The organism is Novosphingobium sp. (assembly GCF_031424035.1).
Classification (GTDB): Bacteria; Pseudomonadota; Alphaproteobacteria; order Sphingomonadales; family Sphingomonadaceae; genus Novosphingobium.
The window spans coordinates 1-55,159 of record NZ_JANPGP010000058.1; the positions used below are offsets into that span (position 1 = coordinate 1).

53 protein-coding genes, 1 tRNA gene and 1 other RNA gene are annotated in these 55,159 nt (G+C 62.6%); 32 read left to right on the forward strand and 23 right to left on the reverse strand.

Annotation, left to right across the window (positions count from 1 at the left end; translation table 11 throughout):
• Positions 1-45: 45 nt before the first annotated feature.
• The 8 genes from RMO89_RS09010 (at position 46) to mmsB (ending at position 7,597) form a co-directional block, all read left to right on the forward strand.
• Positions 46-122, forward strand: a tRNA-Arg gene (locus RMO89_RS09010).
• A gap of 77 nt (positions 123-199) precedes the next feature.
• Positions 200-1,156: a bile acid:sodium symporter family protein gene (locus RMO89_RS09015; protein WP_310532614.1), complete on the forward strand. Its 957-nt coding sequence runs from the start codon at positions 200-202 to the stop codon at positions 1,154-1,156.
• Positions 1,157-1,234: 78 nt separating this feature from the next.
• Positions 1,235-2,215, forward strand: coding sequence for a nitronate monooxygenase family protein (locus RMO89_RS09020; protein ID WP_310532615.1), 981 nt, complete (start codon positions 1,235-1,237; stop codon positions 2,213-2,215).
• 119 nt (positions 2,216-2,334) lie between these two features.
• Positions 2,335-3,756, forward strand: a complete 1,422-nt coding sequence (locus RMO89_RS09025; RefSeq protein ID WP_310532617.1) for an aldehyde dehydrogenase family protein — start codon at positions 2,335-2,337, stop codon at positions 3,754-3,756.
• A gap of 2 nt (positions 3,757-3,758) precedes the next feature.
• Positions 3,759-4,901 (forward strand): acyl-CoA dehydrogenase family protein, encoded by a 1,143-nt coding sequence (locus tag RMO89_RS09030; RefSeq protein WP_310532619.1) that lies wholly within the window; start codon positions 3,759-3,761, stop codon positions 4,899-4,901.
• Entirely contained in the window at positions 4,898-5,944 is a 1,047-nt protein-coding gene (locus RMO89_RS09035; protein WP_310532620.1) for an enoyl-CoA hydratase/isomerase family protein, read from the forward strand. The genes RMO89_RS09030 and RMO89_RS09035 overlap by 4 nt, the downstream gene beginning before the upstream one ends.
• Positions 5,941-6,723, forward strand: coding sequence for an enoyl-CoA hydratase-related protein (locus tag RMO89_RS09040; protein WP_310532622.1), 783 nt, complete (start codon positions 5,941-5,943; stop codon positions 6,721-6,723). The genes RMO89_RS09035 and RMO89_RS09040 overlap by 4 nt, the downstream gene beginning before the upstream one ends.
• A 4-nt stretch (positions 6,724-6,727) precedes the next feature.
• Positions 6,728-7,597: a 3-hydroxyisobutyrate dehydrogenase gene (gene mmsB / locus RMO89_RS09045; protein WP_310532624.1), complete on the forward strand. Its 870-nt coding sequence runs from the start codon at positions 6,728-6,730 to the stop codon at positions 7,595-7,597.
• On the opposite strand, the gene RMO89_RS09050 is transcribed toward mmsB, so the two are convergent.
• The 4 genes from RMO89_RS09050 to RMO89_RS09065 are packed head-to-tail and all read right to left on the reverse strand — an operon-like array spanning position 7,594 to position 10,271.
• Entirely contained in the window at positions 7,594-8,109 is a 516-nt protein-coding gene (locus RMO89_RS09050) for an NUDIX hydrolase (protein WP_310532625.1), read from the reverse strand. The genes mmsB and RMO89_RS09050 overlap by 4 nt on opposite strands.
• Entirely contained in the window at positions 8,109-8,792 is a 684-nt protein-coding gene (locus RMO89_RS09055; RefSeq protein ID WP_310532627.1) for a hypothetical protein, read from the reverse strand. Before RMO89_RS09055 ends, RMO89_RS09050 begins: the two co-directional genes overlap by 1 nt.
• A 9-nt stretch (positions 8,793-8,801) precedes the next feature.
• Positions 8,802-9,644, reverse strand: coding sequence for a TPM domain-containing protein (locus tag RMO89_RS09060; RefSeq protein WP_310532628.1), 843 nt, complete (start codon positions 9,642-9,644; stop codon positions 8,802-8,804).
• A gap of 9 nt (positions 9,645-9,653) precedes the next feature.
• Complete coding sequence (locus RMO89_RS09065) at positions 9,654-10,271, reverse strand: LemA family protein (protein WP_310532631.1); 618 nt, start codon at positions 10,269-10,271, stop codon at positions 9,654-9,656.
• 197 nt (positions 10,272-10,468) lie between these two features.
• On the opposite strand from RMO89_RS09065, the gene mscL reads away from it, so the two are divergent.
• Together mscL and ssrA are read left to right on the forward strand one after the other, a co-directional pair.
• Positions 10,469-10,882 (forward strand): large conductance mechanosensitive channel protein MscL, encoded by a 414-nt coding sequence (gene mscL, locus RMO89_RS09070; RefSeq protein ID WP_310532688.1) that lies wholly within the window; start codon positions 10,469-10,471, stop codon positions 10,880-10,882.
• A gap of 65 nt (positions 10,883-10,947) precedes the next feature.
• Positions 10,948-11,350: a transfer-messenger RNA gene (ssrA, locus tag RMO89_RS09075) on the forward strand.
• Between the two features lie 82 nt (positions 11,351-11,432).
• Here ssrA and RMO89_RS09080 read toward each other — a convergent pair.
• From RMO89_RS09080 to RMO89_RS09095, 4 genes are all read right to left on the reverse strand, one after another.
• Positions 11,433-11,687 (reverse strand): hypothetical protein, encoded by a 255-nt coding sequence (locus RMO89_RS09080; RefSeq protein ID WP_310532633.1) that lies wholly within the window; start codon positions 11,685-11,687, stop codon positions 11,433-11,435.
• 117 nt (positions 11,688-11,804) lie between these two features.
• Positions 11,805-13,055, reverse strand: coding sequence for an N-succinylarginine dihydrolase (locus tag RMO89_RS09085; RefSeq protein WP_310532634.1), 1,251 nt, complete (start codon positions 13,053-13,055; stop codon positions 11,805-11,807).
• Positions 13,056-13,059: 4 nt separating this feature from the next.
• A complete protein-coding gene (locus RMO89_RS09090; RefSeq protein WP_310532635.1) occupies positions 13,060-14,091 on the reverse strand; it encodes an arginine N-succinyltransferase in 1,032 nt (343 codons plus the stop codon).
• Complete coding sequence (locus RMO89_RS09095; protein WP_310532636.1) at positions 14,088-15,299, reverse strand: hydrolase; 1,212 nt, start codon at positions 15,297-15,299, stop codon at positions 14,088-14,090. Before RMO89_RS09095 ends, RMO89_RS09090 begins: the two co-directional genes overlap by 4 nt.
• 123 nt (positions 15,300-15,422) lie before the next feature.
• On the opposite strand from RMO89_RS09095, the gene RMO89_RS09100 reads away from it, so the two are divergent.
• On the forward strand, positions 15,423-15,893 hold the full coding sequence (locus tag RMO89_RS09100) for a hypothetical protein (RefSeq protein WP_310532637.1): 471 nt from the start codon (positions 15,423-15,425) through the stop codon (positions 15,891-15,893).
• On the opposite strand, the gene rsmA is transcribed toward RMO89_RS09100, so the two are convergent.
• From rsmA to RMO89_RS09120, 4 genes are all read right to left on the reverse strand, one after another.
• Positions 15,894-16,703, reverse strand: a complete 810-nt coding sequence (gene rsmA / locus RMO89_RS09105; protein WP_310532638.1) for a 16S rRNA (adenine(1518)-N(6)/adenine(1519)-N(6))-dimethyltransferase RsmA — start codon at positions 16,701-16,703, stop codon at positions 15,894-15,896.
• Positions 16,700-17,716, reverse strand: a complete 1,017-nt coding sequence (gene pdxA, locus RMO89_RS09110) for a 4-hydroxythreonine-4-phosphate dehydrogenase PdxA (protein WP_310532639.1) — start codon at positions 17,714-17,716, stop codon at positions 16,700-16,702. The genes rsmA and pdxA overlap by 4 nt, the downstream gene beginning before the upstream one ends.
• 7 nt (positions 17,717-17,723) lie before the next feature.
• Positions 17,724-19,073, reverse strand: coding sequence for a peptidylprolyl isomerase (locus RMO89_RS09115; RefSeq protein WP_310532640.1), 1,350 nt, complete (start codon positions 19,071-19,073; stop codon positions 17,724-17,726).
• Positions 19,074-19,221: 148 nt separating this feature from the next.
• The gene (locus tag RMO89_RS09120; RefSeq protein ID WP_310532642.1) at positions 19,222-21,534 is read right to left on the reverse strand and encodes an LPS assembly protein LptD; all 2,313 of its coding nucleotides are present in this window, start codon (positions 21,532-21,534) and stop codon (positions 19,222-19,224) included.
• Between the two features lie 92 nt (positions 21,535-21,626).
• Here RMO89_RS09120 and RMO89_RS09125 point away from each other — a divergent pair, with 92 nt between their 5' ends.
• The 6 genes from RMO89_RS09125 (at position 21,627) to RMO89_RS09150 (ending at position 25,238) form a co-directional block, all read left to right on the forward strand.
• The gene (locus RMO89_RS09125; protein ID WP_310532643.1) at positions 21,627-23,084 is read left to right on the forward strand and encodes a leucyl aminopeptidase; all 1,458 of its coding nucleotides are present in this window, start codon (positions 21,627-21,629) and stop codon (positions 23,082-23,084) included.
• 14 nt (positions 23,085-23,098) lie between these two features.
• Positions 23,099-23,530 (forward strand): DNA polymerase III subunit chi, encoded by a 432-nt coding sequence (locus RMO89_RS09130; protein WP_310532644.1) that lies wholly within the window; start codon positions 23,099-23,101, stop codon positions 23,528-23,530.
• A 92-nt stretch (positions 23,531-23,622) separates the two neighbouring features.
• Positions 23,623-24,045, forward strand: a complete 423-nt coding sequence (ndk, locus tag RMO89_RS09135) for a nucleoside-diphosphate kinase (RefSeq protein ID WP_310532645.1) — start codon at positions 23,623-23,625, stop codon at positions 24,043-24,045.
• Between the two features lie 138 nt (positions 24,046-24,183).
• Positions 24,184-24,429, forward strand: coding sequence for a YdcH family protein (locus RMO89_RS09140; protein ID WP_310532647.1), 246 nt, complete (start codon positions 24,184-24,186; stop codon positions 24,427-24,429).
• Positions 24,430-24,494: 65 nt separating this feature from the next.
• The gene (locus RMO89_RS09145; RefSeq protein WP_310532648.1) at positions 24,495-24,740 is read left to right on the forward strand and encodes a hypothetical protein; all 246 of its coding nucleotides are present in this window, start codon (positions 24,495-24,497) and stop codon (positions 24,738-24,740) included.
• Entirely contained in the window at positions 24,741-25,238 is a 498-nt protein-coding gene (locus tag RMO89_RS09150) for a DUF3617 family protein (RefSeq protein WP_310532649.1), read from the forward strand.
• 12 nt (positions 25,239-25,250) lie between these two features.
• Here RMO89_RS09150 and purN read toward each other — a convergent pair whose 3' ends face one another.
• Both purN and purM read right to left on the reverse strand, forming a co-directional pair.
• The gene (gene purN, locus RMO89_RS09155; protein WP_310532651.1) at positions 25,251-26,204 is read right to left on the reverse strand and encodes a phosphoribosylglycinamide formyltransferase; all 954 of its coding nucleotides are present in this window, start codon (positions 26,202-26,204) and stop codon (positions 25,251-25,253) included.
• Entirely contained in the window at positions 26,197-27,300 is a 1,104-nt protein-coding gene (gene purM / locus RMO89_RS09160; RefSeq protein WP_310532652.1) for a phosphoribosylformylglycinamidine cyclo-ligase, read from the reverse strand. Before purM ends, purN begins: the two co-directional genes overlap by 8 nt.
• Before the next feature lie 195 nt (positions 27,301-27,495).
• Here purM and RMO89_RS09165 point away from each other — a divergent pair, with 195 nt between their 5' ends.
• Genes RMO89_RS09165 through RMO89_RS09180 form a run of 4 tightly spaced genes read left to right on the forward strand, consistent with a single transcriptional unit; the run spans position 27,496 to position 30,408 of the window.
• Positions 27,496-28,695 carry a heavy-metal-associated domain-containing protein gene (locus tag RMO89_RS09165; RefSeq protein ID WP_310532653.1) on the forward strand — a complete coding sequence of 400 codons (1,200 nt, stop codon included), beginning with the start codon at positions 27,496-27,498 and terminating at the stop codon, positions 28,693-28,695.
• A gap of 3 nt (positions 28,696-28,698) precedes the next feature.
• A complete protein-coding gene (locus RMO89_RS09170) occupies positions 28,699-29,310 on the forward strand; it encodes an ATPase (protein WP_310532655.1) in 612 nt (203 codons plus the stop codon).
• 28 nt (positions 29,311-29,338) lie between these two features.
• A complete protein-coding gene (epsC, locus tag RMO89_RS09175; RefSeq protein ID WP_310532656.1) occupies positions 29,339-30,070 on the forward strand; it encodes a serine O-acetyltransferase EpsC in 732 nt (243 codons plus the stop codon).
• Positions 30,067-30,408, forward strand: a complete 342-nt coding sequence (locus RMO89_RS09180) for a DUF2794 domain-containing protein (RefSeq protein WP_310532657.1) — start codon at positions 30,067-30,069, stop codon at positions 30,406-30,408. The genes epsC and RMO89_RS09180 overlap by 4 nt, the downstream gene beginning before the upstream one ends.
• Before the next feature lie 60 nt (positions 30,409-30,468).
• Here RMO89_RS09180 and RMO89_RS09185 read toward each other — a convergent pair whose 3' ends face one another.
• Together RMO89_RS09185 and RMO89_RS09190 are read right to left on the reverse strand one after the other, a co-directional pair.
• Positions 30,469-31,518 carry a hypothetical protein gene (locus tag RMO89_RS09185; RefSeq protein ID WP_310532659.1) on the reverse strand — a complete coding sequence of 350 codons (1,050 nt, stop codon included), beginning with the start codon at positions 31,516-31,518 and terminating at the stop codon, positions 30,469-30,471.
• A 69-nt stretch (positions 31,519-31,587) separates the two neighbouring features.
• The gene (locus tag RMO89_RS09190; protein ID WP_310532660.1) at positions 31,588-32,496 is read right to left on the reverse strand and encodes an SDR family NAD(P)-dependent oxidoreductase; all 909 of its coding nucleotides are present in this window, start codon (positions 32,494-32,496) and stop codon (positions 31,588-31,590) included.
• A gap of 207 nt (positions 32,497-32,703) precedes the next feature.
• Here RMO89_RS09190 and RMO89_RS09195 point away from each other — a divergent pair, with 207 nt between their 5' ends.
• Positions 32,704-34,125 (forward strand): porin, encoded by a 1,422-nt coding sequence (locus tag RMO89_RS09195; RefSeq protein ID WP_310532661.1) that lies wholly within the window; start codon positions 32,704-32,706, stop codon positions 34,123-34,125.
• On the opposite strand, the gene RMO89_RS09200 is transcribed toward RMO89_RS09195, so the two are convergent.
• Positions 34,110-34,790 carry an HAD-IA family hydrolase gene (locus tag RMO89_RS09200; protein ID WP_310532663.1) on the reverse strand — a complete coding sequence of 227 codons (681 nt, stop codon included), beginning with the start codon at positions 34,788-34,790 and terminating at the stop codon, positions 34,110-34,112. The genes RMO89_RS09195 and RMO89_RS09200 overlap by 16 nt on opposite strands.
• Positions 34,791-34,852: 62 nt before the next feature.
• On the opposite strand from RMO89_RS09200, the gene glmU reads away from it, so the two are divergent.
• The 6 genes from glmU (at position 34,853) to RMO89_RS09230 (ending at position 41,541) form a co-directional block, all read left to right on the forward strand.
• A complete protein-coding gene (gene glmU / locus RMO89_RS09205) occupies positions 34,853-36,229 on the forward strand; it encodes a bifunctional UDP-N-acetylglucosamine diphosphorylase/glucosamine-1-phosphate N-acetyltransferase GlmU (protein WP_310532664.1) in 1,377 nt (458 codons plus the stop codon).
• 56 nt (positions 36,230-36,285) lie between these two features.
• Positions 36,286-36,522, forward strand: coding sequence for a ribbon-helix-helix domain-containing protein (locus RMO89_RS09210; protein WP_310532666.1), 237 nt, complete (start codon positions 36,286-36,288; stop codon positions 36,520-36,522).
• Positions 36,519-36,884, forward strand: coding sequence for a PIN domain-containing protein (locus RMO89_RS09215; protein ID WP_310532667.1), 366 nt, complete (start codon positions 36,519-36,521; stop codon positions 36,882-36,884). Before RMO89_RS09210 ends, RMO89_RS09215 begins: the two co-directional genes overlap by 4 nt.
• 19 nt (positions 36,885-36,903) lie before the next feature.
• The gene (gene glmS / locus RMO89_RS09220; RefSeq protein ID WP_310532669.1) at positions 36,904-38,727 is read left to right on the forward strand and encodes a glutamine--fructose-6-phosphate transaminase (isomerizing); all 1,824 of its coding nucleotides are present in this window, start codon (positions 36,904-36,906) and stop codon (positions 38,725-38,727) included.
• A 29-nt stretch (positions 38,728-38,756) separates the two neighbouring features.
• Positions 38,757-39,095, forward strand: a complete 339-nt coding sequence (locus tag RMO89_RS09225; protein WP_310532671.1) for a GFA family protein — start codon at positions 38,757-38,759, stop codon at positions 39,093-39,095.
• Positions 39,096-39,291: 196 nt separating this feature from the next.
• Positions 39,292-41,541, forward strand: coding sequence for an EAL domain-containing protein (locus RMO89_RS09230; protein ID WP_310532672.1), 2,250 nt, complete (start codon positions 39,292-39,294; stop codon positions 41,539-41,541).
• Between the two features lie 21 nt (positions 41,542-41,562).
• Here RMO89_RS09230 and purQ read toward each other — a convergent pair whose 3' ends face one another.
• Together purQ and purS are read right to left on the reverse strand one after the other, a co-directional pair.
• Entirely contained in the window at positions 41,563-42,243 is a 681-nt protein-coding gene (gene purQ, locus RMO89_RS09235) for a phosphoribosylformylglycinamidine synthase subunit PurQ (protein WP_310532674.1), read from the reverse strand.
• A complete protein-coding gene (gene purS / locus RMO89_RS09240; RefSeq protein WP_310532676.1) occupies positions 42,240-42,476 on the reverse strand; it encodes a phosphoribosylformylglycinamidine synthase subunit PurS in 237 nt (78 codons plus the stop codon). Before purS ends, purQ begins: the two co-directional genes overlap by 4 nt.
• Positions 42,477-42,674: 198 nt before the next feature.
• Here purS and RMO89_RS09245 point away from each other — a divergent pair, with 198 nt between their 5' ends.
• From RMO89_RS09245 to RMO89_RS09260, 4 genes are read left to right on the forward strand one after another with little or no spacing between them, the layout of a single operon-like run.
• Entirely contained in the window at positions 42,675-43,550 is an 876-nt protein-coding gene (locus tag RMO89_RS09245; protein ID WP_310532677.1) for an isocitrate lyase/PEP mutase family protein, read from the forward strand.
• Between the two features lie 42 nt (positions 43,551-43,592).
• Positions 43,593-44,570: an HlyD family efflux transporter periplasmic adaptor subunit gene (locus RMO89_RS09250; protein WP_310532678.1), complete on the forward strand. Its 978-nt coding sequence runs from the start codon at positions 43,593-43,595 to the stop codon at positions 44,568-44,570.
• Complete coding sequence (locus RMO89_RS09255) at positions 44,567-45,499, forward strand: ABC transporter ATP-binding protein (protein ID WP_310532679.1); 933 nt, start codon at positions 44,567-44,569, stop codon at positions 45,497-45,499. The genes RMO89_RS09250 and RMO89_RS09255 overlap by 4 nt, the downstream gene beginning before the upstream one ends.
• A complete protein-coding gene (locus RMO89_RS09260) occupies positions 45,496-46,635 on the forward strand; it encodes an ABC transporter permease (protein ID WP_310532680.1) in 1,140 nt (379 codons plus the stop codon). Before RMO89_RS09255 ends, RMO89_RS09260 begins: the two co-directional genes overlap by 4 nt.
• A 4-nt stretch (positions 46,636-46,639) precedes the next feature.
• On the opposite strand, the gene RMO89_RS09265 is transcribed toward RMO89_RS09260, so the two are convergent.
• The 4 genes from RMO89_RS09265 to RMO89_RS09280 form a co-directional block, all read right to left on the reverse strand.
• Positions 46,640-49,519, reverse strand: a complete 2,880-nt coding sequence (locus RMO89_RS09265) for an insulinase family protein (protein WP_310532681.1) — start codon at positions 49,517-49,519, stop codon at positions 46,640-46,642.
• 51 nt (positions 49,520-49,570) lie between these two features.
• Entirely contained in the window at positions 49,571-50,353 is a 783-nt protein-coding gene (gene purC / locus RMO89_RS09270) for a phosphoribosylaminoimidazolesuccinocarboxamide synthase (RefSeq protein WP_310532682.1), read from the reverse strand.
• Between the two features lie 123 nt (positions 50,354-50,476).
• Entirely contained in the window at positions 50,477-52,411 is a 1,935-nt protein-coding gene (locus tag RMO89_RS09275) for a prolyl oligopeptidase family serine peptidase (protein ID WP_310532684.1), read from the reverse strand.
• A gap of 204 nt (positions 52,412-52,615) precedes the next feature.
• Positions 52,616-55,159 (reverse strand): autotransporter outer membrane beta-barrel domain-containing protein (locus RMO89_RS09280; RefSeq protein WP_310532686.1); only part of this gene is annotated, 2,544 nt, incomplete at its 5' end.

Here is a 55,159-nt window from a genome sequence, read left to right on the forward strand (position 1 = left end):
GGCATTGCCAAGACCGGATGACCTGCCTATGTGCGCCACTCCAACGCGCCCGTAGCTCAGCTGGATAGAGCATCAGACTACGAATCTGAGGGTCGGACGTTCGAATCGTTCCGGGCGCACCATTTTCCCAAAGGGCCATCCGTCAGGGTGGCCTTTTGCATATGAGCCGCGCTTTGCCCGGCTTTTCCAAAGGAGCGTCATGAAGCCTGACGGATTCCTGATCGCGATTGCCGCCGCCGTAGTACTGGCCTTTGCCGCGCCTTACATCGGCGCTTCGGAAGGCCCGCTGGCCATGGGCATCGTCACCAACCTTGGCGTGGCGCTGGTATTCTTCCTGCACGGCGCGGCAGTATCCCCTGCTTCCATGCGGAGCGCAGCAGCGAACTGGCGGCTTCATGCCTTGGTGCAGAGCTGTACCTTTGCCCTCTTTCCGCTGATCGGGCTGGCCGCGTGGCACACGCTGGAAGGCGTGCTGGTGCCGGAACTGCGGCTCGGCTTCTTTTTCCTATGCGTGACATCATCGACCATCTCGTCCTCGGTCGCGATGACGGCGCTGGCGCGGGGCAATGTTGCGGCGGCGATTTTCAATGCAACCCTGTCGGGCCTGCTGGGCATGGTGCTCACACCGCTTTTGCTGGCGCTGGTGGTGGATGGCGGTACGCAAGTTACGCCAATCGCCTCGCAGATCGGAGGAATTTTCGCCAAGCTGCTGCTGCCCTTCGTTCTCGGCCAGCTGTGCCGGGGGCTTATCAGTTCCGCGCTTGAACGCCACAAGGCGATTGTCGGCAAAGCTGACCGCGCGGTCATCGTGCTGATTGTCTACGTCGCGTTCTGTGACGCCGCACTTGCCGGGCTGTGGAGCAAAGATCATGCACTGGCGATCTTGCTTATGGCCGCCCTGTGCTCCGCCCTGCTGGCAATCGCGTTGTTATTAACGACCGTGGCCAGCCGGGCATTGGGCCTCAGCACTGAAGACGAAATAGCCGCCGTGTTCTGCGGCTCGAAAAAAAGCCTCGCCAACGGGGCACCGATCGGCAAGGTCATCTTCGGCGCATCGCCTGCGCTTGGCCTGATCCTGATCCCGCTGCTGCTTTACCATCAGATCCAGCTGATCGTTTGCGCTGTTCTGGCGCGGCGATATTGCGCGCGCAGGTAAGTCCGATTTCGGCGGGGCGATTGGATTTGACCGCGCCTGGGCGTATCGGCGGGGAAATCACTCTTCAGGGGAGCTCCCATGCCGTTCAAGACCCGCGTCACCGAAATGCTCGGTATCGAGCACCCGATCGTTCAGGGCGGCATGATGCATGTCGGTTATGCGGAGCTGGCCAGCGCGGTTTCCAACGCTGGCGGGCTCGGAATCATCACCGCGCTTACCCAGCCGAGCGCCGATGCGCTGCGTGACGAGATCGAGCGTTGCCGGTCGATGACCTCAAAGCCGTTCGGCGTGAACATCACCGTGCTGCCTTCGATTACGCCGCCTGACTACAAGTCCTATGCCCAGGCGGTCATCGATGCCGGAATCAAGATCGTCGAGACCGCCGGCACCGCCGAAGTGCGCGAGCTGTGGGCGATGATGAAGCCGCACGGGATCACCATACTGCACAAGTGCACCGCGGTGCGCCACGCGCTCTCGGCCGAGCGCAACGGCTGCGACATCATCTCGATCGATGGTTTTGAATGCGCCGGCCATCCGGGTGAGGATGACATTCCCGGCCTGATCCTGATCCCGGCAGCCGCCGACAAGGTGAAGATCCCCATGCTTGCCAGTGGCGGCATCGGTGACGGGCGCGGTCTGGTTGCGGCGCTGGCGCTGGGCGCGGACGGCATCAACATGGGCACACGGTTCTGCGCCACGCAGGAAGCGCCGATCCATCCCAACATCAAGCAAAAGTACGTCGAAAATGACGAGCGCGGCACGAACCTGATCTTCCGCTCGCTCCACAACACCGCGCGCGTCGGCAAGAACGGGGTGTCTGACGAAGTCGTGCAGCGCCTCAAGAAGCCCGACGCCAAGTTTGAAGATGTCCGCGAAATGGTCGCTGGCCGTAAGGGGGCGGAAATGCTCAAGTCGGGCGATACCGAGGGCGGCATCTTCTGGGCGGGCATGATTCAGGCGCTGATCCATGATATCCCGACCTGCCAGGAGCTGATTGACCGGATCATCGGCGATGCCGAAGCCATCGTGAAGCAGCGGCTTGGATCGATGCTCGCCTGATCAGCCCGATCTGATCAACGCGGAAAATTCTTGCCAAGGCCAGACAGAATCGGCAGTGGCTTAATCGATCGATTAAACGGCACGACTGCGTGCCCAACGAAAACTCAAGGATTCGACCAATGGCTCTTGCCCCCCAGATCGCCGATACGCCCGAAGCGAAGGAAATCGCTGATCTCATCGCCCGCAGCCGTGCGGCTCAGGCGCAGATCGCCGATGCCACGCAGGAGCAGGTCGATCGCTGGATCAAGGGTATGGTCTGGGCTGTAGCCAAGGAATCGACCGCTGAAATGATCGCGCAGCACACCGTCGATGAGACGCAGCTGGGCAATTACGACGGCAAGTACCTCAAGATTTTCCGCAAGACCCGCGCCACCCTTATGGACATCATCGACGACAAGTCGGTCGGCGTGATCGAAGAAGACCCGGTCCGCAACCTGATCAAGATCGTCAAGCCAATCGGCGTGATCGGGGCTTTGTCGCCCTCGACCAACCCGGAAGCCACGCCGGTGATCAAGGCGATCTCGGCAGTGAAGGGCCGCAACTCGATCATCATCTGCCCGCACCCGCGCGCGAAGATCACCAACAAGATCATCTGCGACCTGATGCGCGATGCGCTGGTCAAGATGGGCGCACCGGCAGATCTGGTGATCCCGATCGAGATCCCTTCGGTCGAAAAGACCAACGAAGTCATGCGCCAATGCGACCGCATCCTCGCCACTGGCGGCACGCCGATGGTCAAGGCGGCCTATTCCTCGGGCACCCCGGCGCTCGGCGTTGGTGTCGGCAACGCCGTGATCACCGTCGATGAAACCGCCGATCTTGACGATGCCGCCGAAAAGATCCGCATCTCCAAGACGCTCGACCTTGCGGCCTCGTGCTCGTCGGACAACGCGGTGATCCTGCTCGATGCGATCTATGACGAGATGCTCGAAAAGCTGGTCCATCAGGGCGGTTATGTCGTGAGCGAGGATGAAAAGGCCAAGCTGCAGGGTGTGATCTGGAACAACGGACTTATCAATGCCAATGCCGTGGCCCAGCCGGCGGAAAAGATCGCCGGAATGGCCGGCTTCGGACTTCCCGAAGGCAAAATCTTCTTCATCGTTCCGGAAACCGGCGCGGGTGCGGACTACCCGTTCTCGGGCGAGAAGATGACCGTCACCATGGCGCTGTACCGGGCCAAGGACATTGACGAGGCCATCGCGCTGACCAACGAAATCCAGGCCTATCAGGGCCAGGGCCATTCGTGCGGTATCTACTCTCGCTCGGACGAGAACATCCTGAAGCTGGCCATGGGCACCAAGACCAGCCGCGTCATGGTCAACCAGCCGCAGTCTGCGTCAAACTCGGGCAACCTGTGGAACGGCATGCGCCAGACCTTCAGCCTCGGCTGCGGTTCGTGGGGCGGCAATGCGACGAACAACAACATTACCTGGGCCGATCTGGTCAACGTGACCTGGGTTTCGAAGCCGCTGGCCAAGACCAAGGAACTGCCGAGCGACGAAGCCTTGTTCGGCAAGGACATCATCGAGCTGATCGGCTGACCATGACCGGACAATTTGACCTCAACGAGGACCAGCTCGCCATTCAGGACATGGCGCGCAAGTTCACCGCCGACCGGATCACGCCTTTCGCGGCGAAGTGGGACGAAGAACACCACTATCCGATCGACGTTTGGAAAGCCGCGGGCGAGCTCGGCTTCGGCGCGATCTATGTGTCCGAGGAAATGGGCGGCATCGGCCTTGGCCGGCTTGAGGCGGCGCTGATCATGGAAGCCATGGCCTATGGCTGCCCGGCGACCAGTGCCTACATCTCGATTCACAACATGGCCGCGTGGATGATCGACACCTTCGGCGGTGACGAGCTTAAGGCGCGTTATCTGCCCGAGATGGTCTCGATGGAGAAGATCGCTTCCTACTGCCTGACCGAACCCGGCTCGGGATCGGACGCGGCGGCACTGAAGACGACCGCGCGGCTCGACGGCGATCACTACATCGTCAACGGCACCAAGCAGTTCATCTCGGGCGGCGGCGTTAACGACGTCTATGTCGTGATGGTCCGCACCGGTGTTGACGGCCCCAAGGGCATTTCGTGCCTCGTGGTCGACAAGGACACGCCCGGCCTGTCGTTCGGTGCGCCGGAAAAGAAGCTCGGCTGGAATGCCTCGCCCACCGCGCAGGTGGTGTTTGACAACGTGAAGGTGCCGGTCGCCAATCGCGTCGGCGAAGAAGGTGACGGCTTCAAGTTCGCCATGGCGGGCCTTGATGGCGGCCGCATCAACATCGGCGCCTGCTCGCTCGGCGGGGCGCAGCGCTGCCTTGATGAGGCGGTGCAGTACGTCAAGGATCGCAGCCAGTTCGGCAAGGCGATTGCCGAATTCCAGAACACCCAGTTCACGCTGGCCGACATGGCGACGGATCTTGAGGCGGCGCGCGCTCTCCTCTATCTCGCGGCCACCAAGGTCACGGCCGGATCGCCAGACAAGAGCCGCTTCTCTGCCATGGCAAAGAAGCTGGCATCGGACAGTGGCAGCGAGATCGTCGACAAGGCGCTGCAGATGTTCGGCGGCTATGGCTACCTGCGAGACTATCCGATCGAGCGCTTCTGGCGCGACCTGCGCGTTCACCGGATCCTCGAAGGAACCAACGAGGTGATGCGGATGATCATCGGGCGGGACTTGTTGAAGTGACCACAGACGAGCTGATCGTCCGGCGCGAAGGCGTTGCCGGGTATCTCACGCTCAACCGGCCCAAGGCGATCCATGCCCTGACACAGGCCATGGACCACGCCATGACCGAAGCGCTTCTTGAATGGCGCACGGATGATGCCATCCATGCCGTGATCATCGATCACAGCGAGGGGCGGGGGTTCTGCTCGGGCGGGGACATCAACCTGCTGCGGAATTCCGCGCTCAACGATGGCGGCGTTTCCGGGCTGCAGTTCTTCTATGAGGAATACCAGCTCAACCACCTGCTGATGACCTATCCCAAGCCGGTGATCGCCTTCATGGACGGCATCACGATGGGCGGCGGCGTTGGCATTTCGCAGCCGGCAAAGTTCCGTGTCGCGACCGAAAACACGCGCTTCGCCATGCCGGAAACCGGCATCGGCCTGTTCCCGGACGTTGGCGGCGGATGGCACCTGTCGCGCCTGCCCGGGCGGATAGGGCAGTACCTGGCGCTTACCGGCGCGCGGCTCGACGGGGCGGAGTGTCTGTGGACGGGCCTTGCGACCCATTATCTGCCTTGCGATGCACTGGCCGAAGCCAAGTCGCGCATCGAGCAGGGTCACGAACCAGTTCAGGTTCTCGCGGCTCTGTCCGTCACTCCGCCATCAGCGCGAATTGAGGCCCATGCGGTTCAAATTGCAAAGTACTTTGCCTCCGACCGTTATGAGGACATTCTCGCCAGCCTTGATGCTGATGGCAGCGATTGGGCCTTGAAGGAACTCGCTGCGCTGCGGACGAAGAGCCCGCAGACCTGCAAAGTGGCGCTACGCCAGCTGCATGACAGCCTGGAATGCGCCGACTTCGCCGAAAACATGGCAATGGAGTATCGCATCGCCGCGCGCGTGCTGACGCGGCCCGACTTTGCCGAGGGCGTGCGTGCGCTGATTGTCGACAAGACCAACGATCCCAAGTGGGACCCGGCCACCCCCGAAGAGGTCAGCGATGACCTGATTGCTTCGATCTTCGCGCCGCTCCCCGCTGATCAGGAATGGAAACCCCTATGAGCTATGAAACCATCCTCACAGAACAGCGCGGCGCGGTCACGCTGATCACGATCAACCGCCCGCAGGCGCTGAACGCGCTGAACACGCAGGTTCTGGATGATCTGATCGATGCTTTCGCGGCCTTCGAGGCAGACCCATCGCAGCTCTGCGCGGTTCTGACCGGTTCGGGCGACAAGGCCTTCGTCGCCGGCGCCGACATCAAGGAAATGGTCGAGAAGGACGCGGTTGACTTCTACAAGCACGACTTCTTCTCCAAGTGGACCAGCCATATTGTCCACGCTGTGCGCAAGCCGTGGATCGCTGCGGTGAACGGCTTCGCGCTGGGCGGCGGCTGCGAAGTCGCCATGATGGCGGACTTCATCATTGCCTCGGAAAAGGCGCGCTTCGGCCAGCCCGAGATTAAGCTGGGCGTCGTTCCCGGCATGGGCGGCTCGCAGCGCCTGACCAAGGCGGTAGGCAAGGCAAAGGCAATGGACATGTGCCTTACGGGCCGCATGATGGATGCCGCAGAAGCCGAGCGTTCGGGCCTCGTCAGCCGAGTCGTGCCGCACGAGGACCTGCTCGACACCGCGCTTAAGGCCGCGGCCGAGATCGCCGCGATGCCGCCGTTGGCAGCAATTGCCAACAAGGAACTGGTCAACGCCGCGTTCGAAACCACGCTTGAGCACGGCCTGCTCCACGAACGCCGCGTGTTCCAGATCACCGTCGCCACGGCCGACAAGGCTGAGGGCATGGCCGCCTTCGTCGAGAAGCGTCCCGGCGTGTGGCAGGGGCGCTGATTCCATGAAAATCGCTTTCATCGGACTTGGCAACATGGGCGGCGGCATGGCCGCGAATCTCGTCAAGGCTGGGCACGATGTCCGCGCCTTCGACCTTTCAGAAGCGGCACTGGAGCACGCGCGCGACAACGGCTGCACGACATTCACGGCTGCGCGCGAGGCGGTGGAAGGCGTCGAGGCGGTTGTCTCTATGTTGCCCAATGGCAAAATCGTCGACGCCGTCTATTCGGCTGACGTGATCGGTGTCGCGCCGCAGTCCGCCATCCTGCTCGATTGCTCTACCATCGATGTCGCGACCGCCAAAAAGGTTGCCGAAGCTGCGAAAGCGGCGGGCTACGAAATGGTCGACGCCCCCGTCTCTGGCGGTATCGCAGCGGCCAATGCAGGCACACTGACCTTCATGGTTGGCGGCAGCGATGACGGCTTCGCACGGGCGGAAGCGATTCTCGCCAAGATGGGCAAGGCTGTGATTCATGCCGGCGGCAGCGGGGCAGGGCAGGCAGCGAAGATCTGCAACAACATGCTGCTGGGCATTCACATGATCGGCACCTGCGAGGCCTTTGCCATGGCGCAGAAGCTGGGCCTTGATCCGCAGACGTTCTACGATATTGCTTCGGTCTCATCAGGTCAGTGCTGGTCGATGACGAGCTATTGCCCGGTCCCGGGCGCAGGTCCGCAGAGCCCGGCTGACAATGACTACAAGCCTGGTTTCGCCGCTGCGCTGATGCTCAAGGACCTGACGCTGGCGATGGAAGCAGCGGGTACCGCTGGCGTCGACGCGGAAATGGGCAAGCGCGCCACGGAGCTTTACCAAGCGTGGGTCGATGCCGGGAACGGCGGGGTCGACTTCTCGGGCATCATCAAGACGCTCTAACCCAGCAGGCGCGGGCCCATCAGCATCAGCAGCTTGCCGTCGATCGCGTCACCCAGCGCGCGGCGTTCGGCGATAAAGTCTTCCAGCCTGTCGAGCGCGACGCGGTGGACGGTGATATCTTCGCTCTCCGTCCCGCCGCCCTCGCTCACCTTGACGAGGTCGTGTGCCCGGATCAGCGAATAACTCTCCGTCACCATTCCCGGCGATGACCAGAATTCGCCAAGCGATTCCATTCGGCCGGCGCGATAGCCGGTTTCTTCTTCCAGCTCGCGCGCTGCGGCAGTGAGATCATCCTCGTCAGCGTCATCGCCGTCGCCGATCAGGCCGGCGGGCAGTTCGATGCAATTGCAGCCCAGTGGCACGCGGAACTGTTCGACCAGGATCGCGTGGCCTTCATCGATGGCGAGGATCACCGCTGCCCGGATTCCCCGAGCGCGGCTGACATATTCCCACCGGCCTTTCACCTTGGCGGTGATGAACTTGCCCTGCCAGACGATAGTTTCTTCAGTCATCAAACCTCTATCAGCCGGTCAGGCAGTTCATTCACGTCATTTTTCGCACGCGGGAAGTGTTCGGCGAGGACCACGCCGACTTCGCGCACGGCGGCGACCAGACCGTCGGCGGTGTTGCCCCTGGCGATTTCGGCGATCATCGAAGCCATGGCATGGCCCCAGACTTCGGGCGCGACCTGGCCGGTGATCGCTTCGTCAGCGACGATTTCCGCACGGTGTTCCGCCATCGACAGGTAGATGAGGATGCCGGTGCGGCCATGGGTGCGGCGTTCGGCACCCACTTTGAAGCAGGTGACCGCGCGGGCGCGGACGCGGGCGTTACGGATCGGGCGAGGGGTAAGCCACAGACGCAAGGGCTTCCACAGCAGGATCAGCCATGTACCGCCGAACTTCAGCGCGGCGACGACGGCGGCCAGTTCGAACAACTGGCGCGGCGTCCATTCAAGTGTCCAGCCACCGATGAACCGGTCCCATAGCCCCAGGTAAAAGTCGGGCGCGATGGCCAGTGCCGCCAATGCCAGCACCGCTGCCACGGCGGACCAGACCAGCGCCACGTCATGATAGGTGTCGGAGCGGTCAGTCACGATGGTCACGATCTCGCCCGCCGTACCAGCCTCTGCCGCGCGCACGGCTTCAGCGACTCGGGTGCGGTCGGCTTCGGTTAGCTGAACCTGTCTGGCCATGTCGTACCCCTACCAGCTGCCCGAGGAGCCGCCGCCGCCGAAGCTGCCGCCGCCGCCCGAGAACCCGCCGCCACCGCCAAAACCGCCGCCGGAAAAGCCTCCGCCGCCGCCCCTTGAACTGCCATGTGCGAGGCCTTCCAGAACCGACCACATGACCACCGTGCCAAGTCCGCTGTCGTCACGATACCGCCGTCCACCCGAACGCGAGCGGACCATGGCGGGCAGTATGAAGAGCATGAAAAAGACGAAGATAAAGAAGATGACGGCCAAGGGGTTGGACTTCTCCGCCTTTGGCTGGGCCTGCGCTTGCTGAGCGACCTTGGCGGCCTCATCCGCAGGCAGGGTCAGTTGCTTGATAATCGCATCGGCACCGGCTTCGATCCCGGCGGGCATATTGCCCGCCTTGAAGGCTGGCACGATCTGATTCTGCATGATGAGCGATGACAGGCCGTCTGTCAGAATCGGTTCGAGTCCGTAGCCGACCTCGATCCGCACCTTGCGTTCGTTCGGCGCAACGATCAGCAATGCACCGTCATTCCGCTCCTTGTCGCCGATGCCCCACTTACGGCCGAGCTGATAGCCATAGTCGGAAATCTCGTAGCCCTGCAGATCCGGCAGAGTCACAACCACCAATTGCCGCTGTGACTGCTTTTCCAGTCCGTCGAGCTTCTGGACCAGCCGAGCCTCGACATCGTCGGGAATGATGTTCGCGCCATCGACCACGCGGCCGGTGAGTTCTGGGAACGTCTGCGCCTGCGCGGGCGGCGCCAGCAGGCTTGCTAGCGCCGCCAGCAGCAGCGCAGCAAGCCCGATCAGGCGATGGTTCGGCAGGCGCCCGGTCTGGCCGAGCATGGCGATATCCTACATCTTGCCTTCAAGGCTGGGGGCGACTTCCGCGCCGGGGGTCGATGCTTGATAGGGAACCATCGGCTTGGCGCCGTAGAAGATCTTCGCGCCAACAGCGTCGGGGAAGGTGCGGATTGTGGTGTTATATTCCTGCACCGCGCCGTTGTAATCGCGCAGCGTGATGCGGATGCGGTTTTCCTGCCCTTCAAGCTGGCTCTGCAGCATCTGGTAATTGGTGATGCTCTTGAGCTCAGGATAGGCTTCGACATTGGCGAGCAGGCGGCCGAACCCGGCAAGCGATCCCGACAGCTGGTTCTGCGCCTCCTGGAACTGCTTCATCTTGGCCGGATCGTTCAGGTCATTGCCGCTGATCTGGATGGAGGTCGCTTTGGCCCGCGCTTCGACTACGCCGACGAGGATGCCCTTTTCCTGATCGGCCGCGCCCTTTGCCACCGCGGCGAGGTTGGGGACGAGGTTCGCGCGTTCCTGGAAAGCCGCCTGAACGTCGGCCCACTTGGCCTTGGCCTTTTCCTCTGCCGTGGGCACCGAATTGATGCCGCAGCCGGCAAGGCTGAGCGCTGCGCCGCCGATGATCGCGGCGTGGGTCAGGCGGCGGGTGAGCGAATGGCGCATGCAATCAGTTCCCTCTCATGGCGGCACGGGCCGCTGGTGCATTGGAATGTAGAGGGCCTGCCGCGCAGTTCAAGCGGTCCGCACGAACATTCTGGGAAACAAGGTTTACTTGACAACATCGGTCAAGATGGCAGCGTTAACAGGTGGTAAATAACCATGGAGCCGCGTGGGGCGGCTGAGGGGGACGCATTATGGGTATGCTGAGTGAATTCAAGGAGTTCGTCAACAAGGGCAACGTCATGGACCTTGCTGTCGGCGTTATCATCGGTGCCGCTTTCGGCAAGATCGTGACCGCTTTGACCGACGATATCATCATGCCGCTGATCAGCGCGATTGTTGGCGATACCGACTTTTCCAGCCACTACACTGTGCTGGGCGGCGGCGACAAGGTGACCGAGGGTATGTCGCTGGCAGCAGCGCGTGAAGCTGGCGCCAATGTGCTCGCCTGGGGCGACCTTATCAGCGTGATCATCAATTTCCTGATCCTGGCCTTCGTGATCTTCCAACTGGTGAAGTTCGCAAACCGCATGAACCCTCCTGCGCCTGCCGCACCGGCCGGCCCGAGCGAGGTCGATCTCTTGACAGAAATCCGCGATGCGTTGAAAAAATAGGCTAAATCGCTTTCTGAGCGGCATTTTTTCTGAGTGACTGGGGCGGCGCCTGATACAGGTTGCCGCCCCTTTTCTTTTGCGCCGGAACTCCCTATATCGGCCCTGCCGGGTTCGCCCGGCTATGGCGATAAATTGTTGCGTGCAATAGATGCAGCGGACCCGGGGGCGGTACCCGGCGGCTCCACCATTACTACCCTGATCTGATCAGGGGCCTTGTTATCGCAAGGGTAATGACGGGGCCGAACTAGGATCGACGTGTATTGAAAAGCGCAGTTTTTGCTCGGGCTGAGTAACCCGCTTCAAGGCTCACAACACACAAGTGCCAACGATAACGAAGCACTCGCTCTCGCGGCGTAATGTGACGGGCTAACGCCCTGAATTTACAAAGCTAAAGCGCGGTTGGACCGACCGGGCAACAGAACGGATTCCAGCGGCCCGGGGTGGGCCGGGCAACAGAACCACCCCACTATTTTGCACCGGGTCATCTGTCCGGACCGCCCGACACGTTAAACGCGTGGGCCGGGCAAAATACCACCCAACAGCTATTCGATCAGGAAAACTTGGCTGCTTGCTCGGCGGCGGCTTCGCGTGCAGCCTTCTCATACTTCAGGCAGTCGAGTACTTTGCCACCCGCCATGAACACGGCGCCAGAGCAGGCGAGAAAGAGCATCCAGCCGCCATATCCGGGGAACTGGTCAAGGTAGTGAAGGCCGCGCGAGCAGGCGCCGAGCGCCAGTGCATAGATGATCAGGAAAGCTTCGACCCGGGTCTTGATGGTGAACAACCGGGCAACCTTACGATACATCCGAAATCCCTTTTTACACTTGTATGACTATCAGCAACCTTTGTGCCAACGCCTGTTTCGCGACCTCTGCGATGGTTAAGGACAGCTTAGGCGTAAAGCTTACCGACAGAGTAACATTTACGCCAGCTGTTCGAGACCAAGCGTGCAGAGAAGCGCCTGACGGGCCTTGACCACCGTTTCCTCAAGAGAAACGAATTGCAGGTCGAAAGGTTCGATCTGTTCGGGCCAATGTTTCGCAATCACTTTCTCAATGGCATCGGCTTTGGCCTCGTCCAGCAGGAAGCGGGGATCGACCGTTGCCGGATCAGCAACCACGCGCAGGCGCAGGCATGCCGGGCCGCCGCCATTGGCCATTGATTGCCGGACATCGACGGGGATTACTTGCCGGATAGGGCCGTTGCTGGCAGCCAGACGTTCGATGTAGGCGCGGGTTGCTGGCTGTTCATGGCATTCAGACGGAACGATCAGCGCCATGCCGCCGGTGGGCAGTGAGACCAGCTGCGCGTTGAACAGGTAGGAGGCGATGGCATCGGCCAAGCTGACTTCGCTGTCAGGCACCACGACGATTTCCGCCTCGGGCAGCAGATCGCGAATGGTGCGGAACGTGCCTTCGGGATCGGCGAAGGCCAGTTCATGGCAAAACAGCACGCGCTCGTTGGCGACGGCGACGACATCGTTGTGGAATGCGCCTGCGGCGATGGCATCGGGGTTTTGTTCGACGAACAGCGCGCATTCGGGATCGAGCAGATGCCCGCGTGCGACGGCGCGGCTCGCCTGTTCATGCTGTCGCGCCGGGAATTTCCCGCCGGTTCGGCCATAGACGAATAACTCTATCCCGGGCTGGTCGTGCCCGGCGGTCATCCGCATGTGGTTGGCCGCGCCTTCGTCGCCGAAGCTGGGCGGCACCGGCGGGTGCAGGGCGAAATGGCTCCGGCTGGCGAAGGCGATTGCCAACTGGCGCAAGGTGTCCGGCCATTCCTGCGCCCGGTGCGGCATGGATGCGAGGTTCGCCGGAGTGAGGTGGCAGCGGCCATCAGCGGTGTCGGGCGCGGGCGATACTGTTGCGGCGTTGGCTGTCCACATCGAACTGGCCGACCAAGCCATGGCGGTGAGCACGTCGTCCGTCTCTGGCTTCGCGTTCAGCGCGGCGAGATATGTGTAATTGGGCCGGGGCAAGGGGACAAGAAAGCCCTGCGGCAAGCCGAGCGCCATGTTGTGCCGCATTTTTTCCAGACCCTGCAAAGCAGCGGCGCGCGGCTGCGAAGCCTGTCCGGCATGGCGGGTCGCGGCAAGGTTGCCATAGCTGAGACCGGCGTAATTATGGCTCGGCCCGATCAGGCCATCGAAATTGATTTCCACCAGCGCCATCGCTTTACCACCTCGCCACGTGAGTCACCGACTGACCCGGCTCAACCCCCAGGGCACGCGCGCAGTGGCTGTCGATGGCGATGCCGTCGCCCTTGGGCTCGGTCCAGCCGTACGCCGTTCGGAATTCGGAGAGCTTGCCGGTGGCTAGCAGGCGCTTTTCTCCGTGCTGGTGTTCGCCAAGCTCATCAGAGATGGCGACAATCTGCGCGTCCTTGGCCTCGCGGATCGAACGGATCTGGTCGGTCCGCACCGTCATCGTCGGGCCACCATCGAAGATGTCGATATAGTTTTCCCAAGCGAAGCCTTCTTCCTCAAGCATCCGCATCGCGGCGCGGCCTGACGGGTGCGGCACGCCGATGACCGAGCGGGCGTGGTCGGACAGCATAGCGATATAGACCGGGTGCTTGGGCATGAGGTCGGCGATGAACTGGTTGCCGAACTTGGCGTTGAATTCGTCCGCGTCCTGAAAGTTCATGCCAAAGAAACGCCCGGCTACCCCGTCCCAGAACGGCGATCCGCCGGCTTCGTCGATCACACCGCGCAGTTCTGCCAGAGTGCGATCGGCAAAGCGGGCGCGGTGCGCGCGCATGAATAGGTAGCGGCTGCGGGCAATCAGCAAGCCAAGCCCGCCGGCGCGCTCGCCGGGATGGAGGAAGAGGCCGCCCACTTCGCTCGCGCCCTCAAGGTCGGTCGACAGGTTGAGGATATCGGCGCGGAATGTGCGGCCCAATTCCTCGCTGTGCTGGGTCAGCGCGCCGATGCGGTAGGAATAGAACGGCCATTTGAGACCGACGGCGGAAAAAATCTGGCAGGTGCCGCGAACTTCGCCTGTCTCGGTGTTCTCCAGCACGAAGACGAACAGGTCGTCCCCGACAACCTCCTCGGTGCGCTCAAAAGCGGCTGCCGAGCGTTCGAGCTTGGTGCCAAGTGCCTTGCGATCGGGCGGCAGGTTGGTGAACCCGCCGCCTGTGCGTTTGGCCATCTCGTAGAGGTGTTGCAGATCGCTTGCAGTGGCGGCGCGGATGACAAAACTCATGACATGGCTCCATCGGCAATACGCGAGAGGATGAGGGCGGACAGCGCAGCGCGTTCAGCCAGACTAGCGACAAGCAGGTATTCATCTGGCGAGTGAATCGCGCCGCCCCGTACGCCGAGCGTATCCACCACAGGCACCCCGCAAGCGGCGATATTGTTGCCATCACAGACCCCTCCAGAGCGCTGCCAGCGTATGTCCTGCCCCAGCGCTGCCCCGCAATCGCGGACAAGTTCGAACAGGCGCAGCGCCGGTGTGTCCATCGGTTTGGGCGGCCGGCTGAGTCCGCCGTGGCGGTGGATGGCAAGGTCGTGCTGCGCTGCAATGGTGTCGATCAGGCCTTTGAGCGCGACCTCAAATTCGGCGGCATCAGCACTAGATTGCGGGCGGATATTGAACCTCACCACAGCGAGATCTGGCACGACATTGTTTGCACTGCCGCCATCAATCCGCGCCGGATTAATGCGCAAATCCTCGCTGTCGAGCGCCTTCAGCGCCAAGACAAGCGCCGCCGCGGCGACGATCGCATTACGGCCATCCTGCGGATTGCGTCCGGCGTGGGCAGACTTGCCGTGAATGATCACGCTGTAATTGCCGCTGCCGGCTCGTTCGCCGGCCAGCGTGCCATCGGGCAGGGCTGCGGGTTCGAATGTCAAAGCTGCCAGCTTACCTGCCGCGAGTTCGGCAATGAGCGGCGCCGACGAAGGACTACCGACTTCCTCGTCCGAATTGAGCAGCACGTCATAGCCGATCTGCGACGCGCCCGGGGTGGTTTCAAACGCGGCCAGCGCAGCCAGCATCACTGCAATGCCGCCCTTCATGTCGGCGACTCCGGGGCCATTGAGGGTTCCGGCATCGAGCCATTTCAGCGTCTGGAATGGGTGATCGGCAGGAAACACGGTGTCCATGTGGCCGGTGAGCAGGACCCGCCGGTTTGCGCCCGGACGAACCGAAAGCACAAGGTGCTGCCCGAACTTTCGCTCGATCTCGCGGCCCTCGGCGTCAATATACGGCGTTGTTGCGCCATCAACCCAGCGCACGGCACCGGGAAGCATTGCCATTGCAGCAGCCAGTTCTTCCGTCAGCAAGCCAATGCCAGATATGTTGCCGGTGCCGCTGTTGATCGCGCACCAGCGCTGGATCCGGGCGAGCATTGCGGCCGCGTCGATACCGGCAATCATGCGGGCTTCAGTTGGGGAAAGATGTTGCATTTGAAACCACCCTAACCGCTTGTACGCATGGGATCAAACAGAGGCCTCAGGCAAAGCCGCGTTTACCACTTGTTTCCTCGAACGGCTCTAAACGCCAATCTTTGCAGGGGAGGGGAACCCGGCATGAAGGACCGGATCGAGCCAAGGCACAAGGTATTGATGCGCGGCAGGCTGCATGGAAGCGGCTTTGCGCGCGATGTCTGTTTGCTCGATGCCTCATCTCGCGGTCTGTTGTTGACGCTCGCCCAGCCGCCAGCGCGGGGAGAAATGATCGACATTCTCGTCAATGGACACACGCTGTTCGGTCAAGTCGAATGGAGCAAAGGCCGGCGCATGGGCCTGCGCTTTCGCGAACGGATCGACGTGCTGGCATTGATATCCGGCGATAGCGGGCCGCTGGACCTCAAGCGGGCGCAGGCAGTCCGCGCGCGGCGATCCCCTGCCATGGCGCTCGATTTGAGCCGCTTTGTCGCCCACCGTATGCAATTCGTGGTGGCGATCGGCCTGATGGCTATTGGCGCCTGGTTTCTGTTCGATCTGGTCAGGCGTTCGGTAGGCGCGCTAGACGACGTAGCGCGGTTCCTCTCCCATTGATCAGCCAAGTTCGCGGGCGAGCGCTACGAATTCCGTCACCGACAGAGTTTCAGCGCGCCGCTGGGCATCGATGCCAAGCGCGTCTAGCGCAGCGAGTGCACCGGGCAGGCCCTTGAGGCTTTGCCGCAGCATCTTGCGGCGCTGGCCAAAGGCGGCTTCGGTCACGCGTTCGAGCATGCGGGCAGATACGCCTTCGGGCATCTCAGCCGGTTCAACATGGATCACTGCCGACATGACCTTGGGCGGCGGGGTGAAAGCGCTGCGGTGCACCTTCATCGCGATGCGCGGTTTCGCGCGCCACTGGGCCAGCACGGCGAGGCGGCCATAGGCATTGCTGCCGGTGTCCGCGATGATGCGTTCGGCAACTTCTTGCTGGAACATCAAGGTCAGCGAAGACCAGCGCGGCGGCCAGCTCTCACCGGAAAGCCAGCCCACGAAAAGCGCCGTGCCGACGTTGTACGGCAGGTTGGCGACGACGTGATACGGCCCTTCGATGCCATGTTCGACTTTGGTCGCATCGCCCTCGATCACGCGCAGTTGGCCGGGAAAGGCTTCGCCGAGTTCAGTGAGAGCAGGGAAGCAGCGCTTGTCCATCTCGATCGCAGTTACCATCGCGCCGGCGCGGAGCAGGGCGCGGGTCAGGCCGCCGGGACCGGGACCGATCTCCAGCACCTGCTGACCTTGCAGCTTGCCCGGAATAGCAGCAATGCGGCTGAGCAGTTGCTCGTCGAGCAGGAAATTCTGGCCGAGCGCCTTCGATGCGATCAGGCCGTGGCGATTGATAACCTCGCGGAGCGGCGGAAGTGTCATGCCCGCGCCGCCCGTCGCTGCGCCATTTCACCGGCCATGCGGATCGCCGTGATCATCGCTCCGGGATCGGCAATGCCCTTGCCCGCGATACCGAAAGCTGTTCCGTGATCAGGCGATGTCCGCACGATCGGTAGTCCGAGTGTCACGTTGACGCCTTCATCGAAATCGAGCGCCTTGATCGGGATCAGCGCCTGATCGTGATACATGCAGAGAGCAACGTCAAAGGTCGAGCGCGATCTGGGTGTGAACAGGGCATCGGCCGGATGCGGGCCGGTGGCGTCTATGCCCATCTCACGAAGTTCCGCGATGGCAGGCGCGACGATTGTAGTGTCTTCCTGCCCCATCCGGCCTTCTTCGCCAGCGTGCGGGTTTAGCGCGGCAATGGCAATGCGCGGCACGGCGATGCCGAAGTCGCGGATCAGGGCCTCGGCAACGATCCGCGCCTTGCGGACGATCAAGGCGGTGCTGATCAGCCCCGGCACCTCTGCTAGCGCAACATGGATGGTAAGTGGCACGGTGCGCAAACTCGGTCCCGCGAGCATCATCACGGCGTCGTCGGCATTCACGCCGCAGGCCGCTGCGACGAATTCGGTTTGCCCGGGGTATTCGAAGCCGATATCGGCGAGCCGTGCCTTGGCCACCGGACCGGTGACCATGCCCGATGCCTGTCCGCCGCGTGCCATTGCCGCGGCCCATTTGAGTGAATCATAGGCGAGCCAGGACCCGTCAGTGTCCGGCTCGCCTGGTTTCCAGGGGCCACCTGATGCGCCAAGTACGGGCAGACCGTAAACGAAGGCAGCAGGGGCCTCGGAGGGATCTTCGATGGTGATGACTGCAAAGTCCGGTGCCAATGTCCGGCCGACTTCGTCCAGCACATCGCGTCCGCCAGCGACGAAGAAAGGACTTAAGCCCGCAGACTCGCGCCGTAACCAGGCAGCCGCGATCACTTCCGGTCCGACACCCGCCGGATCGCCCAAGGAGACTGCCAGGGGCGAATCCGCAAACGGGGTCATCATCGCATCAATTGTATTCGATCACCGCATCGCGGCGAAGATCGCGCAGATAGGCCTGAGCACGCTTGTTTACGCGGTCATCTTCAAGTTGCGACATCATGTCCTCAAACTTCGGACCGGCATCGACCTGCGGATCGTCACGGCCGCACAGCATCAGCATGCGGACGCCTTCCTGGACCGAACCGAACGGCGGCGAGGTTTCACCCAGGGAAAGCTTGAGCAAGGTTTCCTGCAGCGGCCCGGGCAGGTCGCGCGCCTTCACCTGGTCGTTTTCGACCACGGTGGCGCCAATCGATTTGGCCACGGCGTCCACGTTGCCGCAACCTTTGGCACCCCTGATTGCAGTGGCAAAATCGCTGGCGCGCTTGCTGGCATCGGCGTCTGAGGTGCCGGCGGGGAAATCGATCGAAATCTGCTTGAGTGAAAGCAGTGCATCGCGAGGATCGGCGGTCAGCACCGCGCGCTTGTCAATCAGTACCAGGACCGAGAAACCGCCCGGAATCTGGACTGGGCCGACCAGCTGGCCGGGTTGCAGGCCAGCTGCGGCAGTGCTGAGTTCGGTGGGCAGTTGCGCCAGACGAATCCAGCCGAGATCGCCACCAACGCTCTTCGTCGAGGCTTCCGAATAGGTGCGGGCCATAGCCGAGAAGCTGGCACCCTGCTTGACCTGTTCGACAATTTTCTTGGCATTTTCATAGACAGCCGCCTGGCTTTCGGGCGTTGCGGCAAGGAAGATTTCGCCGATATGGTATTCCTCGGTGCCTTTGGCCGCCTTGAGGCGTTCCATGGCTTCCTTCACCTCTTCCTGCGAGACATTGACGAAGGGGTGGACGTTGCGGCGCAGCAGATTGTTCCACGAAAGTTCGCCCTTGATCTGCCGCTTCAGAGAGGCAACCGACGAGCCGATGCGGGTCAGATACCCATCCATGCCCTTGGGGTTCTGCGGAAAATTCTGCTGCGAAAGACGCGCGTAGGACGCATCGACTTCGCTATCTTTGACGTCGAGTTCCTGCGCCCGGGCTTCCTGGATCTGCAAGGATTCATCGATCAAGTTGCGCAGGATCTGGAGTCGGAGCCGTGCCATTTCCTCGGGCTGGATCTTGCCCTGGTTCGCCGATACGACAAGCGCGACGCGCTGGTCCACTTCGGTGCCAGTGATGATGTCGCCATTGACGATGGCCGTTGCCCGGCGATTGTTCGGATCATTCTTGCCGAAGATCTGGACGTTTTCCGGCACGGTAATGCTACCGCGCGTGGCTTCACCGGCATCCTGGGCAATTGCCGCAACGCCTGCGGTCGCAATGGATATGGCCAGGACAGAACGCCCGTAACGGGCAAAGCGAGTAGCAGTAATCACCGTTGTTCAATTCCCGTCTGCAGTAGGCAAAAGCTGCCCCCAAAGTCTGCTAGCGCTGTTGCAGCCAATCGGCTGAACCTTAGCTGAGCATCGTCGCAGGCGCGATAGCGGCTTTGTCAGCCCGTGGAAACACCTGACTAACGTCAGGCTAACGAATGCCCAGGTTCCGCAATGCGAAATAGATCTGGAAAGTGTTCCCGCGTCGAGCATCACCCGTTGCGACGAAATCGCGCTGCCAGGTGAGCGCAATTTCAGTGCATTCGTCTTCGTAGGCAACGCCAAGGCGTGTGCGGAGCGGTTGCCAGCCATCAGAAGTGTTCAGCGGATCTTCGTTGCGATCGGTGAGGTTGATGACTCCCGAGCCAAAGGCAGACCAGTTCTTGCCGATGGCAACACGCCCTGCGAAGCGCAATTCCTCGCGGTCCTGAAGATCCTCGACCGTGGTAATGTCCCGGTTAAGTCGCAGATATCCGATCTCGGCATAGGTCCGCGCACTCCCGACCGTCGCGTCGAACTCGTTGCGGCGGAACGCCAGGCTGTCCTTGTCGACCCGGAACCGGTGCGTGAGTTTAACGAAATCGCGGAAACGTACTTCAGTGCGTCCGACGACATCCGATGACCGGCTGGAAAGTCCGGTGCCATCGGGAAACAGCGTGGGTTTGCTGGTCAGGCTGTAGGACTGGCCTATGGTCGAATTGATCCGCCAGCCGGGCGCCTGCCACTGCCAGTCGACTCCATAAACAAATCGCACCCCGTCTTCGATTCGGTCGTAACCAGGGAAGCGATTGAGCGCGAAGAGGTTCGAATCCTCTAGATCAATCGCACGCGAATCTTCGTTCGGCACGGCGAGATTCTTGATTTTCGGGCTGGCGACAATCTGGAAACGTGGGGTCAGCACCTGCGTGCCGTTCATGAACTTGCCGACTAGCGGCCACTTCACGTCGATCGCAGCCGTGGCGATGCCGCGCGCTTCCCACCCGGGATTGCCGCGATAGCTGACCGTCTGGGTCAGCGCGTTGTCGGACGAATGATAGACGTCGCCGCGCACCAGGCCAGTGAGGGTGACCAGTTGCCCCATGCTCGTCATGCGGGTCAGGTCCCACTTGGCGCCGGCAAAGGCGCGCTGGGTTTCCTGCCCGCTCGACCGCGTGATGCCAAGCGAGTTGAGCTGCAATTCCAGTTTGCCGCCGCCGATGCCCTGAATGCGCTTGCGATAGTCGATTACCGGGAAGGCGACCGGCACCAGCCCCTGACTGTCCCCGACACGCAGCGTCTGGGTCGCCCAGCCGGCCACCGACAGATAGCTGTCGTTGGTGATCCGCTCCAGTTCGACGGTCGAGCGAAGCCGGTCGTCACGGCTGATGTCATAGCGGCGCAGGAACGTGCGATCGCTGGCCAGACGGATCGAGGAGGTCAGACTCCAGTAGGGATCGAACTGGAAGCGGCCATTGGCGAACAGATAGCCGCGCGCTTCGGTTTTGCTGACGCTGCCCGGGGTGCCGACCGGGATCAACACGCTGCGGGTAATGTAGCCGGTGATCTGGAACGCACCCTTGTCAGCCAGTTGGCGATACTGCGCGGAGATCATCGGCGCGGCTTCGGTAAAGGCGTGGGCCTTGATCTGGATGTCGCGGTTGTCGCCAAGTCGCTGGTAATAGCCCTCGCTGATTTCAACGCCGTTCGATGCCGACAAGCGCACGTCGGGGATCAGCAGGCCGGAAATCGCACGGCCATCGGTAGCAAGCATCAGGCCGGGCAGGGGCAACAGCGAAATGCCGAACAGTTCGATCCGGGCGCCGCGGAATTTCAGGTTCTTGCGGTTGGGATCGTAAATCACTTCCGCGGCATTAACGCGCCATGTCGGTGACTTGGGACAGCCCTTGTCATCCTCGACCGCACAGCCGGTATAGGACGCCTTGGTCAGGATGATATTGCCGGCCTCGTCCCGGCGGCCCAATTCTGCAGCCACGCGCCCACCTTCGCGCAGGGCGATGAGCAGGTTCTCCATTGCCCCGGCCTTGAGCTCGTCAGTCAGCTCGACGCGGTCGGTGAACAGCTGGTTCCCGTCCTGATCGATCAGGCGGATATTGCCGCTGGCGACAATCTGGCCGGTCTTCTGGTTCCAGGTGACCGAATCGGCGCGGACCGATTGGCCGGACCGGCGAAGGACGACATCGCCCGTCGCGGTGACCGTTCCATCTTCGTAACCGTACTGGACCTGGTCCGCCTCGAAACCGATCGGACCAGTGCCTTCGGCTGCACCCGAAAACGGCAGCGATGGCGCAGGCTCGGTCGGGTTTACAGCCTGTTCGATGGGGCGCACCGGCGTGGAGGAAGTGGCACCGTCCTGAGCATGAGCCGGGCTGAAACCCAGCGCCATTGCAAGTGCAGCTACGCCGGCCAGCCAGCGATGCGCACCTGTTTTCCTGAACGATTGCGGTAATACCAAGGCCGGGAGCATCCCTTGCCTATCGCACCGCCCGCGCCTAACTGCAATCCGCGATGGCGGCCGAAAGATGCAGGCTGCCGCAAACTGTTTGAGCCGGAGATTCCATGAAGATTTCTTTTGCCGCTGCGCCCGCAGCCGACGCGCGTGTCATTGCCCGCCCGGTCAACCAGAATTCACTGCTGTCCAGTCTTGACCCGGCGATTGCCGAAGGCGCGAAGGTAACGCGGTTTACCGGCAAGACCGCGCAACTGTTCGAAGGCTTCGTGAGCGAGGGCGGCAAGTTCGTCCGGACTTTTCTTCTTGGCGTGGGTGAAACGGGCGACAGCGCTCGAGCCGGTAATCTCGAAAAGGCCGGTGCAGCCTTGACCGCGCGCCTGCTCACTTCGGGTGAAACCATGATTACCGTCGATTGCACCGGCTCGGGCCTGACCCCCGCCGATGTCGCCAGCCTCGCGCTGGGCGTGCGGCTGCGGGCATGGCGTCACGATGGGTATCGCACGACGATGAAGGACGATCAGAAGCCTTCGCTGACCGAGGCCGTTTTCGTTGGCGCGACTGAAGGTTCCGAAGCCGCGTGGCAGGTTGAAGCTGCCGTTGCCGAAGGCGTCGAGTTCACCCGCGAGCTGGTCACCGAACCCGGCAATGTCATTTACCCTGAAAGCTTCGTGGCGCGCTGCCAGAAGCGGTACGAAGGTACGGGCCTCATGGTCTCTGTGCTTGATGATAGCGAGATGTTGGCGCTGGGCATGGGTGCGTTGATGGGCGTGGCGCAGGGATCGCCGCGACCGGCACGGATGCTGGTGATCGAATGGAACGGCGGCGGCGATGCGAAGAAGACCGCTTTCGTCGGCAAGGGCGTAACTTTTGACACGGGCGGCATCAGCCTGAAGCCGGGTGCTGGCATGGAAGACATGAAGTGGGACATGGGCGGTGCCGGAGCGGTTGCCGGGGCCATGCTCGCCATGGCTCTGCGCGGGGCCAAGGCCAATGTCGTCGCCGTCTGCGGGCTGGTTGAAAACATGCCCGACGGCTTGGCGCAGCGTCCGGGTGACGTTGTGAAAACCATGTCCGGCCAGACGGTCGAAGTGATCAACACCGATGCCGAGGGCCGTCTCGTCCTCTGCGATGCGCTGACCTGGGTGCAGAAAAATCACACCCCGGCGCGTATCCTTGATCTTGCGACGTTGACCGGCGCGATCATCGCTACGCTGGGCAACGAATATGCCGGCATCTTTTCGAACGATGATGGGCTGGCCGATTCGATCCTCGCTTCTGGCAGCAAGGTTGGCGAGCGTTTGTGGCGCCTGCCGATGGGTCCGGCCTATGACAAGATGATCGACAGCCCGATTGCCGACATGAAGAATATGGGTTCGAAATACGCCGGATCGATCACCGCAGCGCAATTCCTGCTGCGCTTCGTTGAAAAGGGCACCCCTTGGGCGCACCTCGACATTGCCGGCATGGTCTGGGCCGACAAGCCCGGCGCGACCTGGGAAAAGGGCGCGACGGGTTACGGCGTTCGCCTGCTCGACCGGTTCGTGCGCGATACGCTCGAAGGCTGATCGGGCGAGGGCCGATGCGCGTCGATTTCTACCACCTGACGCAATCCTCTGCTGAGGATGCCGTCGCCCAGATTGGCCAGAAGGCGCTGGCGCAAGGGCAACGATTGCTGGTGGTGGCGGAAGGGCGCGATCGGCTGCAGCGTTTTGGCGAGGCCCTGTGGGCGCGCGAGGGCGCGTTTCTTGCCAATGGCATGGCAGGCGGGGTGCATGATGCGCGTCAGCCGATGCTGCTGTCCGAAACGGTCGAACCAGCGAACGGCGCGCAGATTTTGGCGCTTGCCGATGGCCAGTGGCGCGAAAGCGAGGGATTCGCCCGCGTGCTGTTCTTCTTCGATGGCAGCGTGATCGAATCGGCACGGTCTCGCTGGCGCGACATCAAGGCGCGCCAAGGCATCGAATGCCGCTATAACAAGCAGGAAGGCGGCCGCTGGATCGAAGCCGGCTGAGCCCTGCCTTGCGGCGAAGCGCTTTCCCGGCTAGGGGCGCGCCCAACCGGAAAACGGACCTATCAACCAACACCCTTGTCAAGGAACAGACCATGGCGGTTACCCGCACCTTTTCGATCATCAAGCCCGACGCCACCCGTCGCAACCTGACCGGCGCGGTCACCGCAATGCTTGAGGAAGCCGGCCTGCGCGTCGTTGCTTCGAAGCGTATCCACATGACCAAGGATCAGGCTGAAGGCTTCTACGCCGTTCACCGCGAGCGTCCTTTCTTCGGTGAACTGGTCGAATTCATGATGAGCGAGCCGGTTGTTGTGCAGGTCCTCGAAGGCGAAGACGCCGTAACCCGTAACCGCGACATCATGGGCGCGACCAACCCGGCCGATGCCGCTGAGGGCACGATCCGCAAGGTTCACGCACTGTCGATCGGTGAAAACACTGTCCACGGTTCGGACTCGGAAGAGAACGCTGCGATCGAGATCGCCTACTTCTTCAAGCCCGAAGAAATCGTCGGCTGATCGGCTCAAAGCCATCGCATTTTGAAAGGCCGTCCCATCCGGGGCGGCCTTTTTTGTTGCCGATTTGATGCGCCGCAATGTCAGCATTGTTGCTAGCGAGGATACAGGGGCGGTCTGATACCTTTCAAAGGATTGCCGATGTCCAATACCCCGCATGTTCTGGCCGATGTGTTCCCCGAAGATCACTCCGTGCTGCACAAACTCAAGCTAGCAAACCCCCATTTTGTCACGCTTTCCGATCGCTATCACGAAGTGAACGACGAAATTCACCGCATCGATGCCGGTATCGATACGCCTTCTGACGACTATGCCGAGACACTGAAAAAGATGCGTCTCGCGCTGGTTGACGAGATTTCCGGGATCGTCTCGGCGGCAAAGGGCTGAAGACGTGGCGAAGGCCTTTGCCTGGCCCGCCTGAATGACTATCATCGCGGCAAAGGAGAGTTGCGATGGATGGTATGGGCGGTGCAGGCGAGGCCTGTCCCTTCGAATTCAATTTCGATGAAAAGACTTTTAAGGTCGGTGATTCAGTCAGTTACCGTGTCACCGGTAGCCTTTCTGACTTTCCCTTCGTTGGCACCTTGGTCGAGGTGCATGAGGATTACGTGATGATCGCCGGCGATCCGAACGACCCGGCAAAGGTCTATCGCGGCACGCGTGAGAGCCGTCCCGTCGTAGATGAAAGCGAGGTCTGAATGCAGTCTGTGCAACGGGGCTGCATCGGCATTGCAACGCTTCTGTTGGCAGGATGCGGCAGCGATGCCGCGAACGAAGCGCCGGTGGATATGGAGCCGGGCGCCTATCTGGTCGATTTCAAGGCGCCGATGTTTGGTGCCGACATTTCCAAAACCATCGACGGCAAGCGCTGCATCACTGGTGACCCCGAATATGTCCCGACCAAACTGGTGCGGTCTTACATCTCGCTCGCCCCCGAATGTGCGACAGCGAAGTTTGAGCGCAAGGGCAACCAGTTGACGGGTTCGGTAACCTGTCCGCTCGATCCGCAGCGCGCGACGGGCAAGGCGATCGTAACCTTCGACGGAACCATTGCCGAAACGTCGCTCAGCGGCACGATGAAGATCGACATGCAGATTACGGCGTCGCAGGACCCTCAGGCACAAGCAGCGGCAGCGCTGATGTCGAAAGTGCCGATCCCGTTTCGCGCCGAACGCACAGGCGATTGCTTGAACTGAGCAGACAACTTGTCAGAACGCGTCGGCAGCGTCCAGCAGGGCGGTGAGCCGTTTCGGGGCGACATTGCGCCAACTGCGTGCCAGCCACTCATCGACTGTTTCCCAATCGAGCCCCGAACGGTTGAGGATCACTCCGACCCAGCCCGATGCGCCATAGTAGGCGGGGCGGAAATAGGCGGCCGGGTTGCTTTCGACCAGGCCGTCCAGCTCGTCCGGGCCGCTTGTCCGCGCCAGCAAGGCGATATGCGGCGTGCCGTGATGCTGGTCGGCGAAATGGGCGAAGTACTTGCCGCCCACCCGCCATCCCGGCGCACCGTGCGATTCGCGCTCTTCGGTTTCGGTCAGCGCCAGCGCCCGGCGGCGGACTTCGGCCAGCAACCAGTCGGCGCTGTTGCCGCGTGAAACCAGTGCGGCGAGGCAACGCGAATAGAGCTGGTGCTCGGCAATGAGCACACGCGCGGCCAGCGTGTCTGCCGTGTCTCCGGGAATGATGGTGACCGCTGTCTGGCCGAGCGCCGGGCCGTCATCGAGTTCCGCCGTCACCTGATGCACCGTGCAGCCGCCGTGGCTGTCGCCGGCCTCGATCGCGCGGTCGTGGGTGTGCAGGCCGGGATACTTGGGCAGCAGCGAGGGATGGATGTTGAGCATCCGCCCCTGCCAGCCCGAAACGAATTCCGGCGTCAGGATGCGCATGTACCCGGCCAGCGCGACGTATTCAGCACCCGATGCGCGGATCGCTTTGTCCATTGCATGGTCATGATCTGCGCGGGCCATGCCCATGTGCGACAAGGCAAAGCTGGGAACACCTTCGGCCTCGGCCAATTTCAGCCCGCCCGCTGCCGGATCATTCGCCGCGACCAGCACGATCTCGTAAGGGCAGTCGTCCGCCCGGCTGGCATAGAGCAGCGCGGCCATATTGGTGCCGCTGCCCGAAATGAGCACGGCAACCTTCGCCCTCTCAGGCAAGGTGGATCGCTTCCCAGTTGCCCCGAGCCGACCAGACCTCGTCCGCGCCCTGAACGGTGCAACCGCGTGCTCCGTCTTCGATCGCGCCGATCACGAAAACGGTTTCGCCAGCTGCTTCAAGGTCAGCCTTTACCGCTGCAGCATCGTCCGCCGCCACTGCGAGAACCATGCCGATGCCGCAATTAAATGTGCGGGCCATTTCCTCTGGCTCGATGTGTCCCTGCGCTTGCAGGAAGGCCATCAGGCGCGGCTGTTCCCATGCGCCGGCATCGATCCGCGCGTGCAGCCCCTCGGGCAGGACGCGCGGCACGTTTTCGAGCAGGCCGCCGCCAGTGATATGGGCGAGCGCGTGGACCTTGCCGTCACGGATAACCGGAAGCAGGCTCTTCACATAGATTCGCGTCGGTTCGATCAGGTGGTCGATCAGCAGCCGGTCGGCATCGAACAGGGCCGGGCGGTCCAGCTTCCAGCCCTTGTCCTCGGCGAGGCGGCGCACCAGCGAATAGCCGTTCGAGTGGACGCCCGAGCTGGCAAGACCAAGCAAGACGTCACCCGATGCGACCTTGCTGCCGGTCAATTGCTCACCGCGCTCAACCGCGCCCACGCAGAAGCCGGCAAGGTCATAATCACCCGCGGCATACATTCCCGGCATTTCCGCCGTTTCGCCGCCGATCAGCGCGCATCCGGCCAGCTTGCAGCCATCGGCGATGCCGGCGACAACGCGCTCGGCCACGCCATTGTCGAGCTTACCGGTGGCGAAGTAATCGAGGAACAGCAGCGGCTCGGCGCCCTGAACGATCAGATCGTTGACGCACATGGCGACAAGATCGATGCCGATGCGGTCATGGCGGTCGTGATCGATCGCCAGTTTGACCTTGGTGCCGACGCCATCATTGGCCGCGACCAACAGCGGATCCTTGTATCCCGCCGCCTTAAGGTCGAAAAACCCGCCAAAACCGCCAAGTTCGGCGTCCGCGCCGGGGCGGGCCGTGGCCTTGGCGAGCGGGCCGATCGCCTTGACCAGCGCGTTACCCGCGGCGATCGAGACGCCGGCGGATTCATACGAATAGCTCTTCGGGGGCGTTTTATCTTCCATCGCGAGGCCCCCTAACCTTTTCCCGCTTGGATTTCCACGGATGATTGGGCAAAAGGCCCTCGGTTTTCCCCGATGGCAGTCGCACCCGCTCTTCCCGCCCGCTTGGCACCCCTCCGTACAGGCAAGTTCCCATTTTTGAAGGGCCCCCTTCTGAAGGGGCCATTTCTGAAGAGGATAGCTTGCGCCTGCGCGCTGGTGCTCGCCGTCGCCGGAATCGCGCGGCTTGTTGCGCAGATCGAAGGCGATCGCGGGATCAATCCCGTGGCGACATCGCACGACATCGAAATCAGTGGGATCGAAGTCAATGTTGCCGGCAAGACGGCAGAGGAAGCCCGTCAGGCCGGTTGGGCAGAGGCGCGGCGCAAAGCCTGGGAACAGGCCGGCGGACCTAAGATCTCCGACGATCAGATCGAATCGTTTGTCGCCTCGATCGTTGTCGAGCGCGAACAGATCGGCCCCCGCCGCTATATCGCCACGCTGGGCGTGATTTTTGACCGCGCCCGTGCCGGCCAGTTCCTCAGCGCCGCGGATGGCGTTGCCGCTCGCCATTCCGCGCCAATGCTCACCATCCCGGTGCTCTATTCGGGCGGCGTCGCGCAGGTCTATGAAGTGCGCGGACCGTGGCAGGCAGCCTGGGCGCAATACAAGGCAGCGACCAGCGGCATCGATTACGTCCGTCCTTCTGGCAGCGGCGGCGATTCGTTGCTGCTCACCGCCGGACAGACGACTCGCCGCAGCCGCGCCTGGTGGGGCAATATCGTCGGCCAGTTCGAAGCTTCCGACGTGCTGGTTCCCGTTGCCCGCCTTGAACGCCAGTGGCCGGGTGGTCCGGTGCGCGGCACGTTTACGGCGCGGTACGGGCCGGACAGCACCTCTCTCGGCTCCTTCACCCTTACCGCAAACAAGGAGGCCGACCTGCCGGTCATGCTTGCCAATGCGGTCAAGCGCATCGACGCAATGTATAACGAGGCCCTCGCTCGCGGTGACCTCAAACCCGATCAGACCTTGCGTCAGCAGAACGAGCTCGATCCGGCGCTGGCCGCGATCATCGCTGCGGCGGCCCGCATGGAAGCTGGCAATGCCTCGGCGGCGAGCACGACCACGACCACCGCGACTCCGTCGGCCACGCCGAGCGCGACTCCGACGCCAGAGGCCAAGATTTCGAGCATTACCGTGCAGTTTGCCTCACCCGATGCCAAAGCGCTGGATGCAGTGCTTTCCTCTGTCCGTAGCGTTCCCGGCGTGCGCGGCGCATCGACCAGCAGTCTGGCGATGGGCGGAACCTCGGTCATGCGCGTCACTTTCGCCGGTTCGATCGACGAACTGCGCGATGCCTTGCGGGCGCGGGGCTGGTCTGTCTCGGCCGGCGGCAACGCGCTCAGCATCAGGCGCTAGGACTTGCGGCAGATCCCGCTACCGCTCGGCACCGGCGCCGGCCCTTCGCGCATTGTCGTGGGCAGCGCCAACAGCCAAGCGATCGAAGCCTTTGGGCAAGTGCAGGACTGGCCTTTTCGTACAGCCGTGCTGTTCGGCCCGCCGCATTCGGGGAAGAGCCTGCTGGGCCGCTGGTTCGCCGATTCGGGGCTGGGCGACATGATCGACGATGCCGAGACGATGGACGAGGCCGACCTGTTCCACCGCTGGAACCGCGCGCAGGAACAGGGCCGGGCCTTGCTGGTCGTGGCGAATGCGGGCGAAGGGGGCTGGCAGATAAAGCTCCCCGACCTCGCATCGCGTCTTGGCTCGGCCCTGCACCTTGAAATCGGCGAGCCTGACGATGCGATGATGGCGGAACTGATCGCCATCCATGCGGAGATGCGCGGACTGGCTTTGGGCCCTGATGCAGCCGCCTACCTTGTCCCGCGGGCCGAGCGTTCCCATCTGGGGGTCGAGCGGCTCGTCGCCGCGATTGACCGGTTGAGCATGGAACGCAAACAGGCTCCGACTTTGGCGATCTGGCGCGATGCGCTCGACGAAACCCTGGGGGCAAGCCAACCACGCTTGCTTTGAATGCGTGAATGGGGGACAATTGCGCGTCATGTTCAAGAGCCTGATCGAATACCTGGACTCGATTGTTGCGCGCGATCCCGCGCCGCGATCACGTTGGGAAGTGCTGCTGTACCCGGGCGTCTGGGCCGTGGGCTGGCACCGCATCGCGCACTGGCTGTTCGAAGCGCGGATGTTCTTCCTCGCCCGCCTGATCAATCACATGTCGCGCTTTTTCACTGCGATCGACATTCACCCCGGCGCAACCATCGGCAAGCACCTGTTTATCGACCATGGGTTCACTGTGATCGGTGAGACGGCGGAGATTGGTGACAATGTCACGATCTATCAATGCGTCACGCTGGGCGGCACGAACCCGGCGAATGGTATCGGCGGCAAGCGGCACCCGACGCTGGAAGATAACGTCATCGTCGGTTCGGGCGCGCAGATCCTGGGGCCGATCATCGTTGCCAAGCGTGCCCGTGTGGGTGCCAATGCCGTGGTAACGGAGGATGTGCCCGAAGGCGCGACAATGGTAGGCATGAAGGCGCGCTCTACGTTGGTTCCTGTGGAGGCTTGGCAGAAGGACTTCATTCCTTACGGAACGCCCTGTTCCGACCGCTTCGATCCGGCGACGCAGAAGTTCGAAATTCTCCAGTGCGAAATGGAAACGATGCAGAAGCGACTCGCCGCGCTGCTCGCGGAACGCGATGCTGAAGCGGAACGTGATGCCGAAGCGGTTGGGGTCGCGCCGGTACGCAAGCGGGGCAAGAAGTCGGCTTGAGCGCGGTAATCACCCCGTTCCCCAATCGCAGCCCGGCGCAAGTCGGCTTTGACCGCACTGAATTGCAGCGCATCCTTGACCTCTATGGTCGCATGGTCGCGGCCGGCCAGTGGAAGGACTATGCGATAGACTTCAGCCGCGATGCCGCGGCGTTTTGCGCTTTTCGGCGGGCGGCAGAGCGCCCGCAGGTACGCATCGAGAAACGACCCGCGCTGCGCAGCAAGCAAGGCATGTGGACCTTGTTTGGCGAAGCGGGGCAGGTGCTCAAGCGTGGGCAGGAACTGCCGGGCATCCTGTTTCCCATCGAGCGCAGGTTGCTCAAGATCGTCGAGGACTGAGCGCCGGCACGAAAACGCCCCCGGCATGGCCGAGGGCGATTCGTCATCGATCCTGCCAGATCAGGCGGCGAGCATTCCGGTTACCGGAAGCCGGCCCTGCAGGTCTCCGGGCAACTGGCTCACCACCGAACGGCGGATGGGGCTCCAGAAAGCGGACAGCGTCAGCAGGGCTGAGCCGATCACCAGCCCGGTCACCGCGACATTAAGCTCGACCATGCCGAACTGGCGGAACAGGAAGGTCAGCGCGACCAGGACATAGACCAACGCCGATACCAGAAGGGCGCGGCGGTCGATGGCGAGGGCGACGATCCCCATGATGATGTAGATCGCGATCACCGCAATTGCCGAGGCCGGGGCAATGTTCTCACCATCATTGATGCCGACCCAGTTGAACAGCGGGTGGCAGATCATCGGTGCGGCGAGCAGGTGGAGCCAGAAGGCCACGTCGCTGCGGCGGGTTTCACGCGACCGGTCGGACATGTCCCAGCGCATGGCGAAGGCGAACACGGCGATTCCGGTCATGAAGATGAGCGGGAAAAGGTAGCGCTCTGCATCGCTGCCATCCTGCGGGATCAGGGCAGCGGCGATGAGTGCGATCAGGGTGGCGGAGACCGCGGCAGCCCCGGCAGCGATAGTGATCGGCACCATGAAACGTCGCCAGTGCAGCCAGGTTCCCGCAGCCACGAACAGGCCGACACCGGCAACAACAAGCGATGCGGCAGATTCGCTGATATTTTCGAAATTCTCCGCCATGATCTCGATCGGAGCTGCAGCAAGTCCGCCAGCAAAACCGAGCAAAAGAACGATCGAGGGCAGGGCCATGCGGCGCTGGCGGGTGAAGTATTCCGCCATTCCCCATGCCGAGACCGCTACCAGCGCCCCCGCGAGTCCGGGCACGATCGACTGGCCGATGCCGGCGACTGCCGCCATCAGCAGCACCGCCGCAATGGTCACGAAAATGTCGTTGAACCCGGTAATCAGCCGGAAATGTTCCTCATCAACCGAAGGCGCATCGCGCGATCCGGTGACGTGGAGTCGCAAGGCCTCTGCCGCCTCGTGGCTTAGCGCCCCTGCGGCGACGGCGGATTGAAGATCTGCTTCTGAATACATCGGGCATCCTCCCCTGTGATAGCCAGAGGATGCCCGATGTGTGTTATTGCGTCAATACACTATAACGCTCTAGCCAGCCTTGGCTTGCTGCAGCAGGGTCATCGCGTGCATTGATTGCTCCATGCCGCTCTGGATGACCTTGTCGCCTGACTGGCGCGAAATTTCGCCCCAGGCATCGGCAAAGCCTTCGACCGAGCATGAACCCGGCGGCAGCAGCACACCTTCGTTCATGGTGACAAAGCCGCTCTGGAACACGCCTGCGCCAGCACCGACGATGGCATTGGTCGGCGCGTCCTCGGAAACGAGGTAAAGCGCGGCGGGGACTACGTTTTCGGGACTGAAGGCCTTGAAAGCTTCTTCCGGGAAGATGTCCTGCGTCATCCGCGTGCCAGCGGTCGGAGCCAGCGAATTGACGCGGATGTTGTTCTTCGCGCCCTCAAGATAAAGCGTCTTGGCCAGCCCGACGATGCCGAGCTTTGCCGCGCCGTAGTTCGACTGGCCAAAGTTGCCGCCAAGGCCGCTCGACGAAGTAGTCATCAGGATCCGGCCATAATTCTGCTCGCGCATCGTTTCCCAGCAGGCCTTTGTGGCATAGGCTGATCCGAACAGGTGAACCTTGACCACCAGCTCGAAATCCTCGGGCTCCATTTTGGCAAAGGTCTTGTCGCGCAGGATGCCGGCATTGTTGATCAGGATGTGGACACCGCCCCAGGCTTCCTTGGCCTTGGCGACCATCTCTACCATCTGGGCATATTCGGTGACCGATCCGCCGTTTGACATGGCTTCGCCGCCAGCGGCCTTGATTTCCTCGACCACGGCCAGCGCCGCGTCGGAATGGCCGGTGCCATCGCGCGACCCGCCCAGATCGTTGACCACGACCTTTGCCCCGCGCCGCGCCAGTTCGAGCGCATAGGCCTTACCCAGCCCGCCGCCTGCGCCAGTGACGATGGCGACCTTGTCCTTGAACGAAATGGTCATGTCGATCCTCCTCCTCGCGCCAGCGCGGCGCATATCTCAAAGCGGCGCATGACACGGGAATCTGCGCGCTTCAATGGCTTTCGCAGCAAGCCGCCGCGCCGTAACGTCAGGTCTGGATCTCAATTGCGACAGACAGTCAAAAATCTGTCACGGGCGTGTCCTAATAGTGCAGCCGAATCGTCATAACGGCCAAGAGGGAGGCCCATCATGTCCATAAACTCACGCATTTCCGTCATCGCGCTGGCTTGTGCGTCAGGTTGGGCCATGCCTGCCCACGCGCAGGATGCCGATCTCAAGGCCATCCAGCAGCAGATCGCGGCTATGCAATCGCAGATGCAGGGCATGCAGCAGCAGATCAATTCGCTGCAGTTGCAGCTCGGCCAAGCCAATGCCCGCGTCGCCACCGCCGAAACGCGGGCGATTAGCGCGGAGACTCAGGCCAGCGCGGCGACGGCAGCACTTGCCAAGGCTCCCGCAGCGAGCGTCACGGCCAAGCCGGCGACCGACATCACCTGGGACGGCGCTCCGAAGCTTGCGACCAAAGATGGCTGGAGCTTCAAGCCGCGCGGCCGGCTGCAGCTGGATACGGGGGGCGTCAACGCGCCGGCGGGTATCGCTTCTGCACAGAGCCTCGGTTGGGCCACTGAATTCCGCCGCGCCTATATCGGCTTCGATGGCACGGTCCCCGGCGGTTTTGCCTATCGCATCGAGGCGGACCTTGCCGGCAATGCGGTTGACCTCACGGACGTATATCTGACCTACAAGGCCAATCCGCAGCTTTCGTTCACCATCGGACAGCAGAAGCCGTTCAATTCGATGGAGGACATGACCTCTGACCTGTTCACCAGCTTCATGGAGCGCGCAGCGTTCAACAGCGGCTTCGGCTTTGAGCGCCGGGTGGGGGTGAGTGCAACTTATCAAGGCAAAACGGTGCTGGTGCAGGCAGGTGCCTTCACAGACAATGCAGCCGATCTGAACAATGACCGCAACAACAGCTACAGCCTTGATGGCCGCGTGGTCTTCATGCCGAAGCTGGGCGACGCGCAACTGCACCTTGGCGGCTCATTCCACTACCGTGATTTCAACGATGCGCAGACCAGCACGCGATATCGCGCGCGTCCGTTCCTGCATACGACGGATGTCCGTTTGGTTGATACCGGAGCCATCGCTTCGACCGGAGAGCGTTCGTACGGTGCCGAATTCGCCTATATCAACGGCCGCTTTCACGCGACGGCGGAAGGGCAGTGGATGACTGCGCTGCGTCCCGGCCTGTCCGACCCCACTTTCAACGGCGGCTATGCCGAAGTCGGCTATCTGCTGACCGACGATACCACGGCCTACAAGGGCGGTGCCTATGACCGGATCAGGCCGAAGAGCCCGCTGAACAAGGGCGGCATCGGCGCGATTCAGATCAACACGCGCTATGAATGGCTGAACCTCAACAGCGGGGCGATTCTGGGCGGCAAGCAGGAAATCGCCGGTATCTCGGCGATCTGGATGCCGACGGATTACGTTCGCTTCATCGCCAATTATGGCCACATCTGGCTGAACAATGCTGCCGTTCCGGCAGGCGCGATCCGCAACTATTCCGCAGACTCAATCGGGATGCGGGCTCAGTTCGACTTCTGAAGCGCGATCAGCGCCGGCACCAGATCGTCAAAATGGTCGATCACGGTGTCGGCGCCGAGCTGGTCTGCCAGCAGATCGTTGAAGCCGAATCGCACGGCTACGCAGGGCAGTCCGGCCGCGCGGGCGGCTCCCGTGTCGAATGTCGTATCGCCGACATAGGCTGCCGGTCCGCCGCCGAGACGCTCGACCATCAGGTGCAGCAGGTCCGGTTCAGGCTTCTGCCGGCCGCGCCCGAGGGTGTCGCCGCCGATGATCGTCGCGAAGCGGTCTGTCAGGCCCAACTCATCCAGAAGTTTGCGGGCCAGCGATTCGAGCTTGTTGGTCACCAGGGCCACTTGCACGCCGTGCCCGGCGAGTGCCTCCAACATCGCTTCGCCGCCCGGGAACAGGCGCGTGTGGATAGCGATATTGTCGGTATAGAAGGCGATGAAGGCTGCGTGCAGTTCGGCCAAGTCAAGATCGCCGGGACCGCCGCTTTGCGCCAGCGCCCGGTCCAGCATCTGCCGCGCGCCGCCGCCGATGTAGGCGCGCGCCAGATCGAGCGGCACCGGATCACGCCCGGCTATCCCAAGCGCGTGGTTGAGCGCGTGGCCAAGATCGGCATGGGTATCGAGCAGCGTGCCGTCGAGGTCGAACCCGACGATGCGAAAGGGAAAATCGGTCATCGCCACGACCGATGGCGCGCCGTTGTGGAAACGGCAAGCATTTGGTGGCAAGTGCTTGGCGCATGAGCACCGTTAACCACGCCCGACCTCTTGCCGTCGTGATTCTCGCCGCCGGCAAGGGCACCCGTATGAAGAGCGACCTGCACAAGGTCCTCCATCCGATCGCCGGACGTCCGATGATCGAACACTTGATGGCCAGCGCGGCAGAGCTTGCGCCGCAGCGGCAGGTCGTGGTGGTCGGGTCAGGCCGCGATCAGCTTGAGGCGGCAATGGGAACGCGCGCGACGATCGCCGTGCAGGAGCCGCAGCACGGCACCGGCCATGCCGTGCAGCAGGCCGAGGCGGCGCTGGCGGACTTCGATGGCGACATGCTGATCCTCTATGGCGACGTGCCTTTCGTCAGCGCTGGCACGATGCAGGCGATGATCAATCGCCTGCACGGCGAGGACGCGCCCGCAGTCGTCGTGCTTGGCTTCGAACTTGAGCACACGTTGCAATATGGCCGCGTCATCGTCGAAGGCGACCGCGTGACCAAGATGGTAGAGCACAAGGACGCGAGCGACGCTGAACGCGCCTGCCGGCTGTGCAATTCCGGTCTGATGGCCGTGCGCGCGGCGGATCTGTTCGGGCTGCTGGCGCGGGTCGACAACGCGAATTCACAGGGCGAGTATTACCTCGTCGACATCGTCAACATCGCCAATGCCGACGGGCGCAGCTGTGCGGTGGTAATCACCGCCGATGCCGATGAAGTCGCTGGGATCAACAGCCGCGGTGAATTGGCCGAGGCGGAAGAGCGCTGGCAAAAGCGCCGCCGTGTGCAGGCCATGGCCGATGGCGTGAGCTTGCTTGCGCCTGACACCGTGTGGTTCTCATGGGACACCGCGCTTGGCCGCGACGTGCTGGTCGAGCAGAACGTCGTCTTCGGCCCCGGCGTCACCATCGCCGATAACGTTCGCGTCCGGGCGTTCAGTCACCTCGAGGGGGCAACGCTCGCCTCTGGTGTAGAGGTCGGCCCCTATGCACGCCTGCGCCCCGGCGCGGTGCTGGAGGAAAAGGCCAAGGTCGGCAATTTCGTTGAAGTAAAGAAGGCGACGCTCGGCAAGGGCGCGAAGGCCAACCACTTGTCTTACATCGGCGATGCGGAAGTCGGGGCAGGGGCCAATATCGGCGCTGGTACGATCACCTGTAATTATGACGGCTATTTCAAGCACAAAACCATCATCGGCGAGCGGGCTTTTATCGGTTCCAACTCAGCGCTGGTTGCCCCGGTAAAGATCGGCGCCGATGCCATAGTCGGTGCAGGCAGCACGGTTACGCGCGATGTGAGCGAGGGCGAACTGCGGATCGTGCGCGGCGAGCAGTTGGTAAAGCCGGGTTGGGCCGACCGCTTCCATGACGCGATGAAAAAGAAGAAGGCCGAGGCGAAGGCGAAGAAATGATCCGGTATGGTTGCAAGGCAGATTGACATGATATCGTGATATGATATCGAAACATCATGCGCATCCTCGCTGACCTTCCTGATGAAGATATCGCCTGGCTCGATGGCTACGCGGCCGAGCAGGGCAAGTCGCGCGCGGCGGTGATCCGCGATGCGGTGACTGCCTACCGCTCAAAGCACCGCGACTGGCTGGAGCAGGGCTTTGGCCTCTGGACCCGTTACGGTCAAGGTGCAGACGGCGCCGAGTATGAGGCCGAGATCCGCAAGGCGTGGGATACGGGCGACCTTTCGTGACCGAGACCTATTTCGACACATCCATCGTCATCGACATGCTGTCTGGCCATCACCTCGCCATGGCGGAACTGCGCCGTGTCGCTCGTCCGTGGATAAGCCGGATTACCTGGCTTGAAGTCATGGCAGCGGTTCCGGCACCGGCGCGCGACGAGACAGAGGCTTTCCTGGCGAATTTCTCAACTCGCGAAATCAGCCCGGAAATTGCCAAGCGCGCGGCGATGATGCGGGTGGATCGGCCGGCGCTCAGCCTGCCGGCGGCGCTTGTCTTTGCTGCGGCGCAGGACCATGGCGCCATTCTCGTTACCCGAAATATCAAGGATTTTCCGGCAAATATCCCGGGCATCCGCGTACCCTACACCTGATTTGAAAGGCTTCTGAAGCATGTGCGGCATCATCGGTATCGTCGGCAAGGAACAGGTCGCGGATCGGCTGGTCGATGGCCTGCGCCGCATGGAATATCGCGGCTATGACAGCGCCGGGGTCTGCACCGTCTCGGATGGACAGCTGATCCGCCGCCGCGCACCGGGCAAGCTGGCGAACCTTGTGGTCGAGCTGGAACACAGTCCCGCGCATGGCACCACCGGCATTGCCCACACCCGCTGGGCCACCCACGGCGCGCCGACCGCTGCCAACGCGCACCCGCATGCCACCGATCACCTCGCGCTGGTGCACAACGGCATCATCGAGAATTTCCGCTCGCTTCGCGAAGCCCTGACCGCGCGTGGCAGCAAGTTCGAAAGCGACACCGATACCGAAGTCGTCGCGCATCTGCTTTCCGAACAGGTCGCCAAGGGCCTATCTCCTGAGGAAGCCGTCAAGGCCGCGATCCCGCAACTGCGCGGCGCTTTCGCGCTGGCCATCGCCTTTCGCGAACATCCCGACATGCTGATCGGCGCACGTCTCGGCTCGCCGCTGGTCGTGGGGTACGGTGAAGGCGAAACCTACCTCGGCTCGGACGCGCTGGCACTCGCCCCCCTGACCCAGCGGATCACCTATCTCGATGAGGGCGACTGGGTCGTGATCACCCGCGACGGCGCGAAGATCTATGACAAGGACAACACCCCCGTAGAGCGCGAAATCGTCGCCTCGGGAGCCTCAGCCGCGGCGATCGAGAAGGGCAATTACCGCCACTTCATGCAGAAGGAAATCTTCGAGCAGCCAACCGTCGTGGCGCAGACCCTGCGCTCCTACGTTCGCCAGGTCGATCAGACCGTGGCCCTGCCGCAGTTCGATTTTGACCTTTCGACGATCAACCGTGTCACCATCGTCGCCTGCGGGACGAGTTTCTACGCCGGCATGGTCGCCAAATACTGGTTCGAACAGTTCGCCCGCCTGCCGGTCGACATCGATGTCGCGAGCGAGTTCCGTTACCGCGATCCCGTACTCGAACCCGGCGGCCTTGCGCTGTTCATCAGCCAGAGCGGTGAGACTGCCGATACCCTCGCAGCCCTGCGCCATTGCAAGGCGGCAGGCCAGACCATCGCCGTAGTCGTCAACGTGCCGACGAGCTCAATGGCGCGCGAGGCCGACTTGCTCTTGCCGACTCACGCCGGGCCCGAAATCGGCGTTGCCTCGACCAAGGCCTTCACGTGCCAGCTCGCCGTTCTTGCAGCGCTCGCCGCCCACCTCGCCGTCAAGCGTGGCCGCATGGACCGTGCCGAAGAGGCGGACATTGTCGAACAACTGCTCGAAGTCCCTGCCTGCCTAAACGCGGCGCTGGCGCACGACAGCGAGATTGCCGCTATGGCGCACCTGATCGCACCGGCGCGCGATGTGCTCTATCTCGGGCGCGGGCAGGACTATCCGCTGGCGCTCGAAGGGGCGCTGAAGCTCAAGGAAATCAGCTACATTCACGCCGAAGGCTATGCGGCAGGTGAAATGAAGCACGGCCCCATCGCGCTGATCGATGAAGCTGTTCCGGTGATCGTCCTCGCTCCTTCGGGTCCTTTGTTCGAAAAAACCGTGTCGAACATGCAGGAAGTTCGCGCGCGCGGCGGCAAGATCGTGCTCATTTCCGACCGCGAAGGTCTGGAAGAGGCTGGCGAAGGTTGCCTTGCAACAATCGAAATGCCCAAGGTCCATCCGCTGATTTCGCCGCTGGTCTATGCCGTGCCCGTGCAGCTTCTCGCTTACCACGTGGCCTGCGCCAAGGGCACGGACGTCGATCAGCCGCGCAACCTGGCCAAATCGGTGACGGTGGAGTGAAAGTCTGCGGCGGTTGCCATTGCGGCGCTGTGCGGTTTTCCTGCGAGGTTGAAGCCCAGCCGCAGGTGCTCGAATGCAATTGCTCGATCTGCAGTGCGACCGGGTTCCTTCACCTTATCGTGCCGCACGACCGGTTCAAGCTTGAGGCGGACGCAGACGCGCTGCAATCGTACCGTTTCGGCACCGGTGTGGCGAACCACCTGTTTTGCAAAACTTGCGGAATCAAGAGCTTCTACCAGCCGCGCTCGCATCCCGAGGCCTGGAGCGTCAACCTGCGCTGCCTTGACCCGGAACACGGCCTTGAAGCGCGTATTGAAACGTTTGATGGCCGAAACTGGGAAGCGGCGAGGGCTGGGCTCTCCGAATAGGGATGTCCACCTAAGCAAGTCTGCACTTAAGCCGCTGACTGCTGGACGATTTACGCCGCGCTAACATATTTGCGTTAGACCCGGGCTTGTGAAGTCTAACGCGCAAGAACCTGCGGCCCCGCCGCGCAGCCTGCCGGCCAGCCTGCTCCTCGGAATTTCCACTCCGCAGGAAGGGGACTGGGTACGCCTGCGCGGCATGCAATTTGCCAGCCTGGCACCGACCACGGTCCATCGGTTGATCGCGCACGGTATTGCCGCGCTGGGTGCTGCGCATATCCTGCTTGCCGAGTTCGGTCTGGTTACCATCGCCGGTTGGCTCACGGGCCTTGGCGGCGCGCTTGCCTATACCGCTAAGGTTGATCGCCTGCTGTCGGACGCCGATCGCCGGGTGCTAACGCGCGGTGAAATGTCCGGGCAGACCTTTGCCTATTTCCTGGTTTCGCTCGCCTGGTCTGTACCGATGCTGCTGCTGGCCATGGGCGGCACTCCGCTGATCAAGCTTGAGCTGTGGACGATCCTTGCCATGTTGCTGGCCGCGCAGGCGGTGATCTGTCCGGCAATTCCGATGGGGACGATCATTTTCGGGGCCTTGGCTGGAACCGTTTCAATCACGCAGTTCCTGCTTTCGGGCATGATCGATGCCGCCGCCGCCGCTGGCGCGCTGGTCGTTTTCGTTGTGCTTGGCGCAGTTGAGGGCGCGCGGAATTTCCTGACCTCGCGCATGGCCGAATCGGCGATGCTCGAAAAGAACGAGGTCGTTTCGCTGCTGCTGCGCGAATTCGAGGAAGGTGAGGCCGACTGGCTTTGGCAAATCGATCCCGCCCGACGCGTGCGTTCGATCAGCCCCCGCTTTGCCTTTGCGCTGGGCATGGACCCTGAAGAAATTGACGGAAAACCTTTCATCCAGCTTATCGCCGGCGATGCCTGGGATACCGGCCAGTTCCCGTCCAGCCTGCACGACCTTGCCGAGCGACTGAAGCAGCGCGACAGCTTTTCGAACCTGTTGGTGCGCGTCACCATTCGCGGCGAGGCCCGCTGGTGGGAGCTTTCAGGCACGCCAAAGCTCGATGAAAAGGGCAATTTCGATGGCTTCCGCGGCGTAGGCTCGGACGTTACCGAACAGCGCGAAAGCGCCGACAAGATCGCCCATCTGGCGCGGTATGACACGCTGACCGGCCTGCCGAACCGCCTCATGCTCACCGAATCGATGGGCGAGGCCATGCGGTTTGCCGAACAATGGCGCACCAAGTGCGCGTTCCTGATGATCGATCTCGATCGCTTCAAGGCGGTCAACGATACGCTCGGCCACGTTGTTGGCGACCAGCTCCTCGCGCGCGTTTCGGCGCGACTCAAGGAGATCATGACCGAGAACGAGCTTTGCGGACGGCTTGGCGGCGACGAATTCGCCATAGTCATCCGTGATGCCTCTGACCTTGGCCGGGTCGAGCACGTTGCCAAAGCCGTGATCGAGCGCCTGTCGCTGCCTTACGAAGTCGATCACCACACGCTTTATGTCGGCGCGTCGGTGGGATCAGCTGTTGGCCCGCGCGACGGGTCCACGGTGGAAACGCTGATGCGCAATGCTGACCTTGCGCTCTATCGTTCAAAAGACGCCGGCGGCGGCGTGCATTGCACTTACGAGCCGACGCTTCACGCTGACGCCGAAGAACGCCGCAAGCTCGAATTCTCGCTGCGCCGCGCGCTGGAACTGAACGAGATGTCGCTCAATTACCAGCCGGTGGTTGACGCCCAGACCGAACAGGTCGTCAGTTTCGAGGCCCTGTTGCGCTGGAACAGCCCGGAACATGGCTCGGTCAGCCCGGCGAAGTTCATCCCCATGGCTGAAGATACGCGCCTTATCGTGCCGATCGGCGAATGGGTGCTGCGCGAGGCCTGCCGCGAGGCGACGCGCTGGCCGGGACACGTCAAGGTGGCGGTCAACGTCTCGGGCGAGCAGCTGCTCGATCCGCACTTCTCCACCACTGTGGTTGCCGCTCTGGCCGCCTCGGGCCTGCCGCCCGCGCGGCTCGAGATCGAGGTTACCGAGAGCATCTTCGTCCGCGATGGCACCACCGCGCGCAACACGCTCGAGCAGATCATGGCGCTGGGTTGCTCGGTCGCGCTCGACGATTTCGGCACCGGCTATTCCTCGCTCGGTTACCTGCGCAAGTTGCGCTTCTCCACGATCAAGGTTGATCGCAGCTTCGTTCAGGGCGCGGCCACAGGCAATCCGGAAAGCCTCGCCATTATCCGCGCCGTTGTCGCCATGGCGCAGAGCCTTGAGATGACGACGACGGCTGAGGGCGTGGAAACCGAGGCGGAACTCAACATGGTTCGCAACCTCGGGGCCAACAAGGTCCAGGGCTATTACTTTGGCCGCCCGATGGTGGCGAGCGAAGCCAACCGGCTTTTCTACCAGCACAGCACCGCGCGCGGCGCGGCCTGAGCGGAAGTGATCAGGGCCTGATCAGGCCCCGACGAAGCCCTTCACTACCGATTCGAACAGTGCGCGGCCATCAGTGCCGCCCTGCGCATCCTCGATCATCCGTTCCGGGTGCGGCATCATGCCGAGCACGTTTCCGGCACCGTTGAGCACACCGGCAATGTCGCGGGCCGAGCCGTTGACCGGTTCGGCATAACGGAAAGCCACGCGGCCTTCGCCTTCCAGCCGGTCGAGCGTGACATCATCGGCAAAGTAGTTACCGTCATGGTGCGCGACCGGAATCGTGATCGTCTGGCCCTGCGAATAGCCAGCCGTGAACAGGGACTGGCTATTCTCCACGGTCAGCGCCACTTCGCGGCAGACGAAGCGAATGCCAGCGTTGCGCATCAACGCTCCGGGCAGGAGGCCGCTTTCGGTGAGGACCTGAAAGCCGTTGCAAACGCCGAGTACGGGAACGCCGCGGCCGGCTGCAGCGATAACCGCCTGCATTACCGGGCTGCGCGCGGCCATCGCGCCGCTGCGCAAGTAGTCGCCATAGGAAAAGCCGCCGGGCAGGGCGATGAAATCGAGCCGGTCGGGCAAGGCAGCATCGCCGTGCCACACGCGAAACACTTCGCCGCCGCAGACCTGCTCCAGCGCAACCGCCATGTCCCTGTCGCAATTCGATCCCGGGAAGGTGATGACGGCGGAGCGGAACGCGCTCATGCGGCAACTCGCTCAATGCAGTAGTTTTCGATCACCATGTTGGCGAGCAGCTTGCGGCACATCTCGTCGAGTGCCTCGTCGGTGACGCTGTCATCGACTTCGAGTTCGATCAAGCGGCCGGCGCGGACGTCCTTGACCCAGGCAAAGCCCAGGCCTTCGAGCGAATGGTGGATGGCTCGGCCCTGCGGATCGAGCACGCCGTTCTTGAGGCTGACGGAAACGCGGACCTTCATCGACTGGCCTTTCGCTATAGGCAGATTCTGGCGGGAAGCCTGGCCGCGCCTATGCCGCCAGACGCCGCGCGGGGCAAGCGCGGATCGCGGCTATTCCACACCGCTCGGGCGAAAGGCGCAGCCATTTGCTGGTCGGTGCCTTGCCGCTGACAAGGCACCGTGCAAGGGTCCCGGCAAAAGCGATTACAGGAGAGTGACATGACGGGATCCGGGGCAACATTGCGCGCGCTGATCGACAAGGGCGAGCATTTCATCGCAGGTGACTGCTTTTCGGCGCTGACCGGACGCATCGTCGAACACGTCGGCTTTCCCGCAGCCTATCTGGGCGGCCATGCCTGTTCGGCGTTCCACTATGCCGTGCCCGACAATGGCGTTTACAGCCAGGTTGAGCAGATCGAACAGGCTGCCCGCATCGCGCAAGCCATGTCGATCCCGCTGATCGCCGATGCCGATACGCTGGGCGAAACCGTGGCCGATGCCTATCACTTCACCCGCCGTTACATCCAGCAGGGCATCGCCGGAATCCATGTGGAGGACGAGGTGAATCCCAAGCATTCGCGCCACGTCAACGGGCTGTGCTCTATCGCTGACCAGCAGGCGCGGATCGATGCCGTGGTGCGGGCACGCACAGACATGGGACAGGACCTCGTCATCATCGCCCGCTGCGATGAACTTTACCCCAGCGAAGCCGGCGGCGGCGGCACGGGATCGATGGAAGAGGCGATCAAGCGCGGTTATGCCTATGTTGAGGCCGGTGCTGATGTCCTGTTCTACCCGCCGCGCCCCGATGCCGTGCCCGATCTGGTCAAGGAATTCGCCGGGAAGGTCCCGGTGGCGACCATGGGCTTCACCATTCCGGGCACAGGCTTCAACATGATGACCGGGGGCTGGGTCACCGCCGCCGCCAACCACCTGAAGATGGCGCGCGAAGTGATGGAAACCGGCACCGTGCAGAGCGCCAACTTCAACTTCCCAGAGAAGTACGAATTGATCGACCAGACGTTCTATGATGGCCTGATCGAGGAATGGGCGGTAAAGACGGGGCGACCAAGCCGTCCGAACAGCGCCCGCTGACCGGGCGAGCCGTCGGCCGGATATGAAGGGGGCAGGCTTCCGATGAAACAGGTTCCCAAGCCGCTTATTGCGTTGGGATTGCTGCTGCTGGCCCTCGCCGCATGGTGGTGGTTCTGGCGAGCACCGGCGGTCGAAGATCGCTGGCTTGGCTATGTCGAAGGCGAGACGCTCTATGTCGCCGCACCCGTTTCAGGCCGTCTGGCTGAACGCTCGGTAGATCGCGGTGCCAGCGTGGCTGCGGGAGCAGCGCTGTTCTCGCTCGATCCCGAGTCTGTCGATGCGGCGGTGAGCCAGGCGCAGGCGCAAGTCGCCGCCAATTCCGCGCAGGTCGAGGATCTTGGCGAGGCCAGCCGTCGCGAGGCCGAGATTGATGTGTTCCGCGCCAATGCCGCGCAAGCACAGGCGGCGCTGGTCAAGGCGACGAACGATTTCAACCGCATGGCCGCGTTGGCGGCGCGTGGGTTTGCCAGCAAGTCGCAGCTCGATACAGCCCGCGCCGCGCGTGATGGGGCAGCTGGCCAGTTGGCGGCGGCCCAAGCGCAGATTCGTTCTTCGCAGCTCACCGCCGGACGCGATGCGCAGATTCGGGCGGCGCAGGCCGGCGTGGCGGGCGCAGAAGCAGCCCTGCGCGGACAGCGAAAGCTGCGCTCCGAAATCGCGCCGGTCGCTCCCGCCAGGGGCGTAATCGAACAGACTTTCTACAATCCAGGCGAATGGGTGCCTGCCAATAGCCCGGTTGTATCGGTGCTACCCGATGACAAGCGCAAACTGCGTTTCTTCGTGCCTGAGGACCGCGTCGCATCGGTAAAAATGGGATCGGCGATCCGCTTTTCCTGCGATGGCTGTGGCGAATCCCGCATGGCAAAGATCAGCTTCATCGCGCCCCGCAGCGAATATACCCCGCCGGTAATCTACAGCGAGCGCGCCCGGGCGAAACTGGTGTTCATGGTCGAAGCGAAACTCGCCCCCTCGGACAAGCCGCTGCCGCTTGGCCTGCCGGTGGAGGTCGTTCCCCAGTGAATGACACTGCGCCCGCCATCGCGGTTCGGGGGCTGACCAAGCGCTTCTCGGGCCGCACCGTGGTGGATCATGTCGACCTGACGGTGGCGCCGGGGCGTATCTGCGGGTTCCTTGGCCCCAACGGCTCAGGCAAGACGACCACGCTGCGCATGATCTGCGGCCTGATCATTCCCGACGAAGGCGAGGGCGAAGTTCTCGGGCTCGATCTGCGCACCCGCCGCAGCGCGATCAAATCGCAGATCGGCTACATGACGCAGAAGTTCGGGTTGTTCGGCGACCTGACGATCCGCGAGAATCTTGAGTTCATCGCACGGGTCTATTGCCTCGAAAATCGTAAGCGGCGGGTAGATGAATCGCTGGAACGCCTCGGCCTTGCCAGCCGGGCAGACCAGTTGGCCGGCAAGCTCTCAGGCGGGTGGAAGCAGCGGCTTGCGCTGGCTGCCGCCGTACTGCACGAACCGCGCATCCTGTTGCTGGATGAGCCGACCGCAGGGGTCGATCCGCAGGCGCGGCGTGAGTTCTGGGACCAGATCCATGCGCTCGCCCGCGAGGGACTGACCGTCCTCGTCTCGACCCACTACATGGACGAGGCCGAGCGCTGTCACGAGATCGCCTATATCGCTTATGGTGTGATGCTGGCGCGCGGGACTTCGGCGGAGGTTATCAAGGCGTCCGGTCTGGTTGCGCTGCAAGGCAAAGGGCCGGGGGCAGACATGCTCGCCGCCGAGATCGAGCAGCGCCCCGGTGTTGCCATGGCCGCTGCGTTCGGCGCTTCGATCCACGTTTGCGGCACCGATATGGAGGAGCTGCGACAGGCCGTGTCGCCCTGGGCCGAGCAGGTCCGCTGGACTCCTGCCGAACCGACGCTGGAAGACGTGTTCATTCACCTCATGCGCCAGTCAGAAGACAATTCGGTGGTGTCGGCATGATGCAGGGTTACGTCCGCCACTGGCAGCGCATTCTGGCGATGATCTTCAAGGAAATGCGCCAGGCCGCGCGCGATCCCGGCACGGTGGCGATGATGTTCGCCATGCCGCTGATGCAATTGCTGATCTTCGGCTATGCGATCAACACCGATCCGCGCCACTTGCCGCTGGCCATCGAATCGAACGACAATTCGGTCTATTCCCGATCGATCACGGCAGCGCTGAGCAACACAACCTATTTCCAGATACGCCATGTGGTTGCCGGCAAAGGCGAAGGGGAACGGCTGATTGCCAATGGCGACGTCCAGTTCCTCGTCACGATACCGACTGACTTCAGCCGCGACCTCGCGCGGGGTCGCCGCCCGCAATTGCTGGTGAATGCTGACGCGACCGATCCATCTGCCACCGGCCCTGCCATCGCCGCGATTAACGAGGCGGTGCAAACCGCGCTGGCGCATGACCTGATCGGCGCCCGTGCGGCTCCCGCCAGCAAGCCGCCGGTCGAAGTCATCATCCACCGTAGTTACAACCCCGAGGGCATCACCAGCCACAACACGGTTCCGGGCCTGCTCGCCATCATCCTGACCATGACCATGGTGATGCAGACCGCGATGACGGTCACACGCGAAGTGGAGCAGGGGACCATGGAAAACCTGCTCGCCACGCCGCTGCGTCCGTTCGAGGTGATGATCGGCAAGATCGTGCCCAACCTGATCATCGGCACGGTGCAGATGATCATCGTGCTGATTTTTGCCGCGCTGATATTCCATGTGCCGTTCGCCGGATCGGTCAGCCTGATGATCGTGGTGACCGTGCTGTTCATGGCGGTAAACCTCGCCGTGGGCTTCACTTTCTCGACCATTTCGGGAAGCCAGGTTCAGGCGATGCAGCTCAGTTTCTTCTTCATGCTGCCCAGCATCCTGCTCTCTGGTTTCGCCTTCCCCTATCGCGGGATGCCGATGCCGGTGCAGATCGCGGCTGAGATCCTGCCGGCGACGCATTACCTGCGACTGGTGCGCGGGATCATGCTGAAGGGCTGGGACTGGACGCTGGCACTGCAACCTTCGGCGGTGCTGCTTGGCATGCTGTTCGTGCTCGGCTTCATCGCCATGCGCCGATATCAGGACACGATTGCCTGAAGGGTCAGCCGGCGGGAGGTTCGACGCCTTCGGGCAGAACGATCAGTTCAAGCCCGTCCTTTTCTCCAAGGTAGCGCTTCACCAGTGCCTGCAGGTCCGCAGCCGTAATCGCCGCCAACCGTTCGCGCGCCCTGGCGTGGCGCTCGATCCGGTCGGGCTCGGTCTGGGCGCGGTCAACCAGCGCGAGCCAGCCACCGTTGCGCTTGAGTGAATTCTCATAGGCTTCGAGCATCGGCGCGCGGGCGCGTTGCAGCTGGTCAGCACTGATCGACGCACCGCGCAGCTCCGCGACGGCCTGCTGGAGCGCACGTCGCACTGCCGGCACATCGGCGACATTGGCCGAAGCGGACAGCGAGAACGTCCCATATCCGCGCCACGCCCGCGACATGTCGCTTGAAACGCCGGGCGAGTATGCCTTGCCGAGCGCTTCGCGCAGGGTCTCGGTCACGACATTCTGCAGCACCTGCTCTAGCAGGGCGAACTTCAGCGTTTCCGCCGCATCCTCGCCGTCGCGGGTGGGCCATGTCAGGCGAATCACGGCCTGATCCTCCGGCCCATCATGGCGGATAAACCGCGTTGAGCGATCCGCCGTGAAGGGACGTTCGCGCTGCTCTGGGTAGGGACGGAATTCAGGTTCGCGCGCGGGCAGGGCGCCCAGCGTCTTCGCCACCGCGTCGATGGCGGCATTGGCCTCGAAATCGCCGACGATACCCACTTCGATGGCACCGCGTGCGAGCCGATCGCTCAGGTCGGCCTTGAGTTTCTTGAACGTCAACGCCCGGTAAGCCTCGATAGGCTGGAGCGTAAAACGCGGGTCCTTGTCTGACAGGATACCGCCCGCCGTATTGCGCAGGGCATCACCGGGCGTCGACTTCAACCGAGCGAAAAACGTGTTCATCGTGTTGTAGTAGAGCGTCTGCGCTTCGGGCCGGTAGCCCGGGTCAGTCAGGTATGCGGTAAACATCTGCAACTGGAGAGGCAGATCTGCGCGGTTGGTGGAGCCGGCCATGACGAAAGTTGCCGGTGTGCTGGAAAAGCCGCCCGATACCGACTTTCCGGCAAGGATAGTCTGCAGATCATCACGCGAATGCTTGCCGAGACCGCCATCAGTGAACCGCACCGACATCTCTGTCGCCAGCGGATTGTCCTTCGTGTTCAGCATGTCGCCGCCATCAACGCTGACCTGCAGCAGGATGCGGTCCTTTTCCAGATCGGTCGGCTTGAGGTTCAGCCGCACACCGTTGGCAAAGCGCAATGTGCGGATGCCGAACAGGGGTTCAGCTGCATCGGTTGCTAAGCTGCCGGGCGCGCCGAAGTCAGTATAGGCCCAAGCAAGGTCCTGTGCAGCCCCGCTTGCCGCGATGGGGGCGCGCATTGCCTCGTTCCATGCGGCGCGGATAGCCTTTTCGCCGCCGTCCGGGTTCTTGCGGCCGGCAAAGCGCAACAGCGGATCCTTGAGCGCCACTGCATCGTCGCGAAGGGCAGCCAGCACACGCTCGGGCGTGACTTCGGGCACGAATTGTTCGACCCGTTCGAGCGCATTCTGCGGGGTGGCGGGCACGCGCTCGTCGCGTACCAGACTGAGGATCGCATCGATGAACGTGCGATTATGGCGCGTATTGGCCGAAGCGACGGCATTGCGGTTGTCATTCAGCACGTTGGCGACCTGCTCGGCCACCTCCTGCGCGGTGAAGCCGTGGGTCAGCGCGCGCCGATACTCGGCCACTGCGGCCATCATCCCGGCCCGCCACTTGCCGTCCACTGTGTCGATCGCGAGGTTGGTCGTCCGCGCATTGCGGAACACGGCGCCGGTGCCGAATGAAGCACCACGGTACGGCGGAGTCGCCTGCCGGGAAATGCGCAGCAGCCGGCGGTTGACGATGCCATAAGCTACAGATCGCAAGAGACGGGCGCGGCGTTCAGTGACCGAATCTGCTTCGTTGCGCCACTTGCCCGAACGCGAAGCGACAACGCGTTCGCTCAGGGCCTGGTCGATGTAGATCGTCGTGCGGCCCTTGTCCCTGATGTCGATAGGGCCGGCGTTTGGCTGCCATGCGATCGGGGCTGGGGCGGGGTGCCAATCGTCGAATCGCTTGCGAATCTCGGCTTCGACCAGCGCTGGATCGAAATCGCCGACGACGATAATCGTGGTCTGCTGGGGCACATATTCTCGCGCCCAGAACGCCCGGACCGCCGATGCCGTGGCATTGGTCAGCGATTCGCCGGTCCCGATCGGCAACCGATTGACGTAGTGCGCCTTAGGGTAAGTGAATGCCGCCTGCGCGTTGTAATTGCGCAGCTGCCACGAGTTGCGATCGCGCATTTCAGAGAGGACAACCCCGCGTTCGCGGTCAACGGCAGAAGGTTCGAATTTCAGCTCGCTCGCCGTTTCGCGCATCAGCATCAGCGCTGTGCCGAGCAACTTGGGATCGTTGCGCGGCAGGTCCAGCATGTAGTTGGTTTCGGTGTAATTGGTCGACGCGTTGCTGTCCGCGCCAAAGGCCAGCCCTTCGCGTTCGAGCAGCTTGATCATTTCGCCTTCGGGGACATTGGTCGATCCGTTGAACGACATATGTTCGACGAAGTGAGCGAAACCGCGCTCGCTATCGAGTTCATCGAGCGAACCGGCGTTCACCTCCATCCGCACGGCGGCAGTGCCCTTTGGCGTCGCATTCTGGCGGATTGCAAAGCGCATGCCGTTGGCCAAACGGCCAAAGCGGTAGGCCGGATCGACCGGAACGTCGCTCCAGTTCATGGCCCATTCGGAGCGCGGGCGATGTTCCGGCGGCGGTGCTGAGGACAGGCCTACGCCCACTTGCTGCGGTGCGCAGGCGGAAAGCATCAACGAGGAGAGGACGGCAATAGGCAGCAGGATTCGGCGCATCGGCAAAGAGTTGGCCGAGCGCCGCCCTGCTTGCAAGCGACTTCCTATGAATTACTTGCCGCGCAGTTTCCGGTGCTTGGAAAGGTCGAAGACCTCGCTGGTCACGCCTTCATCCTGCAGCAGGCCGAGCCGGCGAGCGACTTCCTGATAGGCCTCCTCTTCACCGCCGAGATCGCGGCGGAAACGGTCCTTGTCGAGCTTTTCACCGGTCAGGATGTCCCACAGGCGGCAGCCATCGGGGCTGATTTCGTCGGCAAGAATGACGCGGCTGTAATCGCCGTCCCACATGCGGCCGAATTCGAGCTTGAAGTCGACCAGGCGGATGCCGATCGCCGCGAACATGCCGCAGAGGAAATCGTTCACGCGGATCGCCATCGATGAGATGTCCTGCATCTCCTCGTTGGTCGCCCAGCCGAAGCAGGCGATGTGCTCTTCGGCGATCAGCGGATCGCCAAGCGCATCGTCCTTGTAATAATATTCGATCAACGTGTGCGGCAGCGGTTCCCCTTCGGGGATGCCAAGACGCGTGCTGATCGAACCGGCGGCGACATTGCGCACGACGACTTCAATCGGAATAATCTCAACCTGCCGAACGAGTTGTTCGCGCATATTAAGGCGACGGATGAAGTGCGTGGGAATGCCGATGTGCGACAGCCGGGTGAAGACGTATTCGCTGATCCGGTTGTTGATCACGCCCTTGCCCTGAATCGTCCCGCGCTTCTGCGCGTTGAACGCGGTGGCGTCATCCTTGAAATACTGGATGATCGTGCCCGGTTCGGGGCCCTCGTATAGGATCTTGGCCTTGCCTTCGTAGATCTGGCGGCGACGTGACATTCGCGCTTCCTTGCAAAAAAATCGAGCCCCAGCGGCGGAGCGCAGGGGCAGACCTGATCGCCATAGGCCAATCGCGCCGGTTCCGCAATCGCCAGGGAGGCTGCGGAACCGGCAGGATTTCTACTACTTGAGCAGGTTCTGCTTCCAGAACTGAACCTCGGTCCAGAACTGGTAATCGATGTTTTCCTTTTTGGCGAAACCGTGGCCTTCGTTCTTGCCGACGAGATGCCAGGCCGTGCGGCCCTTGGCGCGGACGGCGGCGACAATCTGGTCCGCCTCGCTTTGCGGCACGCGCGGATCGTTCGCGCCGGTGACAACGAGCAGCGGGATGCGCAGCTTGTCGACCGAAGTCAGCGGCGAGATTTCCTGCAATTTCGCGCGCTGCGCCGGATCGCGCTCGTCACCGTACTCCACGCGGCGCAGATCGCGGCGGTAGGACTGGGTGTTTTCAAGGAAGGTCGTGAAGTTGCTGATCGCCACGATGCAATCGGCCGCCTTGAAGCGGTCGCCATAACGGATTGCCGTGGCGTAGCACATGTAGCCGCCATAGGAGCCGCCGGTCACCGCCATCTTGCTTGCATCGATGGTGGGATCGGATTGCAGGCGATCGAGGAAGGCGCCGATGTCCTTGACCGAATCCTCGCGCTTGAACGGTCCGTTGTCGAGGCTGACGAAGCGCTTGCCGAACCCGGTCGATCCGCGGACGTTGGGATAGAAGATCGCTACGCCGAGTTCGTTAAGCAGATAGTTGGCGCGGCCACGGAACGACGGGGTGGATTGGCCTTCCGGGCCGCCGTGGATATTGACGATCACCGGTCGCTTGCCGGGGAACTTCGCGGGATCGGGACGATAGAGGAAGCCGGACACCGGCTCGCCGTCGAAGCTCTTCACTTCGACGAATTCGGATTCGACATTGCGGGCAGGATCGAGGCCGCCGGTTTCGCTCATCGTCCAGCGGGTGACTTTCAGGGTCTTGGGATCGACCGAAAATGCGTCGGTCGGCACTCGCGCGGATGAGACGGTCAGGCCAATGGTTCCCCACGGCGCGATCCGGAAGCCGCCAATCGTGCCCTTGGGAAGGCCTTCGACCACCCGCACCTTGCCGGTCTTCGGATTAAGCAGCTTCAGCCGCGACATGCCGGCTTCATTGATGACATAGGCGATGAACGATCCGTCAGGCGCAATGTCAAAACCTTCGACATCCCAGCGCGCCTCGGGGCTGCGCGGGGTGAACTTGCCGGTGCGGGTATCGATCGTACCGAGGCGCTGGAAATCGGAATTCTCGTCGCTGGTCGCCCAAAGTGCGCCGTTCGGAGCAAATTGGGCGCCACCATAGGCGATTTTCTTGGAGTGATCGCCGATTGGCGTCATGACGCCGCTGGCGAGATCGAGCGTGAACATGTTGGTCTTTTCGATAGACTGGTAATTGCCGACCACGGCCATGGTATTGCCGGGGGCGAAATCGATGATTCCCCAGCCGCCGCCCTTGACCTGCGCTACCATGCGCGATGTGGACGGGTTCATCGGGTCCATCACGTAGAGATCGGAATCGGCGCCATTGCGGCGGGTTGAGCTGAAGCCAACCAGCTTGCCATCGTTGCTGATTGCGCCGAGTTCGTTGCGGCTCTTGCCATCGGTCAGCAGGGTCAGGCGGCCGTCTTTCAGCGTGTAGAGCTGGAAGAATTCGTCGCCGCCGCGGTCCTTGCGGACGAGAACGGTGTCAGTTCCAGGGATGTAGCGGCCACCGACGGGTTCGGCCTCGAACGAAATCTGCCGGCGATCCATGCCCGGGGCGGCCACGGTGTGCAGCTGCGCGACATTGCCGAAGCGTGTTGAAATGAGCATCGAACGCGACTTTGGATCCCAATCGGAGAATGAAGCCGTGCGGAATTCCATATAGGGCCGGGTGAGGTCGACGAGCTCTTGCGGGACCGCCGGAATGCCATCGGCAATCAGCGCAGCGGGCTTTGCGGCAACGGCGGCGGCGTTGTTTTCCTGTGCAGCCACGGCAGTGGAGCAGAGCAGGGCGGGGACGATCGCCAGTGTGCGGAATTTCATCGGGGATTCTCCAGATTCGAAGCTGCCGTATGGTGGCCTCCGTCCGTTTCACTTGCAACCAACAAAGGTGCAAAACTTGGCTCGTTTTGGCGATTTTCGATCAGTGCCAGGTGAGGGCATGAGCCTCTCGCAGACAACGAAAAAGGCGCGGACCGAAGTCCGCGCCTTTGTTCGTTCTCAGCGTTCGGCAGGTGCCGGGTGGCCTCAGAAGTTGATCCTGATGCCGCCCGTGACCGAGCCGCCGCCAAGACCACCACCGCGGAACAGGTTGCCCTGAACGTAGACGTTGATCTTGCCGCTGGCATCGCGGCCGCTGATGCCTGCCGTGTACTGCACCCCGTTGTCGAAGCCCGAAGTGACCGAGCTGAGAGTGGAGATGCCGTAAGTGGCGCTGCCGGCTTCGGTCCGCGAGAAGCTGTTGATCGAGTAGGCACCAACATAAGGCTCGACCATGAACTTGCCGTTGTTCGGCATGGCATAGGCGAGCTTGGCACCGAAGCGACCAACGCTCTGCTTGTCATCAGCAAGAGTGACCGTGCTGAGGGCATCGACCACGAAGGGATCGACGCTTGACGAACCCCAGGTGAGCGAGGCGCTCGGCGTGAGCGACAGGCCGCCCTGGCCCAGTGCGATCTTGTACGAACCGCTGACCGAACCGGCCGTGGCATCGCCCTTGGTCGTGGCAGAACCTGCGCTGAAGATGACCGGGTTGACCATCTTGTAATCGCGCCATTCCTTGCGGATCGTCGCGTCGAAGGTGAGACCGCCGCCGGTGAGGGCCACATAGCCGCCGAGGAAGTCGCCATCGATCTCGGTCTGGCCGTTAACGCCCTTGGCAGTGCCGCCGAAGGTGCCGCCGGTGATCCCGAAGTGCAGGTTGAAGTTGCCCGTGCCGAGGCCGAGGATGCCGTAGTCGAGACCACCCTGAACAGTGTGGAAGCTCGTCGAGACACGCTCGTTCGCCGTTCCGGAGAAACCGGTCGCCGTGAAGGTTGTCGACAGGTTCTGATCAAAGTTACCGGCACCGCCGCGGATCCACAGGCCGACCTGATGGTCACCCTCTGCACGCTCGGTGATGTAGGCGCTCAGCGGCTCGTCCAGCATGCCCGAAACCGTGCCGGCAAGGGTCTGGAGACCCGTAACCTGCGTGGCGCCCGGATCGAACGTCTGCAGGATGCCGAACTGCTTCGAGTTCGCCGGGTTCTGCGTGAACTTCTCCAGAACCAGCCCGGTCGTGGGCAGCGAGGTCGAGGTGAAGGTACCCGCAGGGGCGCCGCCGTTGACCGTGACAACCGTCAGGAAGCCGCCGGGCAGGATTGCCTGGGGTCCGATCAGGTTGAGCTGGACATTGGTGACAGCTGAGCCGGTGCCGCTGATCGTCAGCGTGTCGGTGAGGGCGCTCGAGATCTTGGTATCGACCCCGAGGCGTCCGCCGCCGACATAGTTGCCGGTGACTGTGATGGCATTGTTGCCGGCCGTACCGTTGCGCGCTTCCATCAGGCCAAGGTTGGTGAGGTTGGTCACCAGCGTGGCGTTACCGGCGAAGTTCATCACCCCGGCTGCCGTGTTGGTGGAACCGTTGGTCACCGTGATCGACGATCCGTTGGCGATGTTGGAGACGCCCGAGTTCGACCACGAACCGCTGTAGGTGTTCGTGCCGAAGGCGTTCCAGGTGCCAGCGTTGGTGAAGACCGACGTTGCGCCTGCCGATCCGGTGACGTTGACCGCACCGTTCAGCGTTGCGCCTGCATTGTTGTTCAGGGTGAACGAACCGCCGTTCATTGCCGCCAGCACCGCATTGGTGCCACCGGTGATCGTGGCAGTGTTCGTTACCATGCCCGTGCCGGTGCCCGATGCGGCCATCTTCACGGCGGTGACATCACCCTGGATCAGGCCAGAGTTGTTCACCGTCATCGCGCCGGTTGCAGTGTTCAGGTCAGCACCGATGATCGGATCGATCTTGCCAGTTGAAGAGACGTTGAGCGTGATCGCGCCGGCCGCCGAAGTGGCCTTTACGCCGGTTCCCGAAGCCGCAGTAACCTCACCATTGACGTTGATCACGGTTGCGCCCGTGCCGCCGGTGATGGTGCGAATGCCGATGCCGCTGGGCGCAGTGATCAGCGTGCCGGCTTTCTGCGTGACCGTAACAGTGCCGGCTCCCGTGCCCTGCGAAGCCGCGAAGACACCCGTGCCGCCGCTGCCCGCGGTAACATTGGCATTGGTGGTGATCGACGTGCTGCCGTTACCGGTGGCGTTGCCGACGATGCCGGCCGCCACACCCGTGACCGTGGCATTGTTCACGATCGTGATGTTGCCGTTGGCCGACTGGGCGTTGATGCCGGTGCCGACGCTCGGCGCCGAGACCGCGAAGTTCGTCGTTACCGAAACCGTGCCCGACCCTGCGGTGATGGCGGCGATGCCGTCACCCGAGGTGCCGCCGGTAACCGACGAACCCGGGGTGATCACGATGTTGCCGCCGCTGGACTGGGCAAGGATGCCCGTTCCTGCGGTGGTGGTCACCGTGCCCGAATTCAGCACGTTGATGTTGCCGGTGGTGCTGACGGCCTGGATGCCGCCGGTTGCACCCTTGACCACGCCGGTGCCCAGCAGGTCGATCGTGCCGCCGGTCGACTGGGCGCGAATGCCCAGAGCGCCGGTGCCGGTGACATTGCTGGCACCCGTCAGCTTGATCGCGCCGTTGGTCGAGGTCATGTCGATCCCGTCCTGGCTGCCGATGACTTCGGCGCC

What these genes read in the sequence shown, in the direction of transcription:
- RMO89_RS09015 (WP_310532614.1), top strand. Translation starts at nt 200, where the DNA reads ATGAAGCCTGACGGATTCCTGATCGCGATTGCCGCCGCCGTAGTACTG.
- RMO89_RS09020 (WP_310532615.1), top strand. Translation starts at nt 1,235, where the DNA reads ATGCCGTTCAAGACCCGCGTCACCGAAATGCTCGGTATCGAGCACCCG.
- RMO89_RS09025 (WP_310532617.1), top strand. Translation starts at nt 2,335, where the DNA reads ATGGCTCTTGCCCCCCAGATCGCCGATACGCCCGAAGCGAAGGAAATC.
- RMO89_RS09030 (WP_310532619.1), top strand. Translation starts at nt 3,759, where the DNA reads ATGACCGGACAATTTGACCTCAACGAGGACCAGCTCGCCATTCAGGAC.
- RMO89_RS09040 (WP_310532622.1), top strand. Translation starts at nt 5,941, where the DNA reads ATGAGCTATGAAACCATCCTCACAGAACAGCGCGGCGCGGTCACGCTG.
- mmsB (WP_310532624.1), top strand. Translation starts at nt 6,728, where the DNA reads ATGAAAATCGCTTTCATCGGACTTGGCAACATGGGCGGCGGCATGGCC.
- RMO89_RS09050 (WP_310532625.1), bottom strand. Translation starts at nt 8,109, where the DNA reads ATGACTGAAGAAACTATCGTCTGGCAGGGCAAGTTCATCACCGCCAAG.
- RMO89_RS09055 (WP_310532627.1), bottom strand. Translation starts at nt 8,792, where the DNA reads ATGGCCAGACAGGTTCAGCTAACCGAAGCCGACCGCACCCGAGTCGCT.
- RMO89_RS09060 (WP_310532628.1), bottom strand. Translation starts at nt 9,644, where the DNA reads ATGCTCGGCCAGACCGGGCGCCTGCCGAACCATCGCCTGATCGGGCTT.
- RMO89_RS09065 (WP_310532631.1), bottom strand. Translation starts at nt 10,271, where the DNA reads ATGCGCCATTCGCTCACCCGCCGCCTGACCCACGCCGCGATCATCGGC.
- mscL (WP_310532688.1), top strand. Translation starts at nt 10,469, where the DNA reads ATGCTGAGTGAATTCAAGGAGTTCGTCAACAAGGGCAACGTCATGGAC.
- RMO89_RS09080 (WP_310532633.1), bottom strand. Translation starts at nt 11,687, where the DNA reads ATGTATCGTAAGGTTGCCCGGTTGTTCACCATCAAGACCCGGGTCGAA.
- RMO89_RS09085 (WP_310532634.1), bottom strand. Translation starts at nt 13,055, where the DNA reads ATGGCGCTGGTGGAAATCAATTTCGATGGCCTGATCGGGCCGAGCCAT.
- RMO89_RS09090 (WP_310532635.1), bottom strand. Translation starts at nt 14,091, where the DNA reads ATGAGTTTTGTCATCCGCGCCGCCACTGCAAGCGATCTGCAACACCTC.
- RMO89_RS09095 (WP_310532636.1), bottom strand. Translation starts at nt 15,299, where the DNA reads ATGCAACATCTTTCCCCAACTGAAGCCCGCATGATTGCCGGTATCGAC.
- RMO89_RS09100 (WP_310532637.1), top strand. Translation starts at nt 15,423, where the DNA reads ATGAAGGACCGGATCGAGCCAAGGCACAAGGTATTGATGCGCGGCAGG.
- rsmA (WP_310532638.1), bottom strand. Translation starts at nt 16,703, where the DNA reads ATGACACTTCCGCCGCTCCGCGAGGTTATCAATCGCCACGGCCTGATC.
- pdxA (WP_310532639.1), bottom strand. Translation starts at nt 17,716, where the DNA reads ATGACCCCGTTTGCGGATTCGCCCCTGGCAGTCTCCTTGGGCGATCCG.
- RMO89_RS09120 (WP_310532642.1), bottom strand. Translation starts at nt 21,534, where the DNA reads ATGCTCCCGGCCTTGGTATTACCGCAATCGTTCAGGAAAACAGGTGCG.
- RMO89_RS09125 (WP_310532643.1), top strand. Translation starts at nt 21,627, where the DNA reads ATGAAGATTTCTTTTGCCGCTGCGCCCGCAGCCGACGCGCGTGTCATT.
- RMO89_RS09130 (WP_310532644.1), top strand. Translation starts at nt 23,099, where the DNA reads ATGCGCGTCGATTTCTACCACCTGACGCAATCCTCTGCTGAGGATGCC.
- ndk (WP_310532645.1), top strand. Translation starts at nt 23,623, where the DNA reads ATGGCGGTTACCCGCACCTTTTCGATCATCAAGCCCGACGCCACCCGT.
- RMO89_RS09140 (WP_310532647.1), top strand. Translation starts at nt 24,184, where the DNA reads ATGTCCAATACCCCGCATGTTCTGGCCGATGTGTTCCCCGAAGATCAC.
- RMO89_RS09145 (WP_310532648.1), top strand. Translation starts at nt 24,495, where the DNA reads ATGGATGGTATGGGCGGTGCAGGCGAGGCCTGTCCCTTCGAATTCAAT.
- RMO89_RS09150 (WP_310532649.1), top strand. Translation starts at nt 24,741, where the DNA reads ATGCAGTCTGTGCAACGGGGCTGCATCGGCATTGCAACGCTTCTGTTG.
- purM (WP_310532652.1), bottom strand. Translation starts at nt 27,300, where the DNA reads ATGGAAGATAAAACGCCCCCGAAGAGCTATTCGTATGAATCCGCCGGC.
- epsC (WP_310532656.1), top strand. Translation starts at nt 29,339, where the DNA reads ATGTTCAAGAGCCTGATCGAATACCTGGACTCGATTGTTGCGCGCGAT.
- RMO89_RS09185 (WP_310532659.1), bottom strand. Translation starts at nt 31,518, where the DNA reads ATGTATTCAGAAGCAGATCTTCAATCCGCCGTCGCCGCAGGGGCGCTA.
- RMO89_RS09190 (WP_310532660.1), bottom strand. Translation starts at nt 32,496, where the DNA reads ATGACCATTTCGTTCAAGGACAAGGTCGCCATCGTCACTGGCGCAGGC.
- RMO89_RS09195 (WP_310532661.1), top strand. Translation starts at nt 32,704, where the DNA reads ATGTCCATAAACTCACGCATTTCCGTCATCGCGCTGGCTTGTGCGTCA.
- RMO89_RS09200 (WP_310532663.1), bottom strand. Translation starts at nt 34,790, where the DNA reads ATGACCGATTTTCCCTTTCGCATCGTCGGGTTCGACCTCGACGGCACG.
- glmU (WP_310532664.1), top strand. Translation starts at nt 34,853, where the DNA reads ATGAGCACCGTTAACCACGCCCGACCTCTTGCCGTCGTGATTCTCGCC.
- RMO89_RS09210 (WP_310532666.1), top strand. Translation starts at nt 36,286, where the DNA reads ATGCGCATCCTCGCTGACCTTCCTGATGAAGATATCGCCTGGCTCGAT.
- glmS (WP_310532669.1), top strand. Translation starts at nt 36,904, where the DNA reads ATGTGCGGCATCATCGGTATCGTCGGCAAGGAACAGGTCGCGGATCGG.
- RMO89_RS09230 (WP_310532672.1), top strand. Translation starts at nt 39,292, where the DNA reads ATGCAATTTGCCAGCCTGGCACCGACCACGGTCCATCGGTTGATCGCG.
- purQ (WP_310532674.1), bottom strand. Translation starts at nt 42,243, where the DNA reads ATGAGCGCGTTCCGCTCCGCCGTCATCACCTTCCCGGGATCGAATTGC.
- purS (WP_310532676.1), bottom strand. Translation starts at nt 42,476, where the DNA reads ATGAAGGTCCGCGTTTCCGTCAGCCTCAAGAACGGCGTGCTCGATCCG.
- RMO89_RS09245 (WP_310532677.1), top strand. Translation starts at nt 42,675, where the DNA reads ATGACGGGATCCGGGGCAACATTGCGCGCGCTGATCGACAAGGGCGAG.
- RMO89_RS09250 (WP_310532678.1), top strand. Translation starts at nt 43,593, where the DNA reads ATGAAACAGGTTCCCAAGCCGCTTATTGCGTTGGGATTGCTGCTGCTG.
- RMO89_RS09260 (WP_310532680.1), top strand. Translation starts at nt 45,496, where the DNA reads ATGATGCAGGGTTACGTCCGCCACTGGCAGCGCATTCTGGCGATGATC.
- RMO89_RS09265 (WP_310532681.1), bottom strand. Translation starts at nt 49,519, where the DNA reads ATGCGCCGAATCCTGCTGCCTATTGCCGTCCTCTCCTCGTTGATGCTT.
- purC (WP_310532682.1), bottom strand. Translation starts at nt 50,353, where the DNA reads ATGTCACGTCGCCGCCAGATCTACGAAGGCAAGGCCAAGATCCTATAC.
- RMO89_RS09275 (WP_310532684.1), bottom strand. Translation starts at nt 52,411, where the DNA reads ATGAAATTCCGCACACTGGCGATCGTCCCCGCCCTGCTCTGCTCCACT.